Source organism: Microbacterium sp. NPDC060132, assembly GCF_042729675.1.
Taxonomy (GTDB): Bacteria; Actinomycetota; Actinomycetes; order Actinomycetales; family Microbacteriaceae; genus Microbacterium; species Microbacterium sufflavum.
The window spans coordinates 1,334,476-1,390,529 of record NZ_JBHWXU010000001.1; the positions used below are offsets into that span (position 1 = coordinate 1,334,476).

Annotated in this window: 53 protein-coding genes (2 of these 53 only partly in view); 24 read left to right on the forward strand and 29 right to left on the reverse strand. The window is 68.4% G+C overall.

The window, feature by feature from the left end; translation table 11 throughout:
- Window positions 1-178, forward strand: partial view of a fumarylacetoacetate hydrolase family protein gene (locus ACFWCH_RS06625; protein ID WP_136045984.1) — the end only. Its footprint begins 680 nt before the window's first position; the window shows 178 of its 858 coding nt (coding positions 681-858); its start codon lies beyond the left edge, outside the window; its stop codon occupies window positions 176-178.
- Window positions 179-265: 87 nt separating this feature from the next.
- Here ACFWCH_RS06625 and ACFWCH_RS06630 read toward each other — a convergent pair whose 3' ends face one another.
- Complete coding sequence (locus tag ACFWCH_RS06630; RefSeq protein WP_378803177.1) at window positions 266-1,117, reverse strand: hypothetical protein; 852 nt, start codon at window positions 1,115-1,117, stop codon at window positions 266-268.
- 180 nt (window positions 1,118-1,297) lie between these two features.
- Here ACFWCH_RS06630 and ACFWCH_RS06635 point away from each other — a divergent pair, with 180 nt between their 5' ends.
- On the forward strand, window positions 1,298-2,146 hold the full coding sequence (locus tag ACFWCH_RS06635) for a Gfo/Idh/MocA family oxidoreductase (RefSeq protein ID WP_378803178.1): 849 nt from the start codon (window positions 1,298-1,300) through the stop codon (window positions 2,144-2,146).
- Between the two features lie 91 nt (window positions 2,147-2,237).
- On the opposite strand, the gene ACFWCH_RS06640 is transcribed toward ACFWCH_RS06635, so the two are convergent.
- Genes ACFWCH_RS06640 through ACFWCH_RS06650 form a run of 3 tightly spaced genes read right to left on the reverse strand, consistent with a single transcriptional unit; the run spans window position 2,238 to window position 5,662 of the window.
- A complete protein-coding gene (locus ACFWCH_RS06640; protein WP_136031408.1) occupies window positions 2,238-2,675 on the reverse strand; it encodes a VOC family protein in 438 nt (145 codons plus the stop codon).
- A gap of 32 nt (window positions 2,676-2,707) precedes the next feature.
- Window positions 2,708-3,058 (reverse strand): TraR/DksA family transcriptional regulator, encoded by a 351-nt coding sequence (locus ACFWCH_RS06645; protein ID WP_136031410.1) that lies wholly within the window; start codon window positions 3,056-3,058, stop codon window positions 2,708-2,710.
- Window positions 3,059-3,109: 51 nt separating this feature from the next.
- Window positions 3,110-5,662, reverse strand: a complete 2,553-nt coding sequence (locus ACFWCH_RS06650) for an MMPL family transporter (RefSeq protein WP_378803180.1) — start codon at window positions 5,660-5,662, stop codon at window positions 3,110-3,112.
- A 68-nt stretch (window positions 5,663-5,730) separates the two neighbouring features.
- On the opposite strand from ACFWCH_RS06650, the gene ACFWCH_RS06655 reads away from it, so the two are divergent.
- Complete coding sequence (locus ACFWCH_RS06655) at window positions 5,731-6,300, forward strand: TetR/AcrR family transcriptional regulator (protein WP_136031414.1); 570 nt, start codon at window positions 5,731-5,733, stop codon at window positions 6,298-6,300.
- Window positions 6,301-6,357: 57 nt separating this feature from the next.
- Here ACFWCH_RS06655 and ACFWCH_RS06660 read toward each other — a convergent pair whose 3' ends face one another.
- The 3 genes from ACFWCH_RS06660 to ACFWCH_RS06670 form a co-directional block, all read right to left on the reverse strand.
- On the reverse strand, window positions 6,358-6,498 hold the full coding sequence (locus ACFWCH_RS06660; RefSeq protein WP_168387183.1) for a hypothetical protein: 141 nt from the start codon (window positions 6,496-6,498) through the stop codon (window positions 6,358-6,360).
- On the reverse strand, window positions 6,495-8,825 hold the full coding sequence (gene purL, locus ACFWCH_RS06665) for a phosphoribosylformylglycinamidine synthase subunit PurL (protein WP_136031417.1): 2,331 nt from the start codon (window positions 8,823-8,825) through the stop codon (window positions 6,495-6,497). Before purL ends, ACFWCH_RS06660 begins: the two co-directional genes overlap by 4 nt.
- Before the next feature lie 176 nt (window positions 8,826-9,001).
- Window positions 9,002-9,955: a helix-turn-helix transcriptional regulator gene (locus tag ACFWCH_RS06670; RefSeq protein WP_378803181.1), complete on the reverse strand. Its 954-nt coding sequence runs from the start codon at window positions 9,953-9,955 to the stop codon at window positions 9,002-9,004.
- A gap of 103 nt (window positions 9,956-10,058) precedes the next feature.
- Here ACFWCH_RS06670 and ACFWCH_RS06675 point away from each other — a divergent pair, with 103 nt between their 5' ends.
- Complete coding sequence (locus ACFWCH_RS06675) at window positions 10,059-10,508, forward strand: VOC family protein (protein ID WP_378803182.1); 450 nt, start codon at window positions 10,059-10,061, stop codon at window positions 10,506-10,508.
- A gap of 211 nt (window positions 10,509-10,719) precedes the next feature.
- Here ACFWCH_RS06675 and ACFWCH_RS06680 read toward each other — a convergent pair whose 3' ends face one another.
- The 9 genes from ACFWCH_RS06680 to ACFWCH_RS06720 all read right to left on the reverse strand — a co-directional run bounded on the left by ACFWCH_RS06680 (window position 10,720) and on the right by ACFWCH_RS06720 (window position 21,911).
- Window positions 10,720-11,466, reverse strand: a complete 747-nt coding sequence (locus ACFWCH_RS06680) for an SGNH/GDSL hydrolase family protein (protein WP_378803183.1) — start codon at window positions 11,464-11,466, stop codon at window positions 10,720-10,722.
- Window positions 11,463-12,632 (reverse strand): DUF4185 domain-containing protein, encoded by a 1,170-nt coding sequence (locus tag ACFWCH_RS06685; protein WP_378803184.1) that lies wholly within the window; start codon window positions 12,630-12,632, stop codon window positions 11,463-11,465. The genes ACFWCH_RS06680 and ACFWCH_RS06685 overlap by 4 nt, the downstream gene beginning before the upstream one ends.
- A gap of 106 nt (window positions 12,633-12,738) precedes the next feature.
- Window positions 12,739-14,859, reverse strand: a complete 2,121-nt coding sequence (locus tag ACFWCH_RS06690) for a hypothetical protein (protein WP_378803185.1) — start codon at window positions 14,857-14,859, stop codon at window positions 12,739-12,741.
- 24 nt (window positions 14,860-14,883) lie between these two features.
- Window positions 14,884-15,696, reverse strand: coding sequence for a carbohydrate ABC transporter permease (locus tag ACFWCH_RS06695; protein ID WP_136031434.1), 813 nt, complete (start codon window positions 15,694-15,696; stop codon window positions 14,884-14,886).
- The gene (locus ACFWCH_RS06700) at window positions 15,696-16,571 is read right to left on the reverse strand and encodes a carbohydrate ABC transporter permease (RefSeq protein WP_136031436.1); all 876 of its coding nucleotides are present in this window, start codon (window positions 16,569-16,571) and stop codon (window positions 15,696-15,698) included. The genes ACFWCH_RS06695 and ACFWCH_RS06700 overlap by 1 nt, the downstream gene beginning before the upstream one ends.
- Before the next feature lie 8 nt (window positions 16,572-16,579).
- Window positions 16,580-17,854 (reverse strand): ABC transporter substrate-binding protein, encoded by a 1,275-nt coding sequence (locus ACFWCH_RS06705; RefSeq protein ID WP_378803186.1) that lies wholly within the window; start codon window positions 17,852-17,854, stop codon window positions 16,580-16,582.
- Between the two features lie 155 nt (window positions 17,855-18,009).
- Window positions 18,010-19,848, reverse strand: coding sequence for a class I mannose-6-phosphate isomerase (locus ACFWCH_RS06710; RefSeq protein WP_378803187.1), 1,839 nt, complete (start codon window positions 19,846-19,848; stop codon window positions 18,010-18,012).
- On the reverse strand, window positions 19,845-20,813 hold the full coding sequence (locus ACFWCH_RS06715; protein WP_378803188.1) for an ROK family protein: 969 nt from the start codon (window positions 20,811-20,813) through the stop codon (window positions 19,845-19,847). The genes ACFWCH_RS06710 and ACFWCH_RS06715 overlap by 4 nt, the downstream gene beginning before the upstream one ends.
- Before the next feature lie 75 nt (window positions 20,814-20,888).
- On the reverse strand, window positions 20,889-21,911 hold the full coding sequence (locus ACFWCH_RS06720) for a LacI family DNA-binding transcriptional regulator (RefSeq protein ID WP_378803189.1): 1,023 nt from the start codon (window positions 21,909-21,911) through the stop codon (window positions 20,889-20,891).
- Between the two features lie 205 nt (window positions 21,912-22,116).
- Here ACFWCH_RS06720 and ACFWCH_RS06725 point away from each other — a divergent pair, with 205 nt between their 5' ends.
- A complete protein-coding gene (locus ACFWCH_RS06725; RefSeq protein WP_136034486.1) occupies window positions 22,117-22,344 on the forward strand; it encodes a hypothetical protein in 228 nt (75 codons plus the stop codon).
- Window positions 22,341-23,075, forward strand: coding sequence for a 3-keto-5-aminohexanoate cleavage protein (locus ACFWCH_RS06730; RefSeq protein WP_378803190.1), 735 nt, complete (start codon window positions 22,341-22,343; stop codon window positions 23,073-23,075). Before ACFWCH_RS06725 ends, ACFWCH_RS06730 begins: the two co-directional genes overlap by 4 nt.
- A 19-nt stretch (window positions 23,076-23,094) precedes the next feature.
- Here the strand turns inward: ACFWCH_RS06730 and ACFWCH_RS06735 are convergent, their stop codons facing one another.
- Both ACFWCH_RS06735 and ACFWCH_RS06740 read right to left on the reverse strand, forming a co-directional pair.
- Entirely contained in the window at window positions 23,095-23,469 is a 375-nt protein-coding gene (locus ACFWCH_RS06735) for a VOC family protein (RefSeq protein ID WP_136045473.1), read from the reverse strand.
- Window positions 23,470-23,648: 179 nt separating this feature from the next.
- On the reverse strand, window positions 23,649-24,380 hold the full coding sequence (locus tag ACFWCH_RS06740) for a helix-turn-helix transcriptional regulator (protein ID WP_378803191.1): 732 nt from the start codon (window positions 24,378-24,380) through the stop codon (window positions 23,649-23,651).
- An 83-nt stretch (window positions 24,381-24,463) separates the two neighbouring features.
- On the opposite strand from ACFWCH_RS06740, the gene ACFWCH_RS06745 reads away from it, so the two are divergent.
- Window positions 24,464-25,333 (forward strand): NAD(P)H-binding protein, encoded by an 870-nt coding sequence (locus ACFWCH_RS06745; protein ID WP_378803192.1) that lies wholly within the window; start codon window positions 24,464-24,466, stop codon window positions 25,331-25,333.
- 3 nt (window positions 25,334-25,336) lie between these two features.
- Here ACFWCH_RS06745 and ACFWCH_RS06750 read toward each other — a convergent pair whose 3' ends face one another.
- Window positions 25,337-26,026: a nucleotidyltransferase domain-containing protein gene (locus ACFWCH_RS06750; protein ID WP_168387256.1), complete on the reverse strand. Its 690-nt coding sequence runs from the start codon at window positions 26,024-26,026 to the stop codon at window positions 25,337-25,339.
- A gap of 135 nt (window positions 26,027-26,161) precedes the next feature.
- Window positions 26,162-27,163 carry an SDR family NAD(P)-dependent oxidoreductase gene (locus tag ACFWCH_RS06755; protein ID WP_378803193.1) on the reverse strand — a complete coding sequence of 334 codons (1,002 nt, stop codon included), beginning with the start codon at window positions 27,161-27,163 and terminating at the stop codon, window positions 26,162-26,164.
- 75 nt (window positions 27,164-27,238) lie between these two features.
- On the opposite strand from ACFWCH_RS06755, the gene ACFWCH_RS06760 reads away from it, so the two are divergent.
- The 4 genes from ACFWCH_RS06760 (at window position 27,239) to ACFWCH_RS06775 (ending at window position 29,856) form a co-directional block, all read left to right on the forward strand.
- Entirely contained in the window at window positions 27,239-27,808 is a 570-nt protein-coding gene (locus tag ACFWCH_RS06760) for a TetR/AcrR family transcriptional regulator (RefSeq protein ID WP_378803194.1), read from the forward strand.
- A gap of 334 nt (window positions 27,809-28,142) precedes the next feature.
- Window positions 28,143-29,063: a hypothetical protein gene (locus ACFWCH_RS06765; RefSeq protein ID WP_378803195.1), complete on the forward strand. Its 921-nt coding sequence runs from the start codon at window positions 28,143-28,145 to the stop codon at window positions 29,061-29,063.
- A gap of 13 nt (window positions 29,064-29,076) precedes the next feature.
- Window positions 29,077-29,472, forward strand: coding sequence for a hypothetical protein (locus ACFWCH_RS06770; RefSeq protein WP_378803196.1), 396 nt, complete (start codon window positions 29,077-29,079; stop codon window positions 29,470-29,472).
- Between the two features lie 129 nt (window positions 29,473-29,601).
- A complete protein-coding gene (locus ACFWCH_RS06775; protein WP_206252016.1) occupies window positions 29,602-29,856 on the forward strand; it encodes a helix-turn-helix transcriptional regulator in 255 nt (84 codons plus the stop codon).
- Between the two features lie 141 nt (window positions 29,857-29,997).
- Here ACFWCH_RS06775 and ACFWCH_RS06780 read toward each other — a convergent pair whose 3' ends face one another.
- The 3 genes from ACFWCH_RS06780 to ACFWCH_RS06790 all read right to left on the reverse strand — a co-directional run bounded on the left by ACFWCH_RS06780 (window position 29,998) and on the right by ACFWCH_RS06790 (window position 32,391).
- The gene (locus ACFWCH_RS06780; protein WP_378803197.1) at window positions 29,998-30,210 is read right to left on the reverse strand and encodes a hypothetical protein; all 213 of its coding nucleotides are present in this window, start codon (window positions 30,208-30,210) and stop codon (window positions 29,998-30,000) included.
- Window positions 30,207-31,661 carry an APC family permease gene (locus tag ACFWCH_RS06785; protein WP_378803198.1) on the reverse strand — a complete coding sequence of 485 codons (1,455 nt, stop codon included), beginning with the start codon at window positions 31,659-31,661 and terminating at the stop codon, window positions 30,207-30,209. The genes ACFWCH_RS06780 and ACFWCH_RS06785 overlap by 4 nt, the downstream gene beginning before the upstream one ends.
- A gap of 214 nt (window positions 31,662-31,875) precedes the next feature.
- Entirely contained in the window at window positions 31,876-32,391 is a 516-nt protein-coding gene (locus ACFWCH_RS06790; protein ID WP_378803199.1) for a DUF4188 domain-containing protein, read from the reverse strand.
- Between the two features lie 71 nt (window positions 32,392-32,462).
- On the opposite strand from ACFWCH_RS06790, the gene ACFWCH_RS06795 reads away from it, so the two are divergent.
- From ACFWCH_RS06795 to ACFWCH_RS06830, 8 genes are all read left to right on the forward strand, one after another.
- Window positions 32,463-33,074, forward strand: coding sequence for a MerR family transcriptional regulator (locus tag ACFWCH_RS06795; protein WP_378803200.1), 612 nt, complete (start codon window positions 32,463-32,465; stop codon window positions 33,072-33,074).
- Window positions 33,075-33,391: 317 nt separating this feature from the next.
- Complete coding sequence (locus ACFWCH_RS06800; protein ID WP_378803201.1) at window positions 33,392-34,960, forward strand: type I restriction-modification system subunit M; 1,569 nt, start codon at window positions 33,392-33,394, stop codon at window positions 34,958-34,960.
- On the forward strand, window positions 34,957-36,078 hold the full coding sequence (locus ACFWCH_RS06805; RefSeq protein WP_378803202.1) for a restriction endonuclease subunit S: 1,122 nt from the start codon (window positions 34,957-34,959) through the stop codon (window positions 36,076-36,078). The genes ACFWCH_RS06800 and ACFWCH_RS06805 overlap by 4 nt, the downstream gene beginning before the upstream one ends.
- Window positions 36,075-39,212 carry a type I restriction endonuclease subunit R gene (locus tag ACFWCH_RS06810; protein ID WP_378803203.1) on the forward strand — a complete coding sequence of 1,046 codons (3,138 nt, stop codon included), beginning with the start codon at window positions 36,075-36,077 and terminating at the stop codon, window positions 39,210-39,212. Before ACFWCH_RS06805 ends, ACFWCH_RS06810 begins: the two co-directional genes overlap by 4 nt.
- Window positions 39,213-39,264: 52 nt before the next feature.
- Complete coding sequence (locus ACFWCH_RS06815) at window positions 39,265-40,728, forward strand: hypothetical protein (protein WP_378803204.1); 1,464 nt, start codon at window positions 39,265-39,267, stop codon at window positions 40,726-40,728.
- Complete coding sequence (locus ACFWCH_RS06820; protein ID WP_378803205.1) at window positions 40,728-42,674, forward strand: hypothetical protein; 1,947 nt, start codon at window positions 40,728-40,730, stop codon at window positions 42,672-42,674. Before ACFWCH_RS06815 ends, ACFWCH_RS06820 begins: the two co-directional genes overlap by 1 nt.
- A gap of 46 nt (window positions 42,675-42,720) precedes the next feature.
- A complete protein-coding gene (locus ACFWCH_RS06825) occupies window positions 42,721-44,430 on the forward strand; it encodes a hypothetical protein (RefSeq protein ID WP_378803206.1) in 1,710 nt (569 codons plus the stop codon).
- Window positions 44,431-44,629: 199 nt separating this feature from the next.
- A complete protein-coding gene (locus tag ACFWCH_RS06830) occupies window positions 44,630-45,631 on the forward strand; it encodes a hypothetical protein (protein ID WP_378803207.1) in 1,002 nt (333 codons plus the stop codon).
- Window positions 45,632-45,671: 40 nt separating this feature from the next.
- On the opposite strand, the gene ACFWCH_RS06835 is transcribed toward ACFWCH_RS06830, so the two are convergent.
- Entirely contained in the window at window positions 45,672-47,168 is a 1,497-nt protein-coding gene (locus tag ACFWCH_RS06835) for a SulP family inorganic anion transporter (RefSeq protein WP_378803209.1), read from the reverse strand.
- Window positions 47,169-47,323: 155 nt separating this feature from the next.
- Between ACFWCH_RS06835 and ACFWCH_RS06840 the strand changes: the two genes are divergently transcribed.
- From ACFWCH_RS06840 to ACFWCH_RS06850, 3 genes are all read left to right on the forward strand, one after another.
- Window positions 47,324-47,890 (forward strand): TetR/AcrR family transcriptional regulator, encoded by a 567-nt coding sequence (locus ACFWCH_RS06840; protein WP_136034458.1) that lies wholly within the window; start codon window positions 47,324-47,326, stop codon window positions 47,888-47,890.
- A 98-nt stretch (window positions 47,891-47,988) separates the two neighbouring features.
- The gene (locus ACFWCH_RS06845) at window positions 47,989-49,410 is read left to right on the forward strand and encodes an MFS transporter (protein ID WP_378803210.1); all 1,422 of its coding nucleotides are present in this window, start codon (window positions 47,989-47,991) and stop codon (window positions 49,408-49,410) included.
- Between the two features lie 125 nt (window positions 49,411-49,535).
- Entirely contained in the window at window positions 49,536-50,051 is a 516-nt protein-coding gene (locus tag ACFWCH_RS06850) for a hypothetical protein (RefSeq protein WP_378803211.1), read from the forward strand.
- A gap of 10 nt (window positions 50,052-50,061) precedes the next feature.
- Here the strand turns inward: ACFWCH_RS06850 and ACFWCH_RS06855 are convergent, their stop codons facing one another.
- Entirely contained in the window at window positions 50,062-51,294 is a 1,233-nt protein-coding gene (locus ACFWCH_RS06855; RefSeq protein ID WP_378803212.1) for an MFS transporter, read from the reverse strand.
- Between the two features lie 82 nt (window positions 51,295-51,376).
- Between ACFWCH_RS06855 and ACFWCH_RS06860 the strand changes: the two genes are divergently transcribed.
- Window positions 51,377-51,682 carry a helix-turn-helix transcriptional regulator gene (locus ACFWCH_RS06860; RefSeq protein ID WP_247638159.1) on the forward strand — a complete coding sequence of 102 codons (306 nt, stop codon included), beginning with the start codon at window positions 51,377-51,379 and terminating at the stop codon, window positions 51,680-51,682.
- Here the strand turns inward: ACFWCH_RS06860 and ACFWCH_RS06865 are convergent.
- From ACFWCH_RS06865 to ACFWCH_RS06880, 4 genes are all read right to left on the reverse strand, one after another.
- The gene (locus tag ACFWCH_RS06865; protein WP_206252005.1) at window positions 51,679-51,903 is read right to left on the reverse strand and encodes a helix-turn-helix transcriptional regulator; all 225 of its coding nucleotides are present in this window, start codon (window positions 51,901-51,903) and stop codon (window positions 51,679-51,681) included. The two genes, ACFWCH_RS06860 and ACFWCH_RS06865, sit on opposite strands and share 4 nt — an antisense overlap.
- Window positions 51,903-52,391 carry a DUF2975 domain-containing protein gene (locus ACFWCH_RS06870; protein ID WP_136034449.1) on the reverse strand — a complete coding sequence of 163 codons (489 nt, stop codon included), beginning with the start codon at window positions 52,389-52,391 and terminating at the stop codon, window positions 51,903-51,905. Before ACFWCH_RS06870 ends, ACFWCH_RS06865 begins: the two co-directional genes overlap by 1 nt.
- A gap of 79 nt (window positions 52,392-52,470) precedes the next feature.
- Complete coding sequence (locus ACFWCH_RS06875) at window positions 52,471-53,973, reverse strand: DUF4127 family protein (protein WP_378803213.1); 1,503 nt, start codon at window positions 53,971-53,973, stop codon at window positions 52,471-52,473.
- A gap of 48 nt (window positions 53,974-54,021) precedes the next feature.
- Window positions 54,022-54,735: a GntR family transcriptional regulator gene (locus ACFWCH_RS06880; RefSeq protein WP_378803214.1), complete on the reverse strand. Its 714-nt coding sequence runs from the start codon at window positions 54,733-54,735 to the stop codon at window positions 54,022-54,024.
- Window positions 54,736-54,847: 112 nt separating this feature from the next.
- Here ACFWCH_RS06880 and ACFWCH_RS06885 point away from each other — a divergent pair, with 112 nt between their 5' ends.
- Window positions 54,848-56,054, forward strand: the 5' portion of a protein-coding gene (locus tag ACFWCH_RS06885) for an ABC transporter substrate-binding protein (protein ID WP_168387117.1). The gene runs 101 nt beyond the window's last position; 1,207 of the gene's 1,308 nt are visible here — the first part of the coding sequence; its start codon is at window positions 54,848-54,850; its stop codon lies beyond the right edge, outside the window.

A 56,054-nucleotide genomic window follows, 5' to 3' on the forward strand; every position in this document is an offset into this window, starting at 1 on the left:
GCACGAGCTCAGTCACTACCTGGTGCTGGAGCCGGGCGACGTGATCAACACCGGTACCCCGCAGGGCGTCGCGCTCTCCGGACGCTTCCCCTATCTGCAGGACGGCGATGAGATGACGATCGAGATCGAGGGTCTCGGGCAGCAGCGGCAGCGGACCGAGCGCGTGCACCTGAGCTGACGCGACCCCGGCGGCCTGTGTCCGCGGCACGGCTCCTTTCGCTGAGTGCGCCGTGCCGCGGCCAGAGGCCGTCGGGGGTGTGCGAGGTCAGGCGAGGTCGCGCGGCGGCTGCGGCGGGGTGCGGTGCAGGGGGTCGGCGACCGGGATGCGCTCGGGCTCCGGCTCGGCCTGGGCCTCGGGCGTCGCGGTGGGGGCGGCGGGAGCGGCGGGGAGCTCGCGGGCGACCTGCTTCTCCAGGACCGTCACGGCCTCGTCCGACAGCAGGATCAGGCCGTCGAGCTCTTCGCGCACGCGCTTGTACGCCACGTTGCGCTCGGCCTGTGTCGCCGACTCGTCGACCGCGACCTTCAGCAGCTGCTGGGCGCGGTCGAGGCGCTTGCGCTCCGCCTCCGTGAAGGTGGAGTCGCGCAGCCGGCGGGCATCCTTCTCGGCGATCTCGAACGCCACCGCGTAGTCGCCCACGGCCTGCAGGTACTCCGCGATCTGGTGCTCCGACAGCGGCGCATCGGCCGAGGCGGGGCGCAGCGCGTCGGCGGTCTTCTTGGCGCGCAGGAACGCGGCGGTGAGCGGTTGCCGTCCGTCGCTCATCGCGGGGAAGGCGATCAGCTTCGCCACGTCGAGCTCGTAGTCGAGCCAGCGGGCCGTGATCTCGTCGTGCTCGGCGAACAGCCGCGTCAGCAGGTCGTCGGTCGACACGGGGGCCGTGGTGTCGACCACCGACGGGCCGCGGCGCTTCGCCTCGCGGCCCAGGGCGCGGGCCTCGATCTCGGCGGTCTTCAGCTGCGCCTTCATGCGCAGCGTCTCCAGGCGGCGTTCGTGACGGCGCTTCGAGCTGCGCTCCCACGCCTTCGCCACGCCTCCGGCCATGCCCATGAGCGGGAAGACGAGCCACCAGTAGTGCCCCGCGAAGGTCCAGAAGCCCTGGATGAACTCGTCCATGATGGGTTCAGCCTACTGCGCAGGGGCCGGGCGCCGGCGGCCGTCCGTCGGCTCTGATCGGCCGCATCCGCGGTGGTGGACCCGCGCCGCGAGGCAGACCGCGGCTAGGGTGGGCGCAGAGCCGCCCGGGCGGGGGCGCGGCATCGTCGTCCTCCGCCGGTCGCCGTGGAGGAGGACAGCATGGAGACGAAGAACGTCGCGATCGTCGGCATCGAGAACACTCATGCCACCGAGATCGTCCGTCACCTCAACGGGGAGGAGGCAGCCGACCTCCCGGTGCGGGTCTCGGCCCTCGTCGCGGGCGAGGTGGAGCGCACCAGGGAGCTCGCCGAGCTCGGAGCCATCACCCGCATCGCCCCCGAGGTGTCTGAGCTCAACGGCGCGGTCGACGCGCTCATCGTGACCAGCCGCGACGGGGCGCTCCACCGCGCGCTCGCCGTGCCGTTCCTCGAGGCCGGTACTCCCGTCTGGGTCGACAAGCCGCTGGCCACGACGCTCGACGACGCCGACGCGATCCTCGCCGCGGCCGAGCGTGGCGGCACGACCGTCACCTCCTTCTCGACGCTCCGCTGGCTCGACGACACCGCGGCGATCGCCGACGCCGTGGCCGGGGTCGGCGCGCTCCAGTCGCTCACCGTCTCGGGCCCGGCCGACGCCGACAGCCCGCACGGCGGCCTCTTCTTCTACGGCATCCACCACGCCGACGTCGCCCAGCACCTACTGCCCGGCGCGGCGGAGGGCGTGGAGGTCGAGCGGGCCGACGGCCGTGTCGTCGCGCGCTACCGCGTCGGCGGCGTGCCGGTGGTGCTGGACTTCGTGCGGCCCGAGGGCGACGCGGCCGTGCCGTTCCACGTGACGGCGGTCGGTACGGGCGGCACGGTCGAGCGCGACATCGAGGTCGGCCCCGACTACGTACGGCCCGGAGTCGACGCGTTCGTGCGGATGCTGCTCACCGGCGAGACCCCGGTCCCGGTCGCCCAGCTGCGCGAGCCCGTCGCGGTGCTGGAGCAGATCACGCGCGCGCTCTGATGCTCCGGCGCCGCGGAGGTGGGAGGCGTTCCTCCGCGCGACTCCTCGGGCGCCAGATATCGACCCCGCACCGGTGACCACGCGGCCGATCTCAGCGCTTCGTGAGGTCTTGCGCGAGCATCACGATGATGCCGCTCGGGCCGCGCAGATACGTCAGCTTGTACACGTCCCGGTAGGTGGCGACGCCGCGCAGCGGGTGGCAGCCGTGCCGGGCGGCGATGGCCAGTGACGCGTCGATGTCGTCCACGGAGAAGGCGACGCGGTGCATGCCGATCTCGTTCGGCAGTGTGGGCTCGGTCTCGATCGCGGCGGGGTGGAGGTACTCGAACAGTTCGAGCTGCCCCTGGCCGTCGGGCGTCTGCAGCACGGCGATCCTCGCGTGGTTGCCGTCGAGCCCCACCGCGGTCGACGCCCACTCGCCGCTCACCTCGTCGCGCCCGACCACCTCCAGCCCGAGGTCGGTGAAGAAGGCGATCGTGGCTTCCAGGTCGCGCACGGCGATCCCGACGTTCTCCAGGTGGATGGGCATGCCGCGATGCTACGCCGTGCCGTGTCGTGGTGTCAGCGGCCGAGCTTCTCCGCGCACGCGACGCAGTACTCGGCGAACGGTCGCACCTCCAGCCGCCCGGCGGGGATGGGTTTCCCGCAGTTCGCGCAGACGCCGTAGGTGCCCGCATCGAGACGGGCCAGCGCGTCGTCCACCTGCTGCAGCTCCACCGCCGCAGCCTCGGCCAGCCCGGTGAGCCGTGACCACTCCGACGACAGCGTCACACCCTCGGGGTCGTGCTCGTCGTCGTCGTTCGAGCCCTCGCGGTCGTGCATGAGCTCGTCGAGCGTGGCCGCGGTCGCGCGCACCCGCCCTTCCGCCTCGGCGCGCAGTCGTTCCAGCAGCACGCGCGGATCCTCACTCATCCGCCCACTCTAGGCGCGCCTTCCGACACCGGCGCGCGCCTGCCGCGTGGCTCACTCGTGCGCGCGGCGCTCCGCCCGGGTGCGCGGGGGCTGCACCGCGGGGATGGAGTCGGTGTGCACGGCGGGGTGGTCGCGCTCCAGCGCCGCGCCCTCCATGTCGACGTTCGGGATGAGACGGTCGAGCCACCGCGGCAGCCACCACGCCGAACGGCCGAGCAGATGCATGAGCGCGGGCATCAGCAGCATCCGCACCACGAAGGCGTCGAGCAGCACGCCGAACGCGAGCCCGAACCCGATCGAGCGGATAATGGTCGACTCGGAGAAGATGAACCCGCCGAACACCGACACCATGATGAGCGCCGCGGCGATCACGACCGAGCGGCCCGCGCGGAAGCCCTGGGCGACGGCGTCTCGTGCGGAGGCGCCGTGCACGTACGCCTCGCGCATGCCCGAGGCGAGGAACAGCTGGTAGTCCATCGCGAGCCCGAACAGGATGCCGACGAGGATCACCGGCAGGAAGCTCAGGATCGGCCCGGTGCTGTGCAGGCCGATCAGGTCGGCGCCCCAGCCCCACTGGAACACCGCGACGATCAGGCCGTACGTCGCGAACAGCGACAGCACGAAGCCGCCGGTCGCGATCAGCGGCACGAGCAGCGAGCGGAACACCACGATCATGATGAGCAGCGACAACCCGACCACCACCACGAGGTACAGCGGCAGCACCGCCGCCAGGGCCTCGGAGATGTCGATGTTGATGGCGGCCTGACCGGCGACGCCGAGCGTGATGTCGCCGTCGATCGCGGGCAGCGCACGCAGGTCCTGCACGAGCTTCTCGGTCGAGGCGCTGTTCGGCCCCTCCTCCGGCAGCACCTGGAAGGCGAGGAGCGTGTTGTCGTCGGAGGTGGCGATGGGTGCCACGGCGGCCACGTCGTCCTGCTCCGCGATCTTCTCCGCCACCGTCACCTGGGTGGCGAGCAGGTCGTCGTCGCTCACGGCGTCGTCCAGCGTCGCGGTCACCAGGAGGGGACCGTTCGCGCCCTCGCCGAACTGCTCCTCGACCGCCTGGAACGCGCGGTAGCTGGTGGATTCGGACGGTTCGCTCGACCCGTCCGGCAGCCCCAGGCGCATCGACATCGACGGGATCGCGATGATGAGCAGCGCGACGATGCTGACGACCGCGGTGACCACGGCGCGCAGGGTCGACATGCGGCGCACGGGCTTGCCCGCCGCGTGCTCCTGCCCGATCGTCGCGCGGGCCTTGCGGCTCAGCAGTCGCGTGCCGACGAGGCCGAGGATCGCGGGGGCGAGCGTGATGGCCACGAGGACCGCGACCGCGACGCACACCGCGCCGACCGTGCCCATGAGCCCGAGGAACGGCACTCCGGTGACGTTGAGCGCGAGCAGCGCGACGATCACGGTCGTACCGGCGAACACGACCGCCGTGCCCGAGGTGCCCGTGGCGAGCCCGATCGACTCGCGCACGGGCGACCCGGCGAGCAGCTGCTTGCGGTGCCTGTTGACGATGAAGAGCGAGTAGTCGATGCCGACCGCGAGACCCAGCATCACACCGAGCACGGGGGTGACCGAGGCCATGTCGACCACGCCGGAGAAGGCGAGCGAGGCGGTGACGCCGACCCCGACTCCCACGACCGCCGTGACGATGGGCAGCGCGGCGCCGATCAGCGAGCCGAGCATCACGATGAGCACGACCGCGGCGAACGCGAGCCCGATGGCCTCGCCCACGCCGAAGATCTCGGGCACGCCCTGCGCGATGTCGGTGCCGAAGTCGACCGTGACCCCGTCGATCTTCTCGTCCTGGAAGTGCGCGATGGTGGCCTGCTTGACCTCTTCGGACAGCTCCAGGCGCGGGTCGGTGAACGACACGTTGACGATCGCGGTGGAGCCGTCTTCCGAGACGACGCCGATGCCGTCCGTCAGGTCGAGCAGGCGGGAGCCGAGTTCGACCTGTTCCGCGTTCGCGTCGAGCTCGGTGCGGTTCGCGTCGATCGTCGCCTGCTGCGCCTCCAGCTGTGCGAGCTGCGCGTTGAGGGCGGCGAGCTGCGCGTCGAGGGCGGCGGTCTGCTCCGCGGGCGCTCCGGCGGCTTCGGCCTGTGCCCGCGCCGCGGTGAGCTGATCGAGTCCGCCCTGGAGCTGGGTGCGACCTGCGTCGAGCTGCGCCTGTCCGGCGTCGAGCTGGGCGCGTCCGCTGTCGAGCTGCGCCTGCCCGTCGGTGAGCTGCTGCGCCTGGTCGGCCTGCTGCTGCTGGGCGTCGAACGGGTCGACCACCGAGGCGACGCCGTCGAGGTCTTCCGCGCTCGCGGCGAGGTCGGAGATCGCCTGCTTCTGCTCGTCGGTGAAGGGCTCGCCGTCGTCGGTGCGGTACACGACCGTGCCGGTGCCGCCCGCGGTGTCGGGCAGCTTCTTGGCGAGCTGGTCGGTGACCGCGCCCGACGCGGTGCCGGGGATGTCGAAGCTGTTGCTCAGCGTGCCGCCGAGGGTGAGGAAGGCGCCGACGCCGATGCCGAGGATCACGACCCACGAGACGATCACCGTCCACGCCCTGCGCGCAGCGAAAGAACCCAGACGGAACAGCAGTGAGGCCACGTGATCTCCTTCAGACGAAAAGATCATACGGCACGTCTCGTCTAGGGTTCTGTGGCTATCCTGAACGCATGGTGAACGTGCATCGCAGCGGCCCTGTGCGCAGCACCGCGGCCCGCGAGGCGATCCTCGCCGCCACGGCTCGGCTCTTCCACAACCAGGGCTACGACCGGCTCACGATCGAGGGCATCGCGAAAGAGGCCGGGGTCGGCAAGCAGACCATCTACCGCTGGTGGCCATCGCGGGGGGCTCTCATCGGCGAGTGCCTGGCCGAAGGGCTCCTGGTTCCGGTCGACTTCGTCGTGCCCGACACGGGAGACCTCTCCGCCGACGTCGAGACGTGGCTGCGCAGCGTCCTCGCGATCCTGGAGGAGCCGCAGGGCGGGGTGCTGCTGCGCTCCCTCGTCGCCGCCGCCACCGAAGACGCCTCGGTCGGCGCGCACCTGGGCGAGAGTCTCGGCGTGGAGAAGTACCTCGTCGAGCGGCTGCGCGGCGGCATCCGGGATGGGCAGCTCGCCGACGACGCCCCGGTCGAGCAACTGGGTCGCGCGATCCTCGGGGCGATCATCGTCGAGGCGCTCGGCCGCGAAGCCCACGATCCGGGCTCGGTCGTCGCCCTGACGCGCTTCCTCTTCCGCTGACGCCCGTCGCCTTGTCGCCGGCGTGGTTCCTGAGCGAGCGCCAGTGAGCCGCCCGGGTCAGCCGAGGAGGATCGTGAGCACGGTCGCGCCGCCGCCACCGAGGATCAGCGCCACGATGACCGTCCACGCCACGATGCGGATGCGCCGGTTGCGCTTCTCGCCGAGGTCGCCGTAGTCCTCGCTGAGGTTGTCGCTCATGCGTCCACCGGCTCCGTCACGGTCGGGCCGAAGTACGACGGCAGCGTGGCCTGCGAGCGCTCGCGCAGCTCGGCGGCCGACACGGTGAACACGTCCTGCACCTCGAGCTGCGGCTCGCTGTCGGTCACGCCGATGCGCATCACCGGGTAGCCGCGGCCCTCGCACAGCCCGCGGAACTTCACGTCGTCCTCGCGGGGCACGGTCACGATCACGCGACCGGTCGACTCGGAGAACAGCGCGGTCGCGGCGTCCACCCCGTCGCGGTCCATGATCTCGGTGAGCCACACGCGGGCGCCGACGCCGAAGCGCATCACGCCCTCCGCGAGCGCCTGCGCCAGACCGCCCTCGGACAGGTCGTGCGCGGACGAGATCAGCCACTCGTCGCGGGCCGCAGCGAGCAGGCCCGCGAGGCGCTTCTCCCCCGCGAGGTCGACCTTCGGCGGGCGACCGCCGAGGTGCTGGTGCACGACCTCGGCCCACGCGGAGCCCGACAGCTCGGTCTGCGTGGTGCCGAGCAGGTAGATGTTCTGCCCCTCGTCCTGCCACCCCGACGGGATGCGGCGGGACACGTCGTCGATGATGCCGAGCACGCCGACGAGCGGGGTCGGGTGGATCGGCACGTCGCCGGTCTGGTTGTAGAACGAGACGTTGCCGCCGGTGACCGGGGTGCCCAGCTCGTAGCAGCCGTCGGCCAGGCCGTCGACCGTCTGCCCGAACTGCCACATGACCTCGGGGTTCTCGGGGGAGCCGAAGTTGAGGCAGTCGGTGATCGCGGTGGGCGTGGCGCCCGTCACGGCCACGTTGCGGTAGGCCTCCGCGAGCGCGAGCTGCGCCCCCGCGTACGGGTCGAGCTGGCAGTAGCGGCCGTTGGCGTCGGTCGCGATGGAGAACCCGAGGCCCGACTCCTCGTCGACCCGGATCATGCCCGCGTCGTCGGGGAAGCTCAGGGCGGTGTTGCCGAGCACGTAGTAGTCGTACTGGTTGGTGATCCAGCGGGTGTCGGCGAGGTTCGGGCTCGCGACGAGCGACAGGAACTGCTCGCGCAGCGTCTCCGGGTCGTTGGCGCGCGGCAGGTTCTCGGCGGCGTCGGCCTGCAGGGCGTCGATCCAGGTGGGGTACGCGACCGGGCGGTCGTACACGGGGCCGTCGACGGCGACCGTGGACGGGTCGACGTCGACGATGCGCTCGCCCTGCCAGTCGATGATGAGACGCCCGTCGCCGGTGACCTCGCCCAGCACGGAGGTCTCGACCTCCCACTTGTCGACGACCTTCATGAACGCGTCGAGCTTCTCGGGCGCGACGATCGCCATCATGCGCTCCTGCGACTCCGACATGAGGATCTCCTCGGCCGTGAGCGTGGGGTCGCGCAGCAGCACGTTGTCGAGCGAGACGTGCATGCCGCTGTTGCCGTTGGCCGCGAGCTCGCTGGTCGCGCAGGAGATGCCGGCGGCGCCGAGGTCCTGGATCGCCTCGACCAGCTCGCCGCGGTACAGCTCCAGGCAGCACTCGATGAGCACCTTCTCGGCGAACGGGTCGCCCACCTGCACTGCGGGGCGCTTGGTGGGGCCGGTGGAGTCGAACGAGTCGGAGGCGAGGATGCTCGCCCCGCCGATGCCGTCGCCACCCGTGCGGGCGCCGAACAGCACGACCTTGTTGCCCACGCCGGTCGCGTTGGCGAGCTTGAGGTCTTCGTGGCGCAGCACGCCCACGGCGAGCGCGTTCACGAGCGGGTTCGCCTGGTACACCGAGTCGAAGACGGTCTCGCCGCCGATGTTCGGCAGGCCGAGGCAGTTGCCGTAGAAGCTGATGCCGCTCGTGACGCCGTGCACCACGCGGGCGGTGTCGGGGTGGTCGATCGCGCCGAAGCGCAGCGCGTCCATGACCGCGACCGGGCGGGCACCCATCGAGATGATGTCGCGCACGATGCCGCCGACGCCGGTGGCCGCACCCTGGAACGGCTCGATGAAGCTCGGGTGGTTGTGCGACTCCGCCTTGAAGGTGACGGCCCAGCCCTCGCCGACGTCGATGACGCCCGCGTTCTGCCCCATGCCGACCATGAGGCGTTCCTTCATCTCGTCGGAGACCTTCTGGCCGAAGCGGCGCAGGTAGTTCTTGCTCGACTTGTAGGAGCAGTGCTCCGACCACATCACCGAGTACATCGCCAGCTCGCCCGAGGTGGGGCGGCGGCCGAGGATCTCCTTGATGCGCGCGTACTCGTCGTCCTTGAGCCCGAGCGCGCCGTACGGCTGCTCCTTCTCGGGCGTCGCGATCGCGTTCTCGACCGAGTCGGGGACGTGCTGGGGGGAAGGTGCAGAGGGGGTGGTCACGCGCACTCCAAGGGAAGGGGCCGGCGGGGCGTCTTCAGTCTACCGGCGCGGGTGAGGCGGCTCTCCCGCGAGGGTTGGGCGTCAGATGCGGGCGGTGAGGACGGAAGCGATGTCTCTCTTCGTGTGGAGCACGCGATGGACTCGCACGGTATCCGGATCGTCCGTGTACTCCTGGATCAGGAGGGCGGGTCCGCTGCCGTGGCGAACCGGGCCGCGAGCGTCTCGGCCGCCTCGCGCAGGGGTTCCGGTCCGACCACCGTGAAGGGCGCGTCGAACCGGGCGACCGCGGCGAGCACCCCCACCCACGACCACGAACCGACCGTCACGCGGCAGCGCCCGTCCGGCCGCTCCTCGACCTCGCCGTCGCCCACCCACGGCACCACCTCCCGCGCCGGAAGCTCGATCACGACCTCGCCGACGCACGGCCAGCGGTCCTCCGTGATCGAGCCCTTCGCCCGCGCCGCCAGGGTGGTCGCGGCATCCTCCGCGGGAAGCGGTCGCGGCGTGAACGACGGCCCGCTCGGCACCCGCGGTCGCATCCGGTCGAGCCGGTAGGTGCGCCAGTCCGCCGCCTCCAGGTCCCACGCCAGCAGGTACCACCGGCCCTCGCGCGCCACGACGGCATGGGGTTCCGTGCGCCGAGGGGGGCGGTCCGCCGCCGCGCCGTAGTCGAAGCGCAGCACCCGCCGGTCGCGCACCGCCGCGCTCGCCGCCTCCAGCACCCCCGGGTCCACCCGCACCTCGGCCGCTGCGCCGGTGAAGCGGATGCCGTCGATCCGGTGCCGGAGCCGCGACGGCATCACCTGCCGCACGGTCGCGAGGGCGCGCTCCGCGGCCTCGGTCACATCGACCCCGCTCGCGCTCGCGCCCTGCAGCGCCACCGCGATCGCGACCGCCTGGTCGTCGTCGAACAGCAGCGGCGGCAGCTCGGACCCGGCTTCGAGGCGGTAGCCGCCGTACGGGCCCTTGCTCGATCCGATGCGGTAGCCGAGGTTGCGCAGCCGGTCGACGTCGCGGCGGACGGTTCGGGGTGTGACGCCGAGGCGGTCGGCGAGTTCCTGGCCCGGCCAGTCGCGCGTCGCCTGCAGCAGCGACAGCAGCGCGAGCATGCGGGAGGAGCTTCCGGTCATGACTTCATTGTGCGGGAGGGAGAGGACAGAAACCGACCGCTACCCCTGTGATCGTGGACTCACGGCGGCGCTGAACGGCAGCCCGCAGAACAAGGAGAAGCGCATGTCCCTCACCACCACCACGCACCTGAACTTCCGCGGCACGGCCCGGCAGGCGCTCGACTTCTACCGCTCGGTGTTCGGTGGCACCGTGCACGCCGCGACCTACGCCGAGGTGGGCATGCCCGCGGACGCGCCCGGTGCGGACCGGATCGTGTTCGGCCAGCTCGACGGCGACCACGGGATCCGGCTCATGGCGTACGACATCCCCGGGCTGGACGACCCGGCGACCACGGCGGGCTCGACGCGGCGGGAGAACGGCGCGACCCTCACCGACCGCGCGTTCTTCCAGTCGCTGCGGGCGGACACCCTCCCCGAGCTCGAGGGCTACTGGGAGGCGCTGGCGGAGGGGGCGAGCGTGATCGAACCGCTGGCCGCGTCGTCGTGGTCGCCCGGCTTCGGCATGCTGACCGACCGGTTCGGCGTCACCTGGGTGCTCGACGTCGCCCGCTGAGGCACGGGCGCTGATCCCGCCGGGGGTCCTGCCGTGGGTCTCGCCGGGGGTGCGGGTTCGAAAGGCGCCCGCGGGGGCTCCCGGCGGAGCGTTTCCGATCCCGCGGAAGGCGTCGCGGGGGCTTCGTGCGGGTGCGAGTGCGAAAAGGTGCCCGCGGGGGCTCCCGGCGGAGCGTTTCCGATCCCGCGAGAGCCGGGATGACCGTCGCGCGTCAGACCGGGGGCCACTGCGGGTGGCGGGCCACGGCCACGCGGGCGGAGAGGTCCGCGAGCACCGGGGAGCCCGTGCCCGCGGCGGCATCCGCGTCGGACAGGCCCAGGGCGTCGGCGAGGCCGAGCGCGAGCAGGGCGTGCCCGGCGGCGCTCGGGTGGAACGCGTCGTCGAGCAGCCCCCACGGCATGTCCTCGTTGCCCGGACCGGTGCCCGCGGAGAACGCGGTGAAGGCGGCGTGCTGGTCGACCAGGATCACGCCCTCGGTTTCTGCGACGTCGCGGATCGCCTGCGCGAAGTCGCCGATGCGGGCGCGGTCGGGCGCATGGAGCAGGTCGACCGCGGGCGGGGTCTGCAGCACCGGCACGGCGCGGAGGTCGCGCACGCGTCGCACGAACTCCGCGATCGAGTCCGCGAACGCCGCGACCTCGATCACGGGGTCGAGCCACTGCGTGGTGCAGTCGTTCGTGCCGATCATGAGCGTCACCACGTCGGGCCGCCAGTGGGCCACGCGGCGCTCGAAGTCGTCGAGGATCAGGTCGGCGCGCCAGCCGGTGATGGCCGTGTTGATCACGGTGTCCTGCACGCGCCCGCGGTCGCCCCGGATCAGCTCGTGCAGGTGCTCGACGTAGTTCCTGGCGCCGCGGGTGTGGATGAGGCCGTGCGTGATCGAGTCGCCCGTGCACACCCAGGTGACCGGCGCCCCGGAGGCCAAGAGCCCCCGGAGCGCCGTGCGGTCGTCGGTCATCCGGTGACCTTGAGCTGCACGTCGATGAACCGCGGGCGGTAGATCGAGGCGTCGTCGTACACGTCGCCCACGTTGTCGAACGTGTTCACGTTGTACGACACCAGGATGCGGTTGCCCTGGCGCAGGTTCGGGTGCTCGTGCGCGTTGTAGGTGAACACGTCGGGGTCGCCGTAGCTGCCCAGCGCTCCGGTCTCGGGCGTGCGGTACAGCTCGACCGGGTCGGTGAACGGGCCGATCGGCGAGCACGAGGTGCGCGCGACGATGCGGGTGCTGAAGAGCTCCGAGGTGTCCTGCGTCACGAGCAGGTAGCCGTCGCGGTAGGGCGCGACGCTGAACTCGTTCGCGACGTACGGCACCACGGGCACCGCGTCGGTCTCGGCGGCCGACCATCCCGTGCCGTTCCAGTACGTCCAGGTGCCCGTGAGGCCGTCGCGGTCCTGCACGCGGGCGACGTAGGCGGAGCGCACTCCACCCGGGTCGGCGATGCCGTAGACGTACGTGGTGCCGCGCTCCTCCAGCGTCCACGAGCCCCAGTTGATGCCCGTCGCGGAGGGGAGGTCGACGATCGACTCCAGCTGCAGCGTCTGCCCGTCGAGCGTGGCCAGCCGGTTCGCGGTCCACGCGAAGTCCCACTGGCCGGTGCCGGTGCGCGCGAACTGCAGCAGCGGCACCTGCACGGTCCCGTCGCGGCCGGGGGTCGGGTCGCCGATCCAGTACCACTTGCCGTCGGGCTCGGGCGGGATGATGCCGGCCGGATCGTCGGGGGTACCGCCGGTGATCGTGGTCAGGTTCCCCCGGCGGTCCTGCACCACCACGGAGTTGTTCACGAAGGGGGAGTCGGTGGGCCGCGAGCCGTCGGCGTTCACAGTGCCGAGGAACGTGTCGGAGAAGAACCATCCGGTCTTCCCCTTGCCGAGCGGCAGCGAGTAGGTGCTGTCGCCACCGGTCCATTCGCCTCCCGTGTTGCCGTAGGTGGTGAACGTGTCGGTGAGGCCCTGGTTCACGCTCGCGGTGGCGGTGAGCGTCTTGTCCACCAGGGAGCACTGGCCGGGGCCGCTGCCGTGTCCTCCGCCGGCGGGCACGGCGGCCGTCGCGGGTGCGGCGAACAGCGCTCCGGCACCGAGGGCTGCGGCGGCGAGACCTGCCGCGATCGTGCGTCTTCTCATATCGATCACTCCTTCGTGTTCGGGTGGTGCGGGGGTGGTGCGGCTGGGGGCCTGTCGTCTCGTCGGCTGCGCGGGCTCTCGAGAGAGCGGAGCGAGAGGAAGGGCGTCATCGGCCAGGGGTGCGGGTGATCCCTCCGGCCGCGTCGACGTCGTACGCGCGCTCGCCGACGCGCAGGCCGCGCAGCACGGCGTGCGGGTCGAGGGCGGCCACACAGCCGGCGGCCCGGACCGTGCCGTCCGCGGCGACCGACACCCCGAACAGCGCCTCGATCACGAGCTCGATCCAGGCGCCCGACGACGAGCACGCCCAGTCGATGATGTACGGCAGCTGGGGTGGGGCCTTGCGGGCGCCGCCGTTGATGCCGGGCACCGCCTCGTCCACGAAGTGCGCCTGGCCCATCGGGCCCTGGTTCGCGGTGCGGGAGAGCCCCTCGACCCAGGCCGTCAGCACCTCGGGTGCTCCGAGGGCGGCGAGCGCGCGCCCGGCGTCGGCGGGCCAGGCCGGGTAGGCGCCGTTCCACTGGTGGTCGGGGCGCGGGCTGTAGCTGGCGTCGGGGTCCCAGGGCGAGAGCGCCCGCATCCAGTTGTCGGTCTGCAGCTCCCGCTGGAAGAACGGGACCATGTCGTCGCGCACGCCCGGGGCCAGGTCGTCGGCGATGGTGGTGCCGACGATGCTGAAGTCGTAGCAGTGGCGCACCGGCAGCAGCGTGCCGTCGGGTTGCCCGGCGGCGAAGATACCGGTCCCGGGGAGGTACCGCTCGATCACCGCGGGCAGCAGCGCCTCGGCCTCGGCGCGCAGCTCGGCCGCGGCGGTCTCGTCTCCCTGCAGTGCGGCGAGGTCGGCGGCCGTGCGCATGCTCCACACGTTCGCGGCGTTGAGGCTCGCGACCTCGTGCGTGTAGGAGCTGACGCACTCCAGCAGGTTGTCGATCTCGCCGTAGTCGGCCAGCGCGGTGTCGCGCCGTAACTCCTTCCAGTTCGTCGCCCACTCCCGCACCGACCGGGCGACCGTCTGATCCCCCACGATCTCGTCGAGGAAGGCCACGTCGCCGGTGAACCGCACGTAGTCGTGCACGAGCCGGGTCATGGCGTAGTCGTTCACCGAGTACCAGCGGCCGACGGGGCCGCCCGTGAGCGAGGAGGTGCCGAAGTGCGAGTGGATGTCGAGGGAGATCCAGTGCCGCACCTGCGCCCGCATCTCGTCGGGGTCGAGGAGGGCGTGGCTGACGGAGCTGAGGCTGTAGTCCCAGATGAACGTGGTGGTGCCCCAGTAGTTCGGCATCAGCGTGTCGTACGACCGCCCGAGCACGTTGCCGGCGAAGTCGCGGCGGAACCAGATCACCCCGAGCACCGCCCACCAGTACAGGCGCCGCAGCGGCTCGGACGCGGTGTCGAGCAGCGGCAGGGCGCCCGAGAACTCGGTGTCGGCGGGGTCGAACGCGGCGTGCAGCTGCCGGTTCCAGAACTCCTGCGCGGCGGACAGGGCCGCGGGCACGTCGGCCGACACGAGCGCGTACGTGCGGGCGGCATCGTCGCGCGAGAGGCCGAGCGCCTGGACGTAGGCCGTGCGGGAGACGGCGCCCGCCGGCACGGTGAGCACGGCCGACAGCTCGCCGCCGCGACCGTTGCCGCCGATGCCCGTGTCGAACGCGTCGGGCAGCTCGGCCACGCCGCTCAGCGCCGCGGATCCTCCGGTGAGGCCCTGCACGCTCCACGCCGCGGCATCGGCGGAGGCGAAGACGAGGCACTCGCCGTCGACCGTGGCGGTGTCGCGCTCGGAGGGCGACTCGGCGTCGAGCCAGGCGTCGGCGGAGCGGGTCACGCGTGCCGCGGCCGAGAGCCCGATGCGCACCTGGCGGTCGGTCGCTCCGGTGTTGCGCACCGCGATGTCGATCGCCACCGCCGTCCTTCCCGGCACGCACACGGTCGTCGTCTCGATCTCGAGCTCGCCCACGGTCGCCCGCCGCACCACCCGGTCGGGCCGCCACTCGTGCGTGACGGCGACGCCGTATGAGGCGAACAGCCGGCCGTCGACGAACAGCACCGCGGTCTGCGTGAGCCCCTGCGACACGGGCGGGAACTGCACGGCGCCGAGCGCGGTGAGGTCGTGATCGACGCGCACCGTGCCGAGCATGTTCGTCAGGCCCGTGGGCGCGATCATGTCGTCGTAGTGATGCGTGACCGCATCGGCGACCAGATCCTCGACGGTGGGGATGAGGGGATTCATGATGCCTTTCGAGGCGGAGGGGGATCAGTACTGGCCGAGCGCGAGGCCCTTGGCGAAAAACCGCTGGGTGCAGAGGAACAGGATGACGGTGGGCAGCGACACCAGCACGGCCGCGGCGAGCACGACCGACATCTGCGCGCCGCCGTAGGTGCTCTGCATGCCCGACAGCGTGGTGATGATGGGGCGGATGTCGTCGGACTGGCTGAGCGTGAGGCCGAGCAGCAGGTCGTTCCACACGAACGTGGCCTGCAGGATGAAGATCGCGACCAGCGCGCTCGACGCCATCGGCAGGTACATCCGGGTGAAGATGCGCCAGGTGGTGGCGCCGTCGAGCACCGCGGCCTCGAACACGTTGTGCGCGACGCCGGTGAAGAAGTTGCGCATCACGAACGCCGAGAACGGCACCGAGATCACGGTGTAGATCATGATCATGCCGAGCCGGGTGTCGAAGAGCCCGGTGCGGGAGTAGGCGTCGAACAGGGGCAGCAGCACCATCTGCAGCGGGAACACCGTGCCGCCGAAGATCACGACGAACCACAGGAAGCCGCGCTTGAGGCGCAGGGCCACGATCGCGAAGCCGGCCGCCGCACCTACGAGCACGGCGATGGTGGGCGACACGATCGAATAGATGAGGGTGCTGACGATGCTGTCGCCGATGCCGGAGAGCTCGAGCGCCTGGCCGAAGTTCTCGAACAGGTGGAAGTCGGTGGGGATCCACGACTCCTTCGACGTGAAGGTGGTCGGGTCCTTCATGGCGTTCACGACCAGCAGGTACGCGGGCAGCAGCCACACGATCCCGAGGACGACGAGCACGGCGGTGCGGATGATCTTCGACATCACATCTCCTTCTTCGGGGAGAGCTGCTGGCGCAGGTACAGCACCGAGGCGACGAGGGTGATCACGGTCAGGAACACCGCGATCGCGGAGCCGAGGCCGTAGTCGCTGTTCACGAACGTCTCCTTGTACATCGTCAGTGCGAGGGTCTCGGAGACGGTGCCTGGTCCGCCCTTGGTCATGCCCCACACGATGTCGAAGGTCTTGAGGCTCGCGACGATCGAGAGTCCGACGACCACGGCGGTGAGGGGGCGCAGCATGGGCCACAGGATGCTCGTGAAGAGGCGGACGCCGCCGGCGCCGTCGATGCGCGCGGCCTCAAGGGGCTCCTTCGGGATGGCCTGGAGCCCGATCGTGAACAGCAGCGCGTTCACGCCGACGCCCTGCCACGACGAGGCGATGATCATCACGACGGTGTTGAGCGGGGCATCGAGCAGCCACCGGGGCGGGTCGGTGATCCCGAACGCCGCGAGGGCCTGGTCGAGCGCGCCGCCCGAGGAGAGGATGAACGACCACACCACGCCGACGCCGATGCCGGAGAGGGCGTAGGGGATGAGGAACGGGAGGCGCAGCCAGATGCCCCCGCCGAGGTTCCAGGTGAGCAGCGCGATCGCCAGGCCGATGCCGACCGGGATGATCAGGGTGCCGATCACCCAGAGCACGGTGTTCATCGCGGAGCCCACGAAGTCGGCGTCGGTGAACATCTCGACGTAGTTGTCGAGCCCGATCCAGTCGGGACTGCCGAGGCCGTTGTACGACGTGAAGCTGAGGAACACCGTCCACAGCAGCGGGAGGTAGAGCAGGACCGCCACCAGGATCACGCCCGGGGCGACGAAGCCCCGGGCGGACCACTGGTACGGCGTCTTCTGATGCGCCATCCGCTCGCTTACTCCTGCTCTGCCCAGTACTTGTCAGCCGTCGCCTGGATCTTCTCCAGGAACGGCATCGGGTCGCCCGGGTTGGCGTTGAAGGCGCCGAACTGCTCGATCGCGGTGGTCACGATCTCGGTGGGCATGGCCTCGAAGAACCGGTCGTAGAGGGAGTAGTCGTCGCCGGCGATCTGCTCGCCGAGCTCGGCCAGGGCGGGGTCGGCGACCTCGGCCTTCGGGTTGAACGCCACGTCGCCGTGGGCGTCGTTCCACGCGGTCTGCGCCTCGGGCGACATCCACCACTCGGCGTAGGCGAGTCCGAGGTCGCGCTGCTTCGAGTTCTCGGCCGTGCAGATCGGGCCGGACTCGACGGCCACCGGGGTGGTGTCGAGGTCGCCGTTCACCGCGGGGATCGCGAACATGCCGTAGTCGTCGGTGGTCATGCCGGCGCCTTCGAGGTTGCCGGCGAAGAACGTGCCGAAGTTGATCATGGCGTAGTCGCCCTGCTTGAGCCCGACCGCGGGATCGGTGGTGCTGCCCGCGTCGCTGAACCAACCGTTCTCCTGCTCCTCGAGCCACACGTTCATCACGTCGACGATCTCGGGGTCGGTGTACTTCACGTCGCCCGTGGTGAGCCCGGCGTACAGGTCGGGGTCGGTGGAGGCGACGAGGTGCTGGAACCACTGGAAGGTGAACAGCACGCTGGTCTGGTAGTACGGGGTGACCCCGGCGTCCTTCAGGGTCTCGGCGGCGGAGTTCAGCTCGTCCCACGTGGTGGGCACCTCGATGCCGTTGTCGGCGAAGGCGGCCTTGTTGTAGAACATGATCCAGTAGGCGATGTTCATGGGCACGCAGTACTGCTTGCCGTCGAACGTGTAGCTGTCGCGCAGGTCTTCGCTCACCCAGCCCTCGTCGACGGCCTTGCTCCAGATGTCGGTGGTCTCGGCGACCAGGCCCTCGTCGACCAGCTGCTTGAGCGAGTCGCCGGTGTGCCACGTGAACAGGCCGGGCGACTTGTCGGTGCGGAACGACTGCTTGATGAAGGCGTCGTACTGGTTGGCGTCGGAGTAGCCGGTGGTCTTGAGGGTGATGTCGACGGCGTCGCCGCTGACCTCGTTGAGCGACTCGAAGTCGGGCTTCCACGCCGCCTTGTCGGTGTAGAAGTTGAGCGTGCCGGTGACCTCTCCGCCCTCGGCGCCTCCGCCTCCGGAGTCGCCGGAGCAGCCGGCGAGAGCCAGGGTGCCGAGGAGGAGACCGGCCGCGGCGGCGGCGATCGTGCGTCGCGAAATCATTCAGAACTCCCTTGTTCGTATTGGTATCGTTACCAGAAATCTGGTCTCACGATACCGAGGTGATGACGGCGGTGCAAGGGATTCCCGGGTGGGATCCTCGCGGTGATGCCTCGTGCTGTGTGTCGGGTGTCGATGTTCGTGTCGGGTGTCGATGTTCAGTTGTCACCCGTGCGCGTGCCGCGCACGGAGGCCTTGACGGTCGCGAAGCGCGGGCTCCGCGAGTTCTCGGTGCGCTCGATCCGGTACGCGCCCACCGCGGCCGGCACGATGAACGTCTCGGCGTAGTGGATCACGAAGGGCTCGAACGCCGCGGTGGGGCTGACCACGCGCACCTCGTCGCCCTCCACCAGGTTGAGCACGTTGACCGTGCCGTCGGTGTCGTGATCGGCGCCCTGCGCGAACCAGTGCCGGCGCACCTCGATGAACTCCAGCTCGTGGAGTCCCGTGCGCTCCTCGGTGACCTCGTCATCGGTGTGCAGGGTCTCGACGCGGTCGACCAGGTTCTCCATCACCCAGGTGGTGTCGCGGCCCCACTGGATGTTGCGGGCGCCGTGGTCGAGGTGCACGGGGCGGGGGATGCCGTCGAGGCCCACGCGGCCCCAGTCCCACAGCTTGAACGTGAAGATGAACGGCGTCGCCGAGATCTCCAGCACCATCGAGTTCGACCCCGATGCGTGCACGGTGCCCGCGGGGATCAGGAAGTGGTCGTGCTTGCGGGCGGGGAACGAGTTGACGTACTTCTCGGCGGGGAACGGGTGCTCGCCGTACTGCGCGGTCGCCAGGTCCTGCAGCATCTCGGCGGGGTCGATGCCCTCCTTGGTGCCCAGGTACACGACCGCGTCGTCGCCGACGTCGAGCATGTAGTAGCTCTCGTCCTGCGTGTAGTGCATGCCGAACGTGTTCTGGATGTAGTCCGTCAGCGGATGCACCTGCAGGCTGAGGTTGCCGCCGTCCATCGTGTCGAGGAAGTCGAAGCGGATGGGGAACTCGGCCCCGAAGCGCGCGAACGTCTTGGCGCCGAGCAGATCGACCGGGCGGCTGAACACCAGGTCGAGCGCGGGCAGCTCGATCACGCCGCCGTCGCCCTCCAGCAGCAGCGAGTTCTCCTCGGGCACGCAGTCGAAGCACCACGCGTAGTTGTCCTTCGAGGGGTCGAGCCCGATGAGGTTTTTCATCCACTGCCCGCCCCAGACGCCGGGGTCGAAGAACGGCACGACGCGGAACGGGCGGTGCGCCGCATCCTTCAGGGCCTGCCGGAAGGCCGTGCCGGTGATCATGCCCGCGTCGGGGGAGTCGGGGTGCGGTTCGGCCGGGGCGATCGCGTTGCCGTCGAGCACGAAGTCGAGCGTGTCGAACAGCGTGCGCTTGTGGCGGTCGGCCACCCGCCACTCCACGAAGAACCCGCGCTTGTACTTGCGCAGGTTGTCCTCGCCGGGGTTGTCGGCGCGCCAGTTCGTGGCCCCCTGGCGCTGCCGCAGCTGGATCTCCCAGCGGGCCATGTCGACCAGCACGGTCGCGGAGGCTCCGGCGAGCCGCGTCTCGAGCAGCGCCGCGCCCCAGCCGACCACGACCGTCGGGGTTCCGGTGACCGCGGCCGCGAGGGCGTCGAGGCGCTCGGCGTCGTAGAAGTCGTCCAGGGTGAAGTGGCTCATGACGCCGAAGACCCGGTCGTCGGTGAGGTTCGGGGCGATCAGCCGCTCGACCTCGGCGACCGGACGCGCCGCGGTCTCCACGTCGGTGAGGGTCCAGGCGGGAAGGGCGGCCTCCACCTGGGCGGCGAGCGCGGGCACGTCGACGCCGGGGTAGGTGTCCACCAGCAGCACGGGCGCCGTGCCGGTCACGCGGGCGCGGGCCTCGGCGAGCTCGGCGGCGGCGGCCCACGCCTCGGCACCGCGCAGGATGCGCTCGCCCGGCGGCAGCGCCACGGTCGGCTGGGTGTCGTAGCGACCCCGGGTGGTGTGCCCTTCGTGCATGTCGCTGATCGGCGCGGTCACTGGTCCTCCTGCGGTGGTGCGGTGCGGGGTGCGGTCGTCGGCTCCGGGGTCCCCGATGGGGCCGGGCGCGACGAGGGGTTCGAGGGTGCGGGTGGGGCGGCGGTCCGGCTGGCCGTCGCGGCGTCGCGGGCGAGGACGCTGAGGCCGCGGGCGACCGAGAGCTCCGGCTCGGGCGGCACGACGAGGCGCGGGGGCGTGAGCGACGGCCACAGGTGTGCGCGCAGGTACTCGTCGACGGGCGTGCTGATCGCGGCACCCGCGCGGAGGATGCCCCCGGAGAGGATCACCACGGCCGGGTCGTAGGAGTGCACGAGGCTCGTGACGACCGCGCCCCAGACGTGCAGGAAGCGGTCGCGGAGCTCGGGGTGCGCGTCGGTCGTGAAGACCTCGGTCATGCTCACGCCCGCCGGCAGTGCGCGGGTGCTGGCGAGTGCTTCACCGCAGCCGATGTTGCCGCACGGGCAGGTGGGGCCGTCGAGGTCGACCGTGAGGTGTCCGCCGAGGATGCCCGCGTGACCCGTGCGGCCGCGGAGCGCGACCCCGTCGAGGAGCGCAGCCGTGCCGATGCCCGTGCCCAGTGTGACCAGCACGGCGTCGCGCTCGCCGAGGGCGCTGCCCGCGGAGGTCTCGCCGATCAGCGCCGCGCGGGCGTCGTTCTCCGCCACGGCGGGCAGCCCGAACTCCGCGCGGGCCCAGGTGCCGAGGTCGAAGTCGCGGAGGAAGTCGTACTTGGCGTTCGCGTGCCGCATGCGCCCGGTCGCGGGGTCGACCACGCCGGGGACGGCGATGCCCACGGCGTCGGCCTCGGCACCGAGTTCGCTCAGGAGACGGCGGGCGTCGAGGGCCGCGTCGGCGAGGTCGGCGGCGGTGCCGCGCACGGGGAGCCGGTTCGACGCGAGGACGCGGTCGCCGTCGATGACGGCCAGCTTGATCTCGGTTCCCCCGAAATCGATGCACAGCTCCATCCGGCCTCCTCGTCGATGATTGGTAACGTTATCAACGCGGGCGAGGAGTGTCAACCATTCGCGGCGAGGGGTGGTTCAGCGCACGCCGCGGAGCGACACCGGCAGCTCGACCTCGCGGGCGGGCGCCTCGCGATCGCCGCCGTCGAGACGGTCGAGCAGCAGGCGGGCGGCCGTGCGACCGAGCTCGCGCGGGTCGTGGTCGATCACGCTGATGGGCACGGGCGACAGCTCGGCGAGCTCGAAGTCGTCGAAGCTCAGCAGCTCGGGGAAGTCGGCCGGAGCACGAAGCCCCGTGGCGAGCTGTGTGCTGATCTCCTTGAGCGCGCCGATCGCGTTGCGGTTGTTGGCGCAGAAGATCGCCGTCGGCGGGTTCTTGGCCCGCAGCAGCGCGCGGGTGGCATCGCGCGCCTGCTCGACGGTCTGCTGGTTCGTGGCGACCAGGTGCGGGTCGACCCGGAGGCCGCGCGTCTCCATCGCCCGCACGAACCCGGCATGGCGGCGCTCGCCGGTGAAGATCGACAGGGCGTTGCCGAGATAACCGATGCGGGTGTGACCGCCGTCGATCAGGGCCGTCGTGCCGCGGAACGCGCCGTCTTCGTCGCCGAGCACCACGCTGTCGGCCGCGAGCCCGTCGATGCGGCGCGAGGCCAGCACCACCGGCACGCCCTGGTTCTGCGAGTGGGCGAGGTGCGTGGAGGTGGTGCTCGCGGGCACCACGATGAGTCCGTCGACGCGACGCCCGAGGAAGTCGCCGACGAGCTCGGCCTCGCGGGCGGCGTCCTCCGAGGTGTTGCCGAGCAGGATGCGGCGTCCGGTGAGGGCGGCCTCCTCCTCCACGCCGAGTGCGAAGGTGCTGTAGTACGGGTTGGCGATGTTGGTGATCGCGACGCCGATGAGTCCGCTGCTGTGACCCGGGCGGATGCTGCGGGCGTTCTCGTTGCGGTGATACCCGAGCTCGGCGACCGCGGCGAGCACCCGCTGCTGTACCTCGGGCTTCACGTTCACGCCGCCGGACAGCGTGCGTGACACCGTCATGGGGCTGACGCCCGCGCGCTGGGCGACCTCCTTCACGGTCGGCCGGTGCGCCCTCTCGCTCATTCCTGCCTCCGAGCCGTGGTGTCCGCGATCTGAAGGGAACGTTATCAGCGAAGCCGCGCGGCGGCGGTCAGGGTGCGCGAGGTCCGCCGTGGATCGAGGGGTTGTGCGCAGATGCGGCCGGCGCCGTGTGCGGAAACACGGTGTCAAGGCCCTCTTCGCTGTCGGTCGCCCCACGTAGAAAGGAGGGACGACGAAAGGCAGGGGCATGGCCGCAGGTGACATCGAGACCTTCTCGCGCAACGGGATCTGGTTCAACCGCATCCAGGGCGAGTCGCACACGCTCGGGAGCAGCTTCGAGTCGATGGACGAGGCGGTGAAGGTCGGTCGCGGGGCGGCGGTCGCGCGACAGGTGCAGCACTTCGTGCGCACCGAGGAAGGGCCGTCCGAGGATGTCGCTCCGAACGAGGCGCACCCGCGCGACCTGATGTGGTGAACGCGCCGATGCTGCTGCAGGTGTGCGCGAACGGCGCGCGCGAGGTGGCGTCGCATCCCTGGCTGAGCGCCGACGAGACGGTGGTCGCGCAAGACGCCGCGGCGGCGCTCGAGGCCGGTGCGGCGGAGGTGCACGTGCACCCGAAGGATGCGTCGGGCCGCGATTCGCTCGACTCGCGGGACGTGCAGCGGTGGCTCGGGGCCGTCCGCGCGGCATGCCCCGGTGTGCCCGTGGGCGTGACCACCGGTGCATGGGCGGAGCCCGACGTGTCGCGACGGCTCGCCGCGATCGAGTCGTGGACCGAGCTGCCCGACTACGCCTCGGTGAACTGGCACGAGGCGGGGGCCGATGAGGTGGCCGCCCTGCTGCGGCGTCGCGGGATCGGCGTGGAGGCGGGGATCTGGGACGCGGCGGGCCTGGAGGTGTGGCGGCACTCGCCGGTGCGCGGGGACTGTGTGCGGGTGCTCGTCGAGCTGCCCGACGAGGCGGCCGAGGTGGTGCGTGCGCATGCGGAGGGCCTGGTCGCGCACGTGGCCAAGGAGGAGCCCGACCTGCCGATCCTGCTGCACGGGGAGGAGCGGTCGGCCTGGGCCGCGCTCGACCTCGCCGTGGAGCTCGGCCTCGACACGCGGATCGGCCTGGAGGACGTGCTGCTGCTTCCCGACGGCACCGATGCCCCCGGCAACGCCGCCCTCGTCCGGGCGGCTCGCGCCCGCGGCGCCGGGGTGTGACCCCGCGCCCGGTGGCGGTTCAGGACTCCCAGCCGCGCCAGTCCGGGCGGTCGACGATGCAGAAGCGGTTGCCCTCGGGGTCTTCCATGATGATGTAGTCCGCGTCGTCGGGTCGGCCGTCCCAGTGCACCTCGCGCGCCCCGAGCTCGGCCAGTCGCCGGACCTCGGCGGCCTGGTCTTCGGCGTAGATGTCGAGATGGATGCGCGGCGGCAGCACCCGCTCGGAGTGGTGGGCGTCGAGCGCGATGCACGGCGTCTCGGCATCGCGCGGTTTCAGCACGAGCCAGTCGTCCTCGGCGGGGTCGCGCTCCACATAGTCGAGGGCGGCCTTCCAGAACGCGGCCTGGGCCGGGAGGTCGTTCACGCGGATCACGATCGACACGATCTTCAGCATGCCCGGGAGTGTACGGGCGGCTCGGGAGGGGGGACAGGGCCTTGCGGACCGATGCGGGGGCGCTCCGCGGACCCGGGCGGCGTGCGCGTCTGCGCGCGAGACTCCGCCTTCTCACCCCGCACCCGCACCCGTAGCCCGCACCCCGCACCCGCAGCCCGAGCACCGCGGCTCACCACATCTCACATCACTCCTGCGGATCCCGGCGCCGCCGCGTCCGTCCGCCCGAAGTCGCTCGTGAGCCACGCCTCCACCGACGCGAAGGGGAAGTCGCGCCGGGTGTGCGTGCCCGGAAGGATCCGCGCGTGCCGCATCCGGTCGAGGCGGAACAGCCGCCAGTCGTCGCGATCGAGGTCGAATGCCACGACGTACCACCGCGACGTCCGCCGCACGTGGCGGTGCGGCTCGATGGTCCGCGCGGAGGCAGTGCCGTGCTGGTCGGTGTAGTCGAAGGTGAGGCGCGAGCCCTGGGCGACCGCGTCGGCGAGGGTGCCGACGAGTGCCCAGTCCACGGCGGCCGTCTCCGGCTGGAGGATCTGCGCCGACAGGGCGGTGGCGGCGGCTCGGCGGCGCAGCGCGGGCGGCAGGGTCTGTTCGAGTTTGGCGCGGGCGACCGCGGGCGCGGGGTCGGCGGGGTCTCCGGTCTCGAGCACGAGCAGAGCCGTGATGATCGTGGTGACCTCGTCCGCGTCAAGCAGCAGCGGAGGGATGCGGGTGCCGGGGCGCAGGCGGTAGGCGGCGCCGGGTCCGGGTCGGGAGTGCACGAGGTAGCCGAGGTCGCGAAGGCGTTGCGCATCGCGGCGGACGGTCCGGGCACTCACCTCCAGGCGTGCGGCGAGCTCGGGCACGCTCCACTCGCCGCCGGTCTGCAGGAGGGACAGGAGACGGAGCGTGCGGTTCGACGGAGTGTCCACGCCTCCATGATCCCGCGAGATACGGCCAGGATCAGGCCGTATCTGGTTCTAACGTGGGCGGACATCGAACGAGAGGATCCCTCATGCGCATCGCTGTCACGACCCCGAACGGCCATGTCGGCCGGCACCTGACGCGGATGCTGGTGCGCGCCGGCGTCCGTCCGCTCCTGCTCACGCGCACCCCCGATCGCATCGCGGCGGAGCTGCGGCCGCACGTCGAGATCGCCCGCGCCGACTCGCAGAACGCGGAGGAGGTGAGCGCCGCGACCCGGGGCGTGGACGCCCTGTACTGGGTGGATCCGTCGGTGATGTCGGAGGATCCGCTCGCCGACTACGCGCGGGCGACGGACGCCCTGGTGGGCGCGGTCGCGCGGAACGGCATCGGGCGGGTGGTGTTCCAGAGCAGCGTCGGTGCCGAGAGGCGTCACGGCGCGGGCGAGATCGATGGGCTCGCCGCGACCGAGGTGGCGCTCGACGCTCTGGGCATCGCTGTGACCCATCTGCGCTGCGGCTACTTCTTCAGCAACCTGCTGCTCGACGCGGAGTCGCTGCGGGCCGGGCGGCTGTCGACGGTGCTGCCGCTCGATTCGACGATGCCGTGGGTGGCGCCGCGCGACATCGCCGAGGTCGCCGCGCTCACCCTGCTCAACCGCGAGTGGAGCGGGCGGCGGGTGCAGGCGGTGCACGGGCCGGAGGATCTGAGCTGGGCGCAGGTCGCCGGCATCCTCACGCACGAGCTCGGCCGCGAGGTCACGGTGGAGCGCATCGCCGACGACGACCTGCGTCAGGGCCTGAAGGCTGCGGGCATGCCGGAGGCGATGGCGGAGGCCGTGTTGGGCATGTCCACCGGGCTGCGCGACGACTTCACCCCGGAGCAACCGCGCTCGCTCGTGTCCACGACCCCCACGACCCTGCGGTCCTGGGTGCGGGACGAGCTCGTGGGCGTGGTGTAGCCGTCAGCGCACGAAGCCGTCCTGCACGCGGCCGCCGGCACGGGCGAGCTCCTCGTCCGCGCGTGCCGCGAACGCGGTGAGGTCGCCGTGGAGCAGGGGTGCGGCGAGGCGCTCCGCGCGGGCGGGGTCCAGGTCGCGGAGCCGCCGCGGGAGGTACTTGCCCGTTCCGATCCAGTGCCGTTCGGTGAGCAGCACGAGCTCCGCGACCCGGGAGAACAGCGTCCAGGCGATGACGTTCCGCTCCAGCTCGTCGGTGGCGTCGCGCAGATCGTCGAGCAGGTCGGTGATCATGTAGCGCCGCAGCGCGAGCTCATGCTCGTCCATGGTCGGGCCGTCTGCGAGTCGCGCGCCCCACTCCTCGCGGAGCGCGGTGAGGGCCTGGCCGCCGCGCACCTCTTCGCCTTCGACGAGCATGTGGACGATGACGGGCCGGTGCTGATCGATCCCGCCGCGCGCCCATTCCCGGTAGCCGTCGTGCGTGTACGCGAACACCTCGAAGATCTCTCCCTCGAAGCGGTAGGTCGCGGCCAGGCTCGTCCCGTCGTTCGGAAACAGCGCGTCGCCGATCACGAGGAGGTCGATGTCGCTGGAGGCCGTCCGGTCGCCGCGGGCCGTGCTGCCGCCGATCACCGCGATCTCCGCCGCCGGGAACTCCCGATCGATGAAGCGCTCACACAGGTCGAGGTACGTCATCCGGGCATCGTAACGACAGTGCACCTCGACCCGGGCGCAGGCCACGGCTCTCACCCGCCGCATCAGACCCTCGCCCGCACACGAGAACGCCCCCGCCGTTCGGGTCGGCGGGGGCGTCGGTCTCAGGGAGTCGCGTTACTGGACGGACCAGCCGCCGTCCGAGGCGAGGATGGCGCCGTTGATGTTCACGGCGTCGTCCGACAGCAGGAACGTGATCGACGCGGCCAGGTGCTCGGCGGTCGCGACGGTGGGGATGGCCTGCTGGAACGGGGCGAGGCGCCCGGAACCGTACTCCGACATGTGCGGGGGCATCGGGATGCCGGTGGCGACACCGCCGGGGGCGACGGAGTTCACGCGGATGCCCTTCGGCCCGTACATGAAGGCGGCCGACTTGGTGACGCCGATGATGCCGTGCTTGCTCGCCGTGTAGGCGTTGCCCGAGGCGTTGCCGCGCAGTCCGGCTTCGCTCGAGACGTTGAGGATCGCACCGCGTCCGGCCTTCTCCATCACGGGGATGACCGCGCGCATGAGCTTGAACGGGGCGGTGAGGTTGATCGCGATGACGCGGTCCCAGACGGCGTCGGGGGTCTCGCCCGCGGGGGAGAAGTCGTCGTTGATGCCGGCGACGTTGGCGAGGCCGTCGATGCGGTCGCCCGCGGCGGCGAGGACGGCGTCGATGGCCTCCTGCTTCGTGAGGTCGCCCGCGACCGTGACGATGTCGGCCTCCGGGAGCTCGGCCGTGAGGGCGTCGAGCTTCTCGGCGGCGATGTCGCTCGCGATCACACGGCCGCCCTCGCGGGCGATGCGGGAGGCGGTGGCCTTGCCGATGCCGGAGGCGGCGCCCGTGACGATCACGGTCTTGCCGGCGAAGCGGCCCGCGGTGACCTTCTCGGTCCACCCCTCGGAGGCGTCGTCTTCGGGGATCTCGCCGTTGTTGGCGGCGCGCACCAGGTCGTCGACGACCGACTGCGGGAGCTGGCCCTGGCTCATGGCGACGAGCTGCTGCAGGGGCAGGCCGAGCACGGGGGTGAGGAGCTCGGGGTCGGCGCCCGTCTGCTCGAAGAGTCCCCGGATGAGCGGGCCGCCGGTCGGGTCGTTCATCCAGTCGCCGATGGTGGAGTGTGCGGTGAGGGCCATGCTCTTTCTCCTTGCTCGGGTTTCGCAACGGTGCGTCTACTTATGTTCCAGTGTACGCCTCTGTACGCTCGATGGGTGCCCCGTCCTCGCAGCGAGAAAGCCCGCCAGTCCGTGCTGGACGCGATGCGTCGCGCTCTCGCCGAGGACGGCTACGAGGCCGTGACGATCGAGGGTCTGGCGGAGGCGGCCGGGGTGTCGAAGCAGACCATCTACCGGTGGTGGAAGACGAAGGCCGCGATCCTCGGCGAGGCGCTGCTCGAGGGCACCCTGCCAGGCGCGGACGTGACGGTACCGATGACCGACGACCTCGACGCGGATCTGCGGGCCTGGTTCACGGCGGTGTCCGCGGGGCTCGCCCGGCCGCAGGGGGTGGCGCTCGCGCGGGCGCTGATCGAGGTGACCGCGGCCGATCCGGAGCTCGGGCTGGTGTTGAACGAGAAGCTCGCGGCGCCGATCCGCGAGTGGGTGTCGGAGCGGATGTCGCGTGGTCGTGCGGCCGGTGACGTGCGGGCAGACGTGGACGCCGCCGCGATCGCGGATCAGTTCATCGCGATGGCCTCGTACGCCGCACTGATCGGTCAGCCCCTGAGCGCCGAGCGCGTGGAGGAGACGGTCGTGCTCCTGCTCCAGGGGATCGCGGAGTAGGGGATCTTCGGCTGTTCGCTGGGGAGCAACCGTCGAGGGGATGCCTCAGCTTTCGCCCATTGAAAGGGGCGAGTGGCGGGTTGATCTGAGAGGGTCCTTTTCAGTCGAGCGCTGAGACCCTCGCCTAATGGGCACAGGCATCGGCGCAGCCCAGATCGGGGCACAGGGCTGCGGGACAAGAGCGCGCGGCGGGCCGCTTTATGGCTCCGACATCGAATTCCAGAATATAGCGGTGAAAGTAAGTGCGCGTTCTGGATTCCGAGGGGTGAACTGTGCCACCTTCACGGTGATGTGACACGGCGGGTCGTACCGAGTACTAACGAGGAGTTCCGCAATGAAGACACTGCTGCACCACGCCAGTAAGCGAGACACGGTTCTTAGTGGGCTCGTGGTCGTCGTACTCCTGCTTGCACCGATGAGCCCCGCCCGCGCTGACGTGGACTCACCGAGCCCGCTGGACGCACTGGAGTCGGCGAACCCGGCTTCCGTAGTAAGCGCGGTCGAGGAGCCGATGACGAGTGAGGGGCTGGATGCGACCATCGGCACCGTGTCTCTGTCGGTCCCCGCTGATGCTGCCGCCGGAATATCAGTAGGCGTGGGCAGCGGCGAGATCGGAATCGGTTTGCCGTTCGCGAGCAACGCGAGCGATGGCTTCTCTGAGGCCTCGGGAACAGTCACATTTGACAACCAGAACGGGACGAAAACTGTGGCCGTGGTTCAAGCGTCCGGAAGGCTGCAAGTCGCGAGTGTGTTGAGTGGGCCTTCCTCGCCAACCTCGTATGAGTATCCGATCGATCTCCCGAGTGGTGCTTCGCTTCAAGCCTCCGACGGAGGCATCAATGTGGTGGATAACGCAACCGGAGAAGTCCTCGGCGTCTTCGCTGCACCCTGGGCAGAAGACGCCGAGGGACGATCAGTTCCGACGCGGTATGAGGTTCGAGACTCGAGCATCATTCAAGTCGTCGAACACCGCAGCGCGGCGTACAGCTACCCGGTTATCGCTGATCCGACATACACAACGTCCGTGATCTACCTCAGTCGTGCCCAGGTCATCAACATGTACAAGGGGCTCAAGAACATCAACAATATTTGTGGTCTTTTTCCGATCCCCTATCCAGCGGGCATCGCCTGTGCTGGCCTTGCGCCAGCAGCGGAGGTCGAGAAGGCGTACTGGCAGAAACTGCGGATCAAGGTAACATACTACAATTGCGGATTTAATTACTGCAGTTACACGACTTTCAAAGCAGTCAGGTAACACGGGGGTAGATATGCGCATCAAGGAACCGTCGATGCAAGTTGGGTACGTGCTCGTGCTCGTGATCGTGATCCCACTTATTTTGATCCCGTTGAGTGTAGTGAGCTTCGACATGGGCTTCGTCTGGGCCGTCGTAGCGTTGATTGCCGCTGTCGTGGTGTCCGCTCGCACCTTTCGCGGACGAGCGGAATCTGATGACGCCCGGCCGTGGTGGAAGATGACTAACGCGAAAAACAGCAGCATCGTCCTCAGCTTGCTGTTCCTCGCGCAGGGAGCATACGCATCGTTCGCTGCATTCCAGTCGCCGAATCCGCCACTCGTACTGGTGGGCGGTGTGGCGCTGACGGTCGTTGCAGTCTTGTATCTGAACTCGGCGGTGAGAACCCGAGCAGCTTCGCGCCCGAAATAGCAGTCTTGACGCATGCCCCTAGATCTCGTCAGTCGCGTCACGTGCAACGGCTCTCGCGCGCTTAGGCCGACCGATGGTTCGATAGCGCGGGGATTGGAATCGGAGGCAGCTGAGGTGTCAGCGCGTCTGATGGCGATAGTCGCAAAGCGTCTGCGGGACTATCGAACCGCTGAAGGCCTCACCCAGGAGGAGGCAGCAGAGCTGGTCGGATGCTCGATCCCCACATACCGCCGTCTGGAGCAGGGCCTATCCAAAGCCGGCGTCGCGCCTGACCCCAAACTGAGCACTCTCATGCGCGCACTGACCGTTGTCCATCTTGATGAGCGCGTGCTGGGAGCTTTGGAGGATATTGCTCGTCCCGACGTCGACGGTTCCCCGGAGTGATTGACCGACGTGCCAGAGTGCCGAGCCGGCAACTCCCCGACGGTGTCCTCTGAAGCGCCCTCGTGTTGATAGGTGTTCTCGCAGGCCCGAAGTCGAATGAGGCGCTGGCGCGGGTGGGGCGGAGCGGATCGTCGGTCGAGGTCAGGAGTCGTCAGAGCCTGGTCCCCGTTGAATGGAGCTCACCACCACAGTCACCGCGACTCCGAGAAGTATCAGAGCAGCGAGCCAGAGGACCCACGCGACGTCGTGGAACGGCGGGAGGGTCGCGACCGTCGGAAGCGCCGTGCCGAGCAGCACCAGCGCGACGACCGTTCCCCGCTCCCGGGCGGTTCCGCGGGTCGGGCTCCCGCTCACGACTTCTTCTCCGCGCGGTGCCGGGGGCTGTCGGGGTTCATGAGGGAGTGGCGGCGGCCGTAGAGGAAGTAGATGATCAGGCCGATCACGAGCCAGACGGCGAAGCGCAGCCAGGTCTCCCAGTGCAGCTGGGAGATGAGGAACAGGGAGAAGCCGACGCCGATGATCGGGACCACCGGCATGAAGGGCAGGCGGAAGGTGCGTGGGGCGTCGGGCTTCGTGTAGCGGAACACGATCACAGCGACGCACACCACGACGAACGCGGCGAGGATGCCGATGTTCGTCAGGTCCGCAACTGCGCGGATCGGGAAGACGCCGGCGAAGAAGGCGGAGGCGATGCCGGCGATCCAGGTGACGCGCTGCGGCACGCCCCGGCGGTCGACCTTGCTGAACCAGCCGGGGAGGAGCCCGTCGCGGCTCATCGAGAACCAGACGCGGGTCGCGCCGAGGAGGAAGGTGAGCATGACGGTGAGGATCGACAGCACCGCGAACACGGAGATGATGGCGGCCACGACGGGCAGGCCCACTCCCGTGAACGCGGAGGCGAAGCCGGCCTTGGGGTCGATCTCGGTGTAGTTCTGCATGCCGGTGAGTACGAGGGTCGCGGCGACGTACAGCAGCATCGCGATGATGAGCGACAGGATGATGGCCTTCGGCATGTGCTTGCGGCCGTCCTTGGCCTCTTCGGCGGCGGTGCTCATGGCGTCGTAGCCGAACACGGCGAAGAACACGGTGGCGGCGCCGGTGAAGACGGGGCCGAAGCCGCTGGGCATGAAGGGGTCGTAGTTCTCGGTGTTGATGTAGAAGACGCCGAGGCCGACGATGCCGAGGATCAGCGCGATCTTGATGGCGACGGCGACGAGCTCGAAGCGTCCGAACGTCTGGGTACCGCGGCTGAGGAGGAACGTCACGAGCAGGCAGATGACGATCGCGGGCACGTTGACGGCGCCCCCCGGCACATCGGCGGTCTCGGTGATGGAGAGCGGCAGGTGTATGCCGAAGCCGGAGAGGAACGCGTCGAGGTAGCCGGAGATGCCGATGGCGACCACCGCGACGATGGCCACGTATTCGAGCAGGAGGTCCCAGCCGATGAACCAGCCGACGACCTCACCGAGCGCGACGTAGCCGTAGCTGTAGGCGGAGCCGGCGCGGGGGATCATGCCGGCGAACTCGGCGTAGGAGAGGGCGGCGGCTGCGGAGGCGAGCCCGGCGATGAGGAACGAGATGAGCACGGCCGGTCCCACACCCGGGTTGGCGGCGTCGCCGTGTGCGACGAGTCCGGCGAGCGAGAAGATCCCGACGCCGATGATGCCGCCGACGCCGATCGCCGTGAGCTGCCACAGGCCGAGGGATTTGTGCAGGCCGCTGCGTGCGGCCTCCTCCGTCATGTCGCTGACCGGCTTGCGCCGCCAGACCGAGTGGGACGGGGTCTTCGAGGTGTCGGGCATCATCGCCTTCCGGTCGGGCTCGCACAGGGTGGTGCGCGAGGTCCTATGCCGCACGCGGGTGCACGCGCGGGGTCGTCCGCGGCCGGGGGCGGCGCCGGGTGGAGCACCTGTCTGCCGAGGGGACCAGTGGCACGCTACCCCGAACGACGGTGGCCCGGCGATATGCAGGGACGGATGTGGTCAGAAGTCACCATCGGCGACCTGGAAGCAGACGAGGTCACGGGGCATGTGGTGAGGCTAGCGGCTTCGTCGCCTCCGTCCGTCCGTCGGTGAAGCGCGCCTGGGCGCGGTCGTGGCGGCGGGGCACTTCGACGTGCTGGGTGGCGGCGGCGAGTCCCATGCGCTTGGTGGAGACGTAGACGCTCTCGGCGGTGTCGACCAGGAACGTCTCGTGCCACACCCCGACGGCGCCGGGAGCCTTGCGGGCGGCACGGTTGAAGGCGGTCCAGGCGGGGCGGTGCTCCTGGTTCGGGTTCGAGGCGTAGGCGTAGAGCTTCTCGACCGACGACCAGAACTGCACGACGTAGGGGCCGCCCGAGCCGAGGAGCAGCTGGTAGCCGAGCAGCCCGGAGTCGGGGTCGGTGCTGAGCTCGCGGAGCATCCGGGGCATCGCGACGAACGCGGGCAGCCACAGGTCGGGCCGCCACCAGCGGTTGATCTGCATGCCGATGTGGAACACGACGAGCTCGCCGTCGTGGTGGTGGGTCATGCGGCCCGTGACGACCTGGGACATGGTGTCTCCTTCGATTGGATAGCGTCACTATCCATACTGGATAGCGTTACTATCGATGTCAAGAGGTGGCCATGAGGATTTCCGAACTGTCGGCGCAGACCGGCGTGACCGTGCCGACGATCAAGTACTACCTGCGCGAGGGGCTGCTCCCCGAGGGCGAGCGGACGTCGCCGACCCAGGCCGCGTACGGCGAGAAGCACGTCGAACGGCTGCGGGTGATCCGGGCGCTGCTCGACGCCGGCGTGAGCATCGCCGAGACGCGCCGGGTGCTCGGCGCGCTCGACGACCCGCCCGCGAATCCGCACGCGCTACTGGGGACCGCACACGCCGCGATCACCCCGCCGGTGGAGGAGTCCGTGGATCTGGCGGAGGCTGAAGCCCTGGTCGAGGGGCTCGGGTGGAAACCGGGGATGTGCGACGAGGCAGTGCTGCACGCGGTCGCCCGGGCGTTGGACGGCTTGGAGCGCGCGGGCTTCGTCGTGCCGAAGGCCGTGATGCGCGAGTACCTGCGGTCGGCGCGACGCATCGCGGATGCCGAGATCGCGGGGGTGCCGGGGGAGTCCGCTGAGGCGGCAGTGTGGTACGTGGTGCTCGGGTCGGTGCTGGTGGAGCCGCTGCTGCTGGCGTTGAGACGCGTGGCGCAGCAGGTGAGCTCGGGGGAGCGGTTCGGGGCGGCGCCCTGAAGGCGCTCTCGGTTCTTACAACGCGTGGCATGACCAGCGCTTGCGAGATTCAGACCGTAGACACACTTTCAAGTCGATGAGATCTCGTGCGGCCAGCGACGGAGGCGGCTTGCGTTGCCGCTGAGCGGGAAGCCTTCGTCAACGGCGATTGTCCGGCAATAGTTGGAGATTGCTCGTCTACCGGGGTGTGACGCCGGTCGACACGGTGTTCACGTGGGCTACTTCGCGAAGATCCTGAAAACGCCCGATAGCGTGAGATCAGTGACCAGACCCCCTACCATCTACGCCTTTGTGGCGTAAGGAGACCGCAACACGCCATGGCAGGACGAACCGCAAAGCCGAAACCAACGAAGACGCTGGAGCAGCGACTGTGGGACGCTGCCGACAAGTTGCGCGGAAATCAGGAGCCGAGCGAGTACAAGCACGTCGTGCTTGGTCTGGTGTTCCTGAAGTACATCTCAGACCGCTTCGAGGAGCGCCGCGGCTCGCTGGAGTCGGAGCTGCTCGCAGATGGGATCAAGCCGGAGCGCGTTGCGTCCTTCCTCGAAGACCGCGATGAGTACACCAGCCAGAACGTGTTCTGGGTGCCTGAGAACGCTCGCTGGGGCTACGTGCAGTCCCGGGCGAAACTGACGACCGTCGGCCAGGACATCGACACGGCGATGGACCTCATCGAGAAGGAAAACCCCTCGGTTCGAGGTGTACTCCCGCGCAACTACGGACGTGATGGTCTCGACAAGCGGCGCCTCGGCGAGCTCGTCGACCTCATCGGCGGCATCGGATTCACCAGCACCGATGACCATGGTGCGGACGATGTGCTTGGGCGCGTCTACGAGTACTTCCTCGGGCAGTTCGCCGGCAAGGAAACCGGCAAGGATGCTGGTGCGTTCTACACGCCTCGAAGCGTTGTGAAGACGCTCGTCGAGATGCTCGAGCCGTACAAGGGGCGGGTCTACGACCCGGCAGCGGGCTCGGGTGGCATGTTCGTGCAGTCCGCAGAGTTCGTGAAAGCGCATGGTGGCAAGCGCACGGACATCTCGGTCTACGGCCAGGAGTACACGGACACGACGTGGAAGCTCGCCAAGATGAACCTCGCGCTGCGAGGCATCGAAGCCGATCTTGGCCCGAAGTCAGCCGACTCGTTTACGGAAGATCTACACCCGGACCTCCGTGCGGACTTCATCATCGCGAATCCGCCATTCAACGTCTCTGATTGGTGGGACGGGAAGCTCGCAGATGACCCGCGCTGGAAGTACGGGACACCGCCACAGGGCAACGCGAACTTCGGATGGGTGCAGCACTTCATCCATCACTTGAGCCCGAAAGGCACAGCCGGATTCGTGCTGGCGAACGGTGCCCTGTCAACGCAGAGTGGAGGCGAGGGTGAGATTAGGCGGAGCCTCGTAGAAGAGGGCCTTGTGGACTGCATCGTGGCGATGCCCACAAATCTGTTCTTCAACACTCCGATTCCGGTCAGCCTCTGGTTCTTGTCGAAGGACCGCGCGGGCAATGGCCACCGGAGGCGCGACGACGAAGTCCTTTTCATCGATGCTCGGGCGCTCGGACACATGGAAAGCCGGCGACTTCGAGTCCTCGGCGATCACGACATATCGGCAATCGCAGATGTGTATCACGCCTGGCGCAATCACGATGGCGATTATTCGGATGTGCCGGGATTCTGCCGCGCCGCCAACACCGAGGAGATCGCGAACAATCAGTTCGTTCTGAACCCGGGACGCTATGTCGGTAGCCAAGAACGGGAACGTGATGGCGAAGGAGCTCAGGAACGTCTCGATAGGTTGCGCCGAGAGCTGCTGTCCGCGCTTGACGAGAGCAACGCCCTCGAGGCGGAGTTGCGTCAGCGGATGAAGGGGCTTTCCGCATGACGTGGACGACCGAGTCGCTTGCATCGCGCACTCTCAACTTGGATAGTCGTCGTGTCCCTGTTCGCTCCGTTGACCGCGTCGCTGGGCCGTATCCGTACTACGGAGCGAGTGGAGTTGTCGACTACGTCGATGATTACTTGTTCGATGGACTGCACCTGTTGGTGGCGGAGGACGGGGAGAATCTACGTAGCAGGAAGACTCCGATCGCCTTTCTCGCCGATGGGCGATTTTGGGTCAATAACCACGCACATATACTCCGTGGCAACGAGGCGAACGACACCAGATTCTTGTCTTACGCGCTGGAAGCAACGGACGTAAACGGGTTCCTCAGCGGGTCGACACAACCGAAGCTGACACAGCGCGCCCTCGCGATGATCCCGGTCACAGCCCCAGACCTCGCAGAGCAGGTTGGCATTGCAAGTGCGCTTGGAGCACTCGACGGCCGAATCGCAGCCAACTCGCGGGTGGTCAAAGTCGCCGCTGACGTACTGGACGCCGAGATAGGTCTTATCGAACCAACACTTCCGCTAGTGCCGCTCGGTGAGCTCTGCACGACGGTGCGGTCGACGGTGGTGCCGCGGTCTCTCGGCAGCGACATCGTCGATCATTTCAGCCTCCCCGCTTTTGACTCAGGGGCGCGCCCCGATCGAGTGGCAGGTGAGTCGATCATGAGTGCGAAGGTGCAACTGACCGAACCGACCGTCCTCGTGTCACGCTTGAATCCGCGCTTCAACAGGACTTGGTGGGCGATTCCCGCGGCGGGAGTTCCGGCTGTCGCCTCGACGGAATTTAGTTGCCTGATAGCGAACGCCGACAGCAGCCAGCACCAGCTGTGGCTTTCCGTCCGATCGGGCGCGTTCATCGATGAGTTGCCTCGCCGCGTGACTGGCACGTCCGGTAGCCACCAGCGAGTTCGTCCCGCTGATGTCCTATCGATCGCGGTGCCTGATACGCGTGAAATATCTGACGAAATCCGGCTCCGGGCAGAATCAACGTTGGCTTTGATCCATAGCCGGAGGCAAGAGAACGCGGAGCTGATTCGAGTACGCGAGTCGTTGATTCCAGACCTGCTGGAGGGCGTAGTTCGAGTCCCCGAGTCTCAGGGGCTTCAAGCATGACGTCCTTCAACGAAAACGTCGTCGAGCTAGCCGCGCTCGAATACTTCGCGGAGCTTGGCTATCACACGCTGCACGGTCCGAGCCTCGCGCCCGGCGAAGCTACTGCTGAGCGTGAGTCCTACGAGGAGGTCTTCCTCTGGGATCGACTGCGTGACGCGGTCCGCGTCCTGAACCCTGGTCTCGACAACGACGCGGTCGCTGAGACCATCAAGCGCGTCCGACGGGCCGAGTCGCAGAGCGCTATCGACGAGAATTACCGGCTGCACAAGCTGGTCACCGAAGGCGTGCCCGTCGAGCAACGTGGCTCCGACGGCATCCTCCGGGCGCGCACAATCAACCTGATCGACTTCGAGCACGCAGATCGTAACGACTGGGTCGCGCTCAACCAGTTCACGATTGTCGAGAACGGCAAGAATCGTCGCCCCGACGTGCTGGTGTTCGTCAATGGAATCCCGCTGGCGCTCCTGGAGCTCAAGAACCCCGCTGCCGAACACGCAACGCTCAAGTCCGCCTGGAATCAGGTGCAGACGTATCGGAAGGACATCCCGTCGGTGTTCCTGGCGAACGCCGTGACGGTCATCTCCGACGGAACCTCTGCCGCGATGAGTAGCTACAGCGGTGCGTTCGAGCACTACGCCCCATGGAAGACCATGGACGGTAGGACGGTGATAACCGATCGGCCGGCACTCGAGGTGCTCATTAAGGGCGTCTTCGATAAGACCCGCTTCTTGGATCTGCTCCGCAACTTCGCCGTGTTCAGCCGCGAGACGGTGACGGACAAGGTTACGAAGCAGAAGACTTCTGTGCTTATCAAGCGCGTCGCGAAGTACCACCAATACTGGGCAGTCAACGCTGCAGTCGAATCGACCATCCAGGCATCGAGTCCATCCGGCGACCGTCGTGGTGGTGTCGTCTGGCACACCCAGGGATCCGGCAAGAGCTTCGAGATGGTGTTCTACGCCGCCAAGGTGATGCGCGACGCGCGGATGGCCAACCCGACGCTCGTATTCATCACGGATCGCAACGACCTGGACAACCAGCTTTACGAAGAGGTCTTCGCGCCTGCGCACATCCTGCCTGAATCGCCAGTCCAGGCCGAGACGCGCAGGGATCTGCGCACACGACTGACCCGGGCATCTGGCGGCATCGTCTTCACGACCATCCAGAAGTTCGCACCGGGCGAGGATGGCGATGCGAACGTCGTGCTCACGGATCGACGCAACGTCATCGTGATCGCGGACGAGGCGCATCGCTCGCAGTACGGCTTCAGCGAGTACCTCGACCGCAGCGGACGACTCAAGGCCGGACTCGCCAAGCACATGCGCGACGCGTTGCCGGGAGCTACGTATCTCGGCTTCACCGGCACGCCGATTGATTCGGCAGACAAGTCGACGCGCTCTGTGTTCGGTGATTACGTCGACGTGTACGACCTGACGCGTGCGGTCGAGGACGGTGCGACCGTCCGCATCTTCTACGAATCCCGCCTCGCCAAGGTCGATCTGTCGGCTGAGGACTACGCCGCACTCGACGAACTCGTCGAGGAAGTTACCGAGCAGGTCGAAGAGGACGCTGCCACCGCTGCGAAGTCGCGGTGGTCGCGGCTCGAGGCGATTGTCGGTGCCGATGCGCGTCTCGAGATGGTGGCTGCAGACATCGTTGAGCACTGGGAGAAGCGACGCGAGTCGATCCTCGGCAAGGGCATGATCGTCACGATGAGCCGCCGCATCGCTGTGCGCCTCTACGAGAAGATCGTGGCGCTGCGCCCGGAGTGGCACTCCGACGACCCCGCAAAGGGCAAGATCAAGGTCGTCATGACCGGCTCGGCGGCAGACCCGGCAGAGTTCCAGCCGCACATCCACTCGAAGGACGTGCGCAAGGATCTCAAGGCACGCGCGAAGAACGCCGACGATCCGCTTGAGCTAGTCATCGTGCGTGACATGTGGCTGACGGGCTTCGACGCTCCGTCGATGCACACTATGTACGTCGATAAGACCATGCAGGGCGCAGGGCTCATGCAGGCCATCGCACGCGTGAACCGAACGTTCCGGGACAAGCCGGGCGGACTGATCGTCGACTACATCGGCATCTTCGACAACCTGCAGAGCGCGCTGAGCGAGTACTCGCCGTCCGACCGCGATCAGGCAGGCGTGCCGATCGAGGACATGGTCGACATCATGCTCGAGAAGCACGACGTCGTGCGGGGACTACTTCACGGCGTGACTTACGACGCGTCCCCGGCGCTGTCACCGTCACAGCGTCTCGCCGAGTACGCCAAGGTGCTCGACTTCGTGATGGCTGATCCAGACCGAACGAGCCGTTTCAACGACCAGGTGCTGGCGCTCGCAAAGGCATTTGCGCTGGCCGGCGCGCGTGATGAAGCGGCCGCCATTCGGGACGACGTTCGCTTGTTCACTGATGTGCGCGCGGCGATCCTCAAGATACAGAACCCCGACTCGGGGCGTGGCGGCAGCGGAAGTGTCGAGATCGACACTGCCCTCGGTCAGCTCTTGAACGAGGCCGTCTCGGCCAATCAGGTGATCGACGTCTACCAGCTGGCCGGGGTCGAGACTCCTGAGTTGTCACTACTGTCGGAAGAGTTCCTCGATTCACTCGCCGAGAAGGAGAAGCCCAACCTGCAGATGGGGCTGCTCCGACGGTTGCTGAACGACCAGATCCGCACCGTTCAGCGGACGAATGTGGTGCAGGCACGGAAGTTCTCCGAGCAGCTCGAGGAAGCGATCAATCGGTACACGAACCGATCGCTGACGACGGCAGAGATCATTGCGGAGCTCGTGAAGCTCGCCAAGACGATGCGCGCCGAGGACGCCCGCCACAAGTCGCTCGGACTGCGTGAAGACGAGGCTGCGTTCTATGACGCTGTCCGGATCAATGATGCCGCGGTGCTTGAGCTGGGAGACGACACACTCAAGAAGATCGCCCAGGAACTCGTCACCGCGGTTCGGGCATCGGCAACGATCGACTGGAACCTGAAGGATTCGGTTCGCGCCGCGATGCGCACGAAGGTGCGCCGCTTGCTTGCGAAGTATGACTACCCGCCGGACGCAGAGGCGAAGGCGATTGAGCTGGTGCTCGAGCAGGCCGAAGTCCTCGCAGGCAGCGAGGCACAGCGATGATTAGCCGTGTCGACTCCGCATCTACGAAGCCCCCTCGGAGGTGCGCGTAGCCATGCGATTCTCGGAACACTTCGGCGTCACTCAGACAGCTGATGACGATTGGTTCGACCCCCATCTGACGGTCGATACCAAGCTGTTCATCGATCCGCTGTTGCTCCTCGAAGCCGGAGGGGAGTGGGCCAGTGCTCACGAGCAGCTCATTGCGCACTTTGTCCATTGCTACGGCCTGGTGGCGAAAGCGACCAGCTCGACGTCCGTTTCGGCGCACGCAGCTCGGCGGCTCCTGACGTTCCCGGAGCCATTCGAGGTTGGCTTGGGATACACAGCCAGCGGCACGAGCGGCTCGGGTTCGGGCGATCGATTTGCCGCGACCATGGCGGACGGCATCGCGACCGCGATCGCAGCCGGACTCGCGCAACCTGAACATATCGAGGAGATCGGTATCCTCAATGTCGGCATTGGTCCCGACCGGATTTCCGACGCCACAGTCAACGTGCTTAAGGCGCGTTTCATCGCATACACCCAGATGATCGCCGAACGGCACGGCATCCCGCTCGATACACACCGTGTGAAGTCGGCACGCGTCTCGCTCGATGCAGCCCGCTGGATCGCCGAAGATGTGCAGCTTCCAACGAACCCGAATGACGGTCGACCGGTCATCCTGCTGCCGCAAGCGCTGCTCAACGAGCTTCCGACGCTGAACGCCGATGACTGGTTCGACTCGCACTTCAACGAAGACATCAGACTCACCCTCAACCTCCAGGTCGGCGAGGCCGTGCGGAAGGCCGACATCGTCAGCTGGGCACGCCGCCACCCGGATCGAGTGCGCGAATGGGCTCGTGAACAGACGAGTCGACAAGACCTCCACGGCTACGACTTCAGCGCGGATCCGCTCGGCGTCGTCCAGTGGGACCAGGCGCCAGTCGCATACGCAGCTGAGCATCCCCTCACAGCGCGTACCGTCACGTCACATGATGACCTGCTCATATTGGTCGGTGAGCTCGTCGACCGGTTCCAGCACTTCGTAGAGCAGCAGCGTGGATGGAGCCTGCTCTGGAACTCGGATGGATCGGAAAAGCCCGAGGAGGCGGCGCAGTTGCTGTTCCTCGGATTGGCGCAGCCATACCTACGCCAGTTCAATGTCGAGATCGACCGTGAGGTGGAACTTGGACGAGGACCGGTCGACTTCAAGGCGGCGTCCGGAACCACAGCGCGAGTCTTGATCGAGGTCAAGAAGGTGCATAACGGCAAGTTCTGGAACGGCCTCGAGGCGCAGCTTCCGAGCTACCTCACATCCGATGGTGCCACGCACGGATGGTTCCTGGCGCTGCAGTATCGCGGCACGAAGAGCTCCGTCGACCGCATTCGCCGACTGCCTTCGGTTGTCGCCGTCGCAGCGTCAAGAACCGGAATGACGTTGCGGTCATCGGTCGTCGACGTGCGTAAACCGCTATCTGCGTCGAACATAGAGGCGAGCGACGAGCTTCCCCTTGATGAGGTCACGGAGACAGAGTAGTGATCAAGCGGGTGAAGGACTACTTCGAGGACCGGCGCGCGAAGAAGGCCGACATTGCTCTCAACGACGAGCCTGGGGCTCCGAGCTGGGAATTGACCGCGCTTACGCCCGAGTTCATCGAGTCCGAGCACGCACAATACGCCGAGGCCATCGCCGAGAACCTGAAGAAGGACGATGTCCTAAACATCGCACTCTCCGGAAACTACGGCGTCGGCAAGAGCAGCATCTTGAGACGCGTCGCGGCGGATCACGATGGCCGCGTGGTCGAGCTTTCGCTTTCGACGCTTTCGCCGATTGACGACACCGAGGTCGATGATTCGGTTCCGGCCCAGGCGAGGACGCCAACGAACCGTATCCAGCAGGAGATCGTCAAGCAGCTGCTTTACCGAGAAGAGCCGAGGTCCGCTCGCGCTTCGCGCTTCCGCCGGATCGAGCGCTTTAGCTGGGGGAGGGAGGTCGTGCTCGCCCTCATGGGCGGCGTGGTCGTTGCGCTTGCCTTCATGATTTTGGGCTGGGCGGGGACGATTGAACGCACGCTCCGACCGCTGTTTGAGCTGGGTCTCTGGGTGTACCCGATCATCGCGGTACTCGCGGCTGTCGGGATCGTTGCCGCTCGCGCTCTGCTTCACGGCCGGATCCACATCCGCCAGTTCTCGGCTGGCCCTGCCGCCGTGACGCTGGACGAGAAGTCAGTCTCATATTTCGATCAGTACTTGGACGAGATCGTCTACTTCTTCGAAACCTCGAAGCGCGACGTCGTGATCTTCGAGGACATCGACCGCTTCAACGATTCACACATCTTCGAGACGTTGCGCTCCCTGAACGCGCTCCTCAACGCATCGCCCCAGATCAAGAAGCCAATCCGCTTCATCTACGCCATCAAGGACAGCATCTTTGACCGGGTGAGTCTCGAACACGAGAAGCGCAAGGTCGACGTGGCGCTCATCGAGATCACCGATCCGGCGCAGGCTGAGATCGTGCGGGCGAACCGCACCAAGTTCTTCGACCTCGTCATCCCGGTCGTTCCATTCATTACGCACCGAAGCGCCCGGAACCTGACCACTCAAATCCTGCGTGGCATCGAGCACGACGTGTCGCCAGACCTGATCGATCTCGCCGCCCGATTCGTGCCGGACATGCGACTGCTCAAGAACGTGCGCAATGAGTTCATTGTCTTCCGCGACAGGATCTTTGCGGGGGACGGGAAGCAGCTCGAGCTGAGCGAGACGCAGCTGTTCGCGATGATGCTCTACAAGAGCACGCACCTCAGCGATTTTGAGGTCATCCGGCTCGGCAAGAGCAAGCTCGACAAGCTGTATGAGGTCAGTCGGACGCTGGTATCGGAGAACATCCGGCGCGTTGAGCGCGAGCTTCGGACTGCTCGCGTGGAGATCTCGCGGCGCACGGTCGCTAAGCAGCGGGCGTCACGGCTCGGAAAGTTGTTGGTCGCTCGTATAGATCTGCTGGTGCGTTCATCGAACAACGTCCGTGCTCAAAGCGGCCAGTACCTCCTGAACGGACGAGGTGCCGCCGCGACAGAGTTCGAGTCGATCGAATTCTGGCGTGAGCTGGCCGAGTCCGAGGACCGCACCGTGGGATGGACCAATCCGTACTACGGCGGCGGGTCGTTCACGCTGTCGCGGAGCGATATCGCTGTGCTAGTTGGCGACACACTGGACTTGGAAGCGTGGCGCGAAGGCGACGACGAGGTGGAGTCCGAGCAGGTTCGGGAGTTGCAGGAACAGCTTGCATTCCTGCGCACGTCCGACATGGGCGAACTCATGGGCCAGCCCGATTTCCTGGTCGAGTACGAGGGCGACTCAACCGCTCGCTGCTGTTGCAGAGAAGCTACTGACGAAGGGGCTCGCGTACAACCTGATCCGGGCGGGCTACCTCGATCGCAACTTCACGCTCTACACATCGACGTTCCACGGGGACCGCGTTAGTCCCGCGGCCACGAACTTCATCATCCATCACGTCGAGCGTGGACTCATGGACGCGCAGTTCGTCCTGTCAGCCGAGGACGCAGAGGCTGTGATCCGTGAGCGCGGAGCCCGGTCGCTCGCCGATCCAGCTCTGTTCAATATCGCGATCCTGGACCACCTACTGGGCGCAAACAGCGCAGATGCAGACATCATGATCACGGCGCTGGCACGCCTCGACGCAGACGGCAAGAAGTTCCTCGAGAGCTACCTGAGCAGCGGTGCTTCCCGCGAGGCGCTCGTGAAGAAGCTCACGGCACGGAGCCCGCGAGTGCTCAACTACTTGGTCGCGGACGTCGACCTGGACGACGAGACGAAAGTCATGCTCGTCAGCGCCTGCCTCGCAGGCTTGGCTACAAAGCCGAAGCAAGCCGTGACAGAGAAGGCAAAAGCCTACCTCGCTACCAACTATGCGCAGCTGCCCGCAATCGCGAGCGATGCGTTGCCTGCTGCGCGAGCCGAACGCATCGCACTCCTGTTCAAGGACGTCGGTCTGTCGCTGCCTGACCTATCGGGCACGAGCGAAGTCGTGCGGCCGGCATTTGTGAAGCTCGGTCTCTACGAGATGAGTCTGTCGAACCTCCAGGCGGCGGTCGGTGACAATGGCGGTCTTGGTCTCGACCAGCTCAGAGCCGCTCATCGCGCGGACGTGTACGCCAAGGCGCTTGCCGAGCTGCCGAGCTATCTCGACGCTGTCGGTGGTCACGCCGCAACGAACCATGCGGCCGACCGGTTCCACGTGGTTATCGGTGAGGTGCACGGAGCGGCGCCGGATCTCCTCGAGCGCTTCATCGAGGGTGTCTCCGACGAGAGCCGCATTTCGGATGTCGAGGACGTGCCAGAGGAGACCTGGTCCGTGCTCGCGGCGCACGATAAGTTTCCGGCCACCTTCTCGAATGTGACGAGATATATCGAACAGATCGGCAGCGCGGACGTGAATCTCGCTGTGGTGCTTTCGTCGGCGGAAGAGATCACCGAGCACGAAGATGCCGACGAGGACGAGAAGCGCAGCCTCGCCGTTACCCTGATCTCCACCCCGTCCACACTTGGTGCTGTGCTTCGAGCGAAGCTGGCGGAAAGTCTCGGGCTGAAGGCGTGGCTCGCGGTCGCTGATCTGCCCGTCGAGTCGGGTGCGCTGTATCCCGAGCTGGTCGCTCGCCGGGTGATCTCCGGCAGTGCCGCGACCTATGAGCATCTTGCTTCTGCGGACTGGACGACGCGTGAGCGCGTCATCGCCGTGTCGCCGAAGTTCGCCGAGTGGGTGACGCCGGATCTCGTCGGCATTGACCTGGCGAAGGTGCTTGCGAGCACGTCGGTGACGGACGAGGCGAAGCGGGTAATCGCTGAGAACGCTGAAGAGTACACATCAGCCGGCGGGGCAGCTGGGCTTGTCGAAATCGGGAAGACTGCTCGAAGGCTCGGAATCCTGGTGAGTTTTTCGGTCGTTGAACAGATGGCGAGTCATCGGATCGGAAATAGTGAGGTGCTACATCACCTCATGCCGTACCTGAATACAGCATCAGACGCGCAGCTCTTCGGAGTGCTGAATTCTCTGGGTGGCGACTATGGTCAGCTGACGCGATTCGGCCGCGATAAACCGAAGGTTCCGAACACTGCCGACAATCTCAGGCTCATCGAGTCCCTGAAGCAGCGTGGCATCGTTACGCGAGTTGAGGATGATCGCAACCCGATGAAGATACACAAGCGATACGGCAGTTGAGTGAGTTACAAAAGAGCGGCTACGCGATTCCGCTGGAAGTGGCGACTCGATCAGCACCCCAGGCGTCCGCCAGCACTCATGGACCGCGTGGAGGGCGATCGAGAAGCTCGCCAGTCAAATCCAGGCGGCCATCGGCTGAGGCACAGGCGTTTCACGGCACGCTGCGTTACGGCAACGTTCGCGTTAGGAGATTCGAGCCATGTCCACGGCTGCCATCGCATTCACTCATCAGGACGTCGCGGCTGCGCTGCCTCCAGACCTCCGCGATCGGCTGCCGGTCGATGAACACGGTCAAACTCAGGTCGAGATCGTGAAGGCGCTCTTCAGGCACGAGCAGATCAAGCCCGGAGAGTTCCGCTGGACTCAGATTCGCGAACTAGACGATGAAACCTGGAAAAGAGCGCTTGAGGCCCACGGCGCCGTCCACCGGGCGACCCGAAGCTTCGATAGCTCCCTTTCTTTTGCGTGGGCTGACCTCCAGAACGTGAGGGAAGAGGTCCTTCGACAACTTCGGTCGCGGTCGCGCCCCAACGAGTGGATGCCGCCACTCGTCGAGTATCGGATCTTGAACTTCAGCGCCGGGCTTAAGATGTACCACGAGCACGTCGAAGCAGAAGCAGTTCGCCACGGTGAGCATGGGCTCAAGGACGAGGTCGCCCGATCGTTCTCCGATACCTACGATCGCAGCTTCGGTTACCGTCTGCTCTACTCGATGCGGAATGCGTTCTTGCACGGTGCGCGCCGAATCACCACTCTGCATATGATCGCGCGCGTCACCGGGGCGGACCAGCCGGGTCGCGAGCCCGAAGCCCGCGTGCTTTTGGACAAGGAACGCTTCGCCGTGGGTAAGAGCAATACTGCAGCCCGACGGCAGGTGCGCGAGCACGACGCTGACATCGACCTCTTGGATCTCAGCGCGGATGCCTTCTCCGAAGTTGAGAAGCTGCACCGACGTTTAAGCCCTTTGCTGCACCCAGACGCGCCAGTCGCCGCCCAGTTGATCGGCGAGCACATGCGAGAAGTTGGGAATGAACGCGCACACTTCCACAGCTACATCCGCGGCTTCCCATTCGCCACTCATACTCTCGATCGTCTTGGATTCGAATACGTGGTTGCCCAGCTCGGCGTAGAAGCGGTGTACGAAGACGGACTCCCAGACCGTGCTGCCGCCGCAGTTGCGAGATACTCAAGCAACGACTGAAACTCTCCTCACCGTGACATGGGGGGGATCCGGCGGCAACCTACTCGAACCCGCCCGTCAGCCGCCCGTGCATCGTCCCGCTCGAGTCATTCATCCCGACGATCTCCACCGTCTTCCCCAACGCGGCGTACTTCGTCTCGATCGCGTCCAACGCGGCAACCGTTGACGCGTCCCACACGTGCGATCCCGACAGATCAACAACAACGCGGGATGGATCGTCCGTGTAGGAGAACAGCGTCGTGAGGTCGTTGCTCGACGCGAAGAACAGCTCCCCATCCACGACATACGTCACCATGTCGCCCGCAACCGAACGCGTCACCGTCACGAAGTGCGCCACCCGCCGGACGAACAGCACCGACGCGACCAGCACGCCACCCACAACCCCGACCGCGAGGTTGTGGGTGATCAGCACGAGCACGACCGTCGCCACCATCACGAAGGTCTCGCTCTTCGGCATGCGCTTCAGCGTCGACGGCTTGATCGAGTGCCAGTCGAACGCCCCGATCGCGACCATCACCATCACGGCCACGAGCGCCGCCATCGGAATGGTCCCGACGAAGTCGCCGAACACCACCACCAGCAGAAACAGGAACACGCCGGCGCAGAACGTGGAGATGCGGGTCCGCGCACCCGAGGCCTTCACGTTGATCATGGTCTGACCGATCACGGCGCAGCCGCCCATGCCGCCGAAGATCCCCGACAGCACGTTCGCGACGCCCTGCGCCCACGACTCGCGCGTCTTGTTCGAGTGGGTGTCGGTGATCTCGTCGACGAGCTTCGCGGTGAGCAGCGACTCCATCAGCCCGACCAGCGCCACCCCGAGGGCGAACGGCGCGATGATCGTGAACGTCTCCCACGTCAGCGGCACGTTCGGGATGAAGAGCTCCGGCAGGCTCCGCGGCAGCTCGCCTTGATCGCCGACCGTGGGCACCGTGATGCCGAACGCGAGCACGACCCCGGTCACGATGATCACCGACACGAGCGGCGCAGGCACGACCTTCGTGAGCTTCGGCATGACCAGCATCACGACGATCCCGAGCGCCACGAGCGGATACACGAGCCATGGCACGTCGATCAGCTGCGGGAACTGCGAGCTGAACACGAAGATCGCCAGCGCGTTCACGAACCCGACCATGACGCTGCGGGGGATGAACCGCATGAGCTTCGCGACGCCCAGCACTCCGAGCACGACCTGGAAGATCCCGGCGAGGATGACCGTCGCGATGAAGTAGTCCAGCCCGTACGTCGGCGCGACCGGCGCGATCACGAGCGCCACGGCCCCGGTCGCCGCGGTCACCATCGCCGGGCGCCCGCCGAGGAACGCGATCGACACCGCCATGATGAACGACGAGAACAGCCCCACCTTCGGGTCCACCCCCGCGATCACCGAGAACGCGATCGCCTCCGGGATCAGCGCCAGCCCCACGACGAGCCCGGCGAGCACCTCGCGCGTCAGCATCCGCGGGTTCTTCAGCGCGGTGAGCACCGACGGGTGGTCGCGATAGCGGGCGCGGTCGAGGGTCGTCGATGCAGACAATGGGGGCTCCAGGGGGAAGGTGCCTCAGAGGAAGAGGCAGACGATCCAGCCTATGCGGACACACCGACCCGGAAGTCGCATCGCCCTGCCGCTTCAGCCCGCGCAACCACCGCACCTCTTGCCCCGCCCGCAAGAGTGAGTGTACAGTCACTCTCATGCCCGCCACCCGAAGCTCCGTCCTCTCCACGGCCGACGCCCGCCGTCCGCTCGTGGCTGCTGCGGCTCTGCGTGCGTTCGCGCGCCGGGGCTTCCACGGCACGACCGTGGCCGATGTCGCGGGCGAGGCGAAGATCTCCCCGGCCTACGTGTTCAAGCTGTACTCCGGCAAGGAGGCGCTCTTCGTCGCCGCGCTCGACGCGTGCTTCGACGCGATCCTCGTCGCCCTCGAGGAGGGCGCCGACGCCGCGCAGGACCAGAAACCCGCGACCGTGCTCGAAGCGATGGGCGATGCCTACGCCCACCTCATCTCCGACCGCACGCTGCTCATGCTCCAGGTGCACGCGCAGTCCGTGGCCGACATCGAGGTGATCGGTGAAGCGCTGCGCGCGGGGCTGGGGCGCATCACCACGTACGTCCAGTCCCGCTCCGGCGGCAGCGACGAGGACGTGCAGCGCTTCATCGCCTACGGGCAGCTCTGCCACCTCATCGTCACCACGCAGCTCGACGGACGGCCCGAGGACTGGGTCGCCCTCCTGACTGCGGGCATCACCCACCCCGAGTGAGCCGCCCGCGGTCGCACCCTTTCGCGTGCCTGCGAGAGTGAGTGAGCAATCACTCCCCTTGAATCCACACCGACCGACACGACAGAGAAGAGAGAACCATGACCACCCTCACCCCACTCGCCTCCGCCGCAGCCCCTCTGCGCAGCACCCGCCGTTGGCTCGCCCTGAGCGTGCTCGCGCTCGCGCAGTTCCTCGTGGTGCTCGACGCCTCCATCGTCAACATCGCCCTTCCGGTGCTCGGGCAGCAGCTCGGCATGGGCACGGCCGCGCTCGCATGGGTCATCACCGCCTACGTGCTCGCGTTCGGCGGCCTCCTGCTCCTCGGCGGGCGGCTCGCCGACCGCTACGGCCACCGCCGCGTGTTCCTGCTCGGCACCGCGGGGTTCGTCGTCGCCTCGGCCCTCGCGGGGTTCTCGGTCGTGCCCGAGATGCTCCTCGCCGCGCGCGCACTCCAGGGGGCATCCGCCGCACTGCTCGCCCCCGCGGCCCTCGCCCTGCTCACGCACCTCTTCCCCGACGACGCCGAACGCACCAGAGCGCTCGGCGTCTGGGGTGCCGTCGCGGGCATCGGCTCCGCGGCCGGCGTACTCCTCGGCGGCGTGCTCACCGCGACCCTCGGGTGGCAGTCGGTGTTCTTCGTGAACGTCCCGGTCGGGGCGGTCGTGCTCATCGCCGTCCCGCTCCTCATCACCCGCGACACGGTCCGCGCCTCCGGTCGCCTCGACGCTGCCGGTGCGATCAGCGTGACCGCGGCACTCGTCGCCCTCGTCGGGGCGTTCAGTGCGGTCGAGCAGCTCGGCTTCGTCCACCCTCTGCCCCTCGGGCTCTTCGCCGTCGCGCTCGTGCTCGGCGCCGTGTTCCTCCTGATCGAGCGTCGCGCGCCGGAGCCGCTCCTCCCGCTGGCGGTGTTCCGCAACCGCGACCTCGCCCTCGGCAACGTCGTGATGCTGCTCGGCGGCGCCGCCATGGTCGCGCTGTTCTTCGCGCTCTCCGTGTTCATGCAGGCGGTGCTCGGCTACGACGCGCTCGCGACCGGCCTCACCCAGCTGCCGCTCGCCGGTGCCCTGGTCGTCGTCGCGGGCGTCGTCCCGGCGCTGATCGGTCGCGCCGGCGCTCGACGCGTGCTCGCCGCCTCGCTCCTCGTGCTCGCCGGTGGGCTCGTGTGGCTCGCGCTCGCTCCGTCTGACGCGGTCTTCCTCGTCCACCTGCTCGGCCCCACGCTGCTGATCGGCATCGGACTCGGGGGCGCGTTCGTCGCCACGACCCAGCTCGCGGTCGACGGGGTCGACGGGGGAGAGGCGGGACTGGCGGGCGGACTCATCAACACCAGCCAGCAGATCGGAGGTGCGGTCGGCCTCGCGGTACTCGGAACGATCGCGGGACTGCGCACCTCGGCGCTCGATGCCGCCGGTGTCCCTGCCGCCGAGGCGATGACGGGCGGCTTCTCCTGGCTTTTCCTCGGTGCCGCCGCGCTCGCCGTGATCGGCGCGGGAACCGTCGCGGTGTGGCGCCGCCGCTGAGATGCGGCAGTCGGCCCCGCGCGTCGCCTCCGGGCGCGCGCGGGGCCGCTGCGTGCGCACCTGCACCCTTCCTCTCCGCCGGCACCTCCGCCATGATGAAGGGGACCGACCGCGAAGGAGACCCCGTGTCGCTCACGCCGCCACCGTCGCAGCACATCGAGACCGCCGCCTCTGCACTCCCGGGCGCCGTGGTGATCGCGGGCATTCGACGAACTCTGATCTGGATGGTGGTCGCGGGCGTCGTCTACTCCGCCTTCATGACGGGCAGCAAGAGCTACTGCCCGGGCGGTTACGACGGCAGCGGCGGCTTCGTCGATTCCGAGGGTCGGTCGGTGGACCAGGCGCCCGTCTGCGTCTCGATGGCGCTTCAGTCCAACGTGCTGGTCTACGTCGCCCTCGCAGTGATCTTCCTGATCGCGCTCGGTCGCGTGACGAAGGCTGCCGACGAGCGTGCGGCACTGCGGACGCTGGAGCGCGCGATGTACGGAGCCGGCGTGCTCGTCGTGATCGCCGTCGTGGTGTCGCAGGTGTGGTTCCAGTCGATCGATCTCGAGCAGTTCACCTTGGGGTCCTGGTCCGTCGTGAGCCCCTTCCCGCTCGGGATCATCGACGTGTCGACCACCCCGATGACGACCCCCTGACCGCCCGGAGCTACCGCCCCGCCCGCACCCGCAGGGTGAACGCCACCGCGGCGAGCGCGATCACCACCACCCCGTACCCGACGCACACCGCCTCCAGCCCGACCACGCCGACGAGTGACCCGGCGACCACGGCGGGCACGCCGAACGCGAGATAGGCGAGCACGTACAGCACCGCGAAGGTGTCGGCGCGTTCGGTCGGGGGAATGCGCGGTGCGAGCGACGCGACCACACCGGAGAACGCCGTGCCGAAGCCCATGCCCGTGACCGCGGCCGCGCCCAGGTAGAAGGGGAGCGAGCCGACCCCGAGCGCGAGGAGCGACAGCAGCGTGCCGAGGCCGAGCGCCGCGGTGCCGAACAGCACGCTCGTGCGCGCCGAGCGCCCGCGCATCGCGAACGCCGTGACCGCCCCGACCCCGGCGAGCAGCACCACGCCGAGGCCCTGCCACAGGTGCGCGACGCCGCCGAGCTCACGCGCCACGATGTTCGCGCCGAGCGACAGGAACAGCCCGCCCGTGGCCCACCCCGCCACGACGGCCGGGGCTCCGCGCCAGAAGTCGCCCCGGATCGCGGCGGGGATCGACAGGCGGAAGCTCAGCGACGCCCACGCGCCCGGCCGCCGCGGAGCCGTCTCCGGCACGACGAGGAACAGCGCTGCGAGCAGCACGTACACCGTGGTGAGCGGGGCGAACACGTCGAGCAGCGCCTCCCGGGTGAGATCGAGCATGACCGCCGACACGAGCGCGCCGAGCGCGAGTCCGATGCCGGGGCTCAGCGCGTTCCACAGCGCGGCCGTCTTCGCTCGACCCCCGGGGGCGAAGTCGAGCACCGTCGCCGACAGCGCCGAGATCAGCGCCCCGCTCGCGACGCCCTGGAGGATGCGCGCCACGAACAGCACCCACACGGCGTCGGCGTGCCAGAACAGGAACATGCTCCCCGCGAGCAGCAGGAACCCCACGACCGCGACCGGTCGCCGCCCCACGTGGTCCGACAGCGACCCGGCGGTGAGGAGCGTCAGGAGCAGTGCGACCGCGTACACCGCGAACACCGCGCTGATCACGACCGGCGCGAACCCGATGTCGTGCGCGAGCACGGGGTAGAACGGCGAGGGTGCGCTCGCTCCCGCCATCATCAGGATCTGCGCGACCACGACGAGCACGAACCCGAGCCGGGTGCGCGTCGTGGTCGGGCGGGGGTGCCGGGGCGCGGCGGGCGGGGCGGTGACGATGGGCTCGGTGGTGGTCATGCGCGGCTCCTTGACAGTTCGAGAATCATCGAACTCTCGGAGCGTACTCGCCCTCGCACCATTGTTCAACTATTCTCGAACCATGCCTGGCGACCTGCCCCACCCGGAGCGCTCCGAGATCCAGCTGACCGAGGTGCTCTTCGCGCTCAGCGACCCCGAGCGACTGGCCATCGCGCGCCAGCTCGCCGACGGTCCCCTCGACATGGCCTCCTGCCACGCGACTGACCCGAACCTGCCGAAGTCCACCAAGTCGCACTTCATGAAGGTGCTGCGCGAGGCCGGCGTCATCCGCAACGAGCCCAACGGGCGGCGCCGTACCCTCACCCTCCGCCGCGACGACCTCGACGCCCGCTTCCCCGGGCTGCTCGACTCCGTACTGCCGGGCTAGTCCGCGGGCGCCCCGTCGTCCGGCACCCACCGCAGCAGGTCGCCCGGCTGGCAGTCCAGCGCCACGCACAGCGCATCGAGCGTCGTGAACCGCACCGCCTTCGCGCGGCCGTTCTTCAGCACCGCGAGGTTGGTGGGGGTGATCCCGATGCGCTCCGCCAGCTCGCCGACACCGATCTTCCGGCGCGCCATCATCACGTCGATGTCGACGACCACCGGCATCAGATCACCTCGTCGTCGAGCTCGGACCGCAGAGCCCGTGCCTCCGCGTCGCGGTCGATCGCCTGCCGCAGCAGCGCCTTCATCACCACGACGAGCAACGCCATCCCGGCGAGCACCACTCCCGCACCGCCGATCAGCGCGACGACGCCGGGTGCCATCTCGCCCGGGGCGAGCAGGGCCGCGAGCACCCACGCGAGCACCGCCGCCGCCAGGATCGCCCCGATGATCGTGTCGACGAAGCGGAACGAGGATGTCGAGAAGAGGGATCCCCGCCGCACCTTGCGGAGCAGGATCCACACGCACACCCCGAACACCTGCATCGTCGCGACGCCCAGCACCAGGATCGCGACCAGCGTGATGCGCGCCCACGTCGCCTCCCCCTCCAGGTCGGCGTACACGAGCGGCGCGATCACCGTCTGCACCACCAGCGACCCGAGCAGGGCGAGGGCGATCACCACCTGCAGCGCGATCGTCGTTCCCTTGGCCATGCGACACCTCCCGTCGAGAAACAACAGAAATCTATCGTTAATCGTTCGATGAGGCAAGCGCGAACGCCGGCCGCCGGAGCTACCGCAGCACGAGGCCGATCTCGAACGACCGCCGCCACGGCAGCGTCAGCTCGTCGATGCGCACGCCGTCGGCGGGGAGCATCGACTCCAGCAGTGCCGTCAGCTCCGCACGGATCACCCGCGACGCCTCGGCCACCCGCGCGTCGTCCGCCATCGGGTAGATGTCGGGGAACAGCGACGGCCCGGAGTCCGTGCGCACGACGGCCTGATACGCGAAGTCGTCCAGCAGCCGGGTCAGCAGGGCGATCCGCGCCGCCCGCTCGTCGAACGACCCCGTGGCCCGGCCGACCACTGCGGCGGCCGCGACCGCGACCACACTGCCGAGCGTGTTCCCCGCCGTGTTCCAGCCGCCGAACGCCTCCAGCCGCCCGAGCAGGTCGGCGTCGGCGAGCGCGCGCACCAGCGCCTCGTCCGCCCCGTTCGGATACCGCACGTCGGCCAGCGCGACCCGCTCGCCCGCCTCCAGCCGCTCCCGCACCAGGGCGACGGTGCCGGCGACGGCCGCGGTGTCGACCACATCGGGCCGCCCGCGGAACATGTCGTGCCGGTCGGGATCGGGGGCGTGCAGCACCAGGGTCACGTCGGCGTCCGCCGCCACCTCGACGGCACCGGCCGCGCGGATCTGCCGGCTCGCCGAGGCCGCCAGCGACATGTTCTCGTACGGCGGGATCCGCTCCATCCCCGCGGCGTCGGCGCACGCCACCGCGAACGACACCGTCACCCCGGCGTTCCCCGCGAGAGCTCGGGCGACGAGCGCCGCCCCCACCTCGTCGGCGCCCGGGTACATGAGCACGCGACGGCCCGACGGCAGCATCCGCATCCAGTGCCGCAGCCACACCTGCTCGGCGCTTCCCGCCGCGAACGGCGCGGTGTCGTCGGCGGTGATGGCGAGGAAGTCGAGCGTCTCGTCCTCGACCAGCCCGAGGGTCGAGAGGTTGACGATGTGGTTGCGCAGGCGCCGCGTCGCGTAGTCCGACACGACATCGGCCGGCACGGGTGTCAGCTCCTCCAGCGGCAGCACGTCGGTCTCGCCGAGCAGCCGGTGGGCGTCGCCCCCGAGGGCGTGGATCTCCTTGCCGTGCGCCGTCCAGTACTCCGGCTCCTCGGCCGCGGAGTACGAGTTGCTGGCGCGCGTGACCAGGGAGACGGCCGAGAGCGGCAGCTCGGGGCGCATCCGCCGCACCTCGCGCAGCACGTCGAGACGCGCCAGCACGTCACGCGTCGTGTCGTGGCTCGTCCGGCTCGCGATGAGTCCGCCGTAGAGCAGCATGTCGACCGACACCACGAGGTGCACGGTCGCCGGGTCGGCCGCGCGCTCCCGCAGCCAGGCGCCGAGCGCGTCCGCGTCGCCCGCCGTCCGGTATGCGGGGAGGATCTCGGCGGGCGGCACGTCGAGCGTCACGCCCGCGACCGCGGCGACGTCGCCGGGCAGCTTCACGTTCACCGGCCGATCGTCGAGGGGGAGCAGGGCGATGCGCGGGCGGAGGGTCGGGTCGGACACGAGGAGCCTTTCGTCGGTGAAGGGATTGCCGGTCGGGAGCGCGAACGCTCAGGGGCGGGAGATCGAGAGGAGGTAGGAGTAGCGGTCGCCCCGGTACACCGACTCGGCGTACTCCAGCGGCCGGCTGCGGGCGTCGTAGGTGGTGCGCTTGACGAGGAACGCGGGCGAGAACGGGGGCGTCTGCAGGGCCGCGGCCTGCTCCTCGTCGAGCACGACCGCGTGGATCTCCTGGTCGGCACGCACGGCCGAGATGCCGAACCGGGTGCGCAGATCCTCGTAGAGCGAGTCGCCCACGATGCCCTCCTCCAGCCCCGGCACGGCGTCGGCCGCGATCGAGCACACCTCCAGGCAGATGGGGATGTCGTCGGCGGTGCGCACGCGGCGGATCCGCACCACCGGCGACTGCGGGCTGAGGTTCAAGGCGTAGCCGGTGGTCTGCCCCGCCGCGGCGATGGACACATCGACCGACAGCGATCCTGGCCGCATGTTGCGGGCGAGCATGTCCTCGGAGAACGACGTGAGCTCGAAGGCCTTGCTGATGCGCGAGGCGCTGACGAAGGTGCCGGCGCCCTGAAGCCGGTAGACCAGCCCGTCGCGCTCCAGCTCGTCGAGCGCCCGGCGCACCGTCTGCCGGTTGACCTCGAGCGACTCGGCGAGATCGCGTTCGGTCGGCAGCTTCTCGTGCGGCGCCAGGCCCTGCTGGATGACCTCCTCGAGATGCCGGCGCACCCGCTCGTGCTTCGTCACACCCTCGATCGTCATGGGTTCCCCCTCATTTGGACTAACCCAATCTTGACGACCGCCCCCAGGTGTGTCAATGTCTGTTCTCAGCGGTTCCGAATTGGTCTATTCCAATCCTTTTGCAAGGTCAACGATGAGCGGAGAACTCCCCATGCACATGAAGCAGCACATGCGCCGGCGCGCCCTGGTCGCCGCCGGACTGACCACAGCGACGGTCGTGGCCCTCAGCGGATGCGCGGGAGGCGGCAGCGACGCCGACGGCCCCACCGAGATCACGTTCTCGTACCTGTGGGGAGGGGAGGAGGCCAAGGCCCTGGAGGCGATCATCGCCGACTTCAACGCCAGCCAGGACGACATCGTCGTCAAGGGCGTCTCCAGCCCCGACACCCAGAAGCAGCTCACCTCGATGTCGTCGTCCAACGGCTCGTTCGACATCTCCGACAACTTCGGGAACACCGTCGGCGCCTGGGCCTCGAAGGGCATCCTCGCCCCGCTCGACGACGCGATCGCCGCGGAGGGCATCGACGTCGACGACTTCGTGCCCAGCGCGATGGAGCAGATGACCTACGACGGCAAGATCTACTCGCTGCCCATCGCCATCCACAGCTTCCAGCTGCTCTACAACCCCCAGCTGCTCGCGGAGGCGGGTGTGACCCCGCCCACCACCATGGACGAGCTCGCCGCCGCCATCCCCAAGCTCACCAAGAAGGACGCCTCGGGCAAGATCACCCAGCTCGGCCTCGGCTCCGCCAACGACAGCACCACGCTCACCACTCTCGGCTACGCGTTCGGCGGCAGCTGGGACGGAGAGGACGGCCCGACCCCGGCGGAGGACGGCAACCTCGAAGCGCTGCAGTGGTACCAGGACAACGTGATCGAGCCGGTGGGCGCCGACGCCATGGCCACGTTCGTCTCCGGTCAGGGCGAGTACCTCTCGGCGCAGGACCCGTTCTTCAGCGGCCAGGTGGCCATGATCATCGACGGCGAATGGCGTTCGGCCAGCGCGGCCAAGATCGCCCCCGACTTCGAATGGGGCGTCACCGCCATCCCCGCCGCCACCCCCGAGCTGGAGAACAGCACGCAGGTGACCGCGAGCACCCTGTTCATCCCCGCCAACTCGAAGCACAAGGAAGAGGCGGCGACGTTCCTCGCCTACCTCGTCAGCGACGAGCCGATGGAGAAGTTCGCCGTCGCGCTGGGCAACCTCCCCGGCCGCTCCTCCCTCGCCGGCAGCGCGGCCTTCGACGAGCTGCAGGACTTCGGCGTCTGGGCCGAGGCGGCCTCCTCGCCGAACGCCAAGTCCCTCGCGAGCCGCCCGTACAGCGCGGAGTACGCGACCG

Bases quoted from the DNA above. Each gene is read 5' to 3' on its own strand.
- ACFWCH_RS06685 (WP_378803184.1), bottom strand. From the start codon at position 12,632: ATGAGAAGACGCACGATCGCGGCAGGTCTCGCCGCCGCAGCCCTCGGT.
- ACFWCH_RS06830 (WP_378803207.1), top strand. From the start codon at position 44,630: ATGTCCACGGCTGCCATCGCATTCACTCATCAGGACGTCGCGGCTGCG.
- ACFWCH_RS06855 (WP_378803212.1), bottom strand. From the start codon at position 51,294: ATGACCACCACCGAGCCCATCGTCACCGCCCCGCCCGCCGCGCCCCGG.
- ACFWCH_RS06715 (WP_378803188.1), bottom strand. From the start codon at position 20,813: ATGGAGCTGTGCATCGATTTCGGGGGAACCGAGATCAAGCTGGCCGTC.
- ACFWCH_RS06870 (WP_136034449.1), bottom strand. From the start codon at position 52,391: ATGGCCAAGGGAACGACGATCGCGCTGCAGGTGGTGATCGCCCTCGCC.
- ACFWCH_RS06630 (WP_378803177.1), bottom strand. From the start codon at position 1,117: ATGGACGAGTTCATCCAGGGCTTCTGGACCTTCGCGGGGCACTACTGG.
- ACFWCH_RS06790 (WP_378803199.1), bottom strand. From the start codon at position 32,391: ATGTCCCAGGTCGTCACGGGCCGCATGACCCACCACCACGACGGCGAG.
- ACFWCH_RS06635 (WP_378803178.1), top strand. From the start codon at position 1,298: ATGGAGACGAAGAACGTCGCGATCGTCGGCATCGAGAACACTCATGCC.
- ACFWCH_RS06745 (WP_378803192.1), top strand. From the start codon at position 24,464: ATGCGCATCGCTGTCACGACCCCGAACGGCCATGTCGGCCGGCACCTG.
- ACFWCH_RS06695 (WP_136031434.1), bottom strand. From the start codon at position 15,696: ATGTCGAAGATCATCCGCACCGCCGTGCTCGTCGTCCTCGGGATCGTG.
- ACFWCH_RS06805 (WP_378803202.1), top strand. From the start codon at position 34,957: ATGACGTGGACGACCGAGTCGCTTGCATCGCGCACTCTCAACTTGGAT.
- ACFWCH_RS06725 (WP_136034486.1), top strand. From the start codon at position 22,117: ATGGCCGCAGGTGACATCGAGACCTTCTCGCGCAACGGGATCTGGTTC.
- ACFWCH_RS06840 (WP_136034458.1), top strand. From the start codon at position 47,324: ATGCCCGCCACCCGAAGCTCCGTCCTCTCCACGGCCGACGCCCGCCGT.
- ACFWCH_RS06865 (WP_206252005.1), bottom strand. From the start codon at position 51,903: ATGCCGGTGGTCGTCGACATCGACGTGATGATGGCGCGCCGGAAGATC.
- ACFWCH_RS06720 (WP_378803189.1), bottom strand. From the start codon at position 21,911: ATGAGCGAGAGGGCGCACCGGCCGACCGTGAAGGAGGTCGCCCAGCGC.
- ACFWCH_RS06755 (WP_378803193.1), bottom strand. From the start codon at position 27,163: ATGGCCCTCACCGCACACTCCACCATCGGCGACTGGATGAACGACCCG.
- ACFWCH_RS06880 (WP_378803214.1), bottom strand. From the start codon at position 54,735: ATGACGATCGAGGGTGTGACGAAGCACGAGCGGGTGCGCCGGCATCTC.
- ACFWCH_RS06810 (WP_378803203.1), top strand. From the start codon at position 36,075: ATGACGTCCTTCAACGAAAACGTCGTCGAGCTAGCCGCGCTCGAATAC.
- ACFWCH_RS06645 (WP_136031410.1), bottom strand. From the start codon at position 3,058: ATGAGTGAGGATCCGCGCGTGCTGCTGGAACGACTGCGCGCCGAGGCG.
- ACFWCH_RS06705 (WP_378803186.1), bottom strand. From the start codon at position 17,854: ATGATTTCGCGACGCACGATCGCCGCCGCCGCGGCCGGTCTCCTCCTC.
- ACFWCH_RS06680 (WP_378803183.1), bottom strand. From the start codon at position 11,466: ATGACCGACGACCGCACGGCGCTCCGGGGGCTCTTGGCCTCCGGGGCG.
- ACFWCH_RS06825 (WP_378803206.1), top strand. From the start codon at position 42,721: ATGGACGCGCAGTTCGTCCTGTCAGCCGAGGACGCAGAGGCTGTGATC.
- ACFWCH_RS06750 (WP_168387256.1), bottom strand. From the start codon at position 26,026: ATGACGTACCTCGACCTGTGTGAGCGCTTCATCGATCGGGAGTTCCCG.
- ACFWCH_RS06670 (WP_378803181.1), bottom strand. From the start codon at position 9,955: ATGACCGGAAGCTCCTCCCGCATGCTCGCGCTGCTGTCGCTGCTGCAG.
- ACFWCH_RS06735 (WP_136045473.1), bottom strand. From the start codon at position 23,469: ATGCTGAAGATCGTGTCGATCGTGATCCGCGTGAACGACCTCCCGGCC.
- ACFWCH_RS06770 (WP_378803196.1), top strand. From the start codon at position 29,077: ATGCGCATCAAGGAACCGTCGATGCAAGTTGGGTACGTGCTCGTGCTC.
- ACFWCH_RS06815 (WP_378803204.1), top strand. From the start codon at position 39,265: ATGCGATTCTCGGAACACTTCGGCGTCACTCAGACAGCTGATGACGAT.
- ACFWCH_RS06785 (WP_378803198.1), bottom strand. From the start codon at position 31,661: ATGATGCCCGACACCTCGAAGACCCCGTCCCACTCGGTCTGGCGGCGC.
- ACFWCH_RS06845 (WP_378803210.1), top strand. From the start codon at position 47,989: ATGACCACCCTCACCCCACTCGCCTCCGCCGCAGCCCCTCTGCGCAGC.
- ACFWCH_RS06775 (WP_206252016.1), top strand. From the start codon at position 29,602: ATGGCGATAGTCGCAAAGCGTCTGCGGGACTATCGAACCGCTGAAGGC.
- ACFWCH_RS06690 (WP_378803185.1), bottom strand. From the start codon at position 14,859: ATGAATCCCCTCATCCCCACCGTCGAGGATCTGGTCGCCGATGCGGTC.
- ACFWCH_RS06765 (WP_378803195.1), top strand. From the start codon at position 28,143: ATGAAGACACTGCTGCACCACGCCAGTAAGCGAGACACGGTTCTTAGT.
- ACFWCH_RS06675 (WP_378803182.1), top strand. From the start codon at position 10,059: ATGTCCCTCACCACCACCACGCACCTGAACTTCCGCGGCACGGCCCGG.
- ACFWCH_RS06860 (WP_247638159.1), top strand. From the start codon at position 51,377: ATGCCTGGCGACCTGCCCCACCCGGAGCGCTCCGAGATCCAGCTGACC.
- ACFWCH_RS06655 (WP_136031414.1), top strand. From the start codon at position 5,731: ATGGTGAACGTGCATCGCAGCGGCCCTGTGCGCAGCACCGCGGCCCGC.
- ACFWCH_RS06700 (WP_136031436.1), bottom strand. From the start codon at position 16,571: ATGGCGCATCAGAAGACGCCGTACCAGTGGTCCGCCCGGGGCTTCGTC.
- ACFWCH_RS06640 (WP_136031408.1), bottom strand. From the start codon at position 2,675: ATGCCCATCCACCTGGAGAACGTCGGGATCGCCGTGCGCGACCTGGAA.
- ACFWCH_RS06800 (WP_378803201.1), top strand. From the start codon at position 33,392: ATGGCAGGACGAACCGCAAAGCCGAAACCAACGAAGACGCTGGAGCAG.
- ACFWCH_RS06660 (WP_168387183.1), bottom strand. From the start codon at position 6,498: ATGAGCGACAACCTCAGCGAGGACTACGGCGACCTCGGCGAGAAGCGC.
- ACFWCH_RS06795 (WP_378803200.1), top strand. From the start codon at position 32,463: ATGAGGATTTCCGAACTGTCGGCGCAGACCGGCGTGACCGTGCCGACG.